Here is a 57,089-nt window from a genome sequence, read left to right on the forward strand (position 1 = left end):
GGTGCCGCTGGCGTGGGCGGCGGTCAGAAAGGCGGTGGTGGTCAGCTCGCCAATGGCAGCCTGATCAGCCGCCGTTTCACTACGGATGACAAAACTCATTTCTTCATTTCCGATTGCAGGACAAAGCGTCACGGCCGCCATCAGGGCAGCCGCGCGTCGACGATGCGTCGGAACGAGCCGAACCCGGACCACAAGGCCCGGATGCGGCTCAACCCGCAGTGTCCAATCGGAAAAGAAGACCTGAAATCATCCCGTTGCCTCAGAAGGGGATATCGTCGTCGAGGTCGGACGAGAAGTTGGAAGCCGGGGCGCCACCGCCCTGACCACGACCGCCGCTGCCCGAACGGGCGGGAGCGCGGTCCATCGGACCGGACGAGCCATAGTCCGAACCACCGTCGCCGCCAAAGTCGCCCTCGCTCCGGCCGCCGCCTTCGCCGCGGCTATCGAGAATGGTCAGTTCGCCACGGAAGCGCTGCAGCACCACTTCGGTGGTGTAGCGCTCCTGGCCGGACTGGTCGGTCCACTTGCGGGTCTGAAGCTGCCCCTCGACGTAGACCTTGGAGCCCTTTTTCAGATACTGCTCGGCGACCTTGGCCAGATTCTCATTGAAGATCACCACCGAGTGCCACTCGGTGCGCTCCTTGCGCTCGCCGCTCTGGCGGTCACGCCAGTTTTCCGAGGTTGCAATGCGCAGATTGACCACGGCATCGCCCGATCCCATCCGCCGCACCTCGGGATCGCGCCCGAGATTGCCGATCAGGATGACCTTGTTGACGCTGCCTGCCATGGCTTTCTTCCCTCAAACTCGCTACCTTCGGCCCGGCACACTGGCGCATCAGGCCGGCCGGACTATGCCAGCAACACGGCTGCACGTTAACCCCGGGACCACCCCCGCGATACCCCGCCCCAACCGCACCGCATCCTTTTCCACAGTGAGAAAAGGGCTAGCGTCCACTTCATGTTCCTGATACGTTCTAGACGTTCCATGAGGATGCTGCAACCGATTTCCGAGGCTTTCCGCGTTTCATCTTTGGATCCGGCGGCATGGCTGCCGCGCGTGCCGGAGCCTTGCAGGTTCCGCGACGATCCTGACAGGATGCGACAGCAGACCCGGACTAGCTTGGCGCGCCCTCGGGCCGCCCGGTTCATGATCTCAGGGCAAGACATTCCGCTTCCCGCCCTCCCCGGGATACGCGACAAGGACGACGACTGACATGCCGAACAAGCCGACCAGCATTTTCGATCAGGCCCGGCGCTCCCTCTCGGTGCGCGGCGCGCGCGAGCATAATCTCAAGAACATCGACGTCGACTTGCCGCGCGACAGCCTGATCGTCATGACCGGCCTCTCCGGTTCGGGCAAGTCGTCGCTCGCCTTCGACACCATCTACGCCGAGGGTCAGCGCCGCTATGTCGAGAGCCTCTCGGCTTATGCCCGCCAGTTCCTCGACATGATGCAGAAGCCGGACGTCGACCAGATCGACGGCCTGTCGCCGGCCATCTCCATCGAGCAGAAGACCACGTCGCGCAACCCGCGCTCGACCGTCGGCACCGTCACCGAGATCTACGACTACATGCGCCTCCTGTTCGCGCGTGTCGGCGTGCCCTATTCGCCGGCCACCGGCCTGCCGATCGAGAGCCAGACCATCAGCCAGATGGTCGACCGGACGCTTGAACTGCCGGAAGGCACCCGTCTCTACCTGCTGGCGCCGATGATCCGCGGCCGCAAGGGCGAGTATCGCAAGGAGTTCGCCGACCTCCAGAAGAAGGGCTTCCAGCGCGTCAAGGTGGACGGCAGCTTCTACCCGATCGAAGAGGTTCCCGCCCTCGACAAGAAGATCAAGCACGACATCGACATCGTCGTCGACCGCATCGTCGTCAAGGCGGATCTCGCCGCCCGCCTCGCCGACAGCTTCCAGACCGCGCTGGCGCTCGCCGACGGCATCGCCGTGCTGGAGCTTGCCAACATCGCCGAAGGCGAGAGCGAGCCACGCCGCATCACTTTTTCGGAGAAGTTCGCCTGCCCGGTCAGCGGCTTCACCATTCCCGAGATCGAGCCGCGCCTGTTCTCCTTCAACAACCCGTTCGGCGCCTGTCCCAAGTGCGACGGCCTTGGAACCGAGCTCAAGTTCGAAGCCGATCTGGTCGTGCCCGACGACAGCCTTTCTCTACGCGGCGGCTGCATCCTGCCGTGGGCCAAGACGGGCGCCTCCTCGCCCTATTACGCGCAGACCCTCGAGGCGATCTGCCGTCATTTCAAGGCGTCGATGACGACGCCGTGGAAGGACCTGCCGCAGAAAGTGCGCGAGGTCATTCTCACCGGTTCGGGCGGCGAGGAGATTTCTTTCACCTATGACGACGGCCTCAGGACCTACACCACCAAGAAGCCGTTCGAGGGCGTGGTGGGCAACATCGAGCGCCGCTGGAAGGAAACCGATTCCGAGATGGTGCGCGAGGAGCTGGGCCGGTTCCAGTCGGACCATCCTTGCGAGGCCTGCAGCGGCTACCGCCTGAAGCCGGAGGCGCTCGCCGTCAAGATCGCCGGTCTGCACATCGGCCAGGTTACGCAGATGTCGATCCGCGAGGCCGTCGTCTGGTTCTCCAGCCTGCCCGATCAGCTCACGGCCAAGCAGAACGAGATCGCCGTCCGCATCCTCAAGGAGATTCGCGAGCGCCTGCGCTTCCTCAATAACGTCGGCCTCGAATACCTGACCCTGTCGCGTTCGTCCGGCACGCTGTCGGGCGGCGAGAGCCAGCGCATCCGTCTCGCCAGCCAGATCGGTTCGGGACTCACCGGTGTACTCTATGTGCTCGACGAGCCGTCCATCGGCCTGCACCAGCGCGACAACGACAAGCTGATCGAGACGCTGAAGCACCTGCGTGACCTCGGCAACACCGTGATCGTCGTCGAGCATGACGAAGACGCCATCCTCGCCGCCGACTATGTGCTGGACGTCGGCCCCGGCGCCGGCATTCATGGCGGCAAGATCGTCTCCGAGGGGACGCCGGCCGAGATCATGGCCGACCCGGCCAGCCTCACCGGCCAGTACTTGTCCGGCGCGCTTGCCATTCCCCTGCCGGACAAGCGCCGCAAGCCGCAGAAGAACAAATATATCCGCGTCGTCGGCGCGCGCGCCAACAACCTCAAGGATGTGACCGCCGATATCCCGATCGGCCTGTTCACCTGCGTCACCGGCGTATCTGGCGGTGGCAAGTCGACGCTCTTGATCGACACGCTGTTCAAGGCGGCGGCACGTCGCCTCAACGGCGCCCGTGAACAAGCCGCGCCGCACGATCGCATCGAGGGGCTGGAGTTGCTCGACAAGGTGATCGATATCGATCAGTCGCCGATCGGCCGCACGCCGCGGTCCAACCCAGCCACCTATACCGGCGCCTTCACGCCAATCCGCGACTGGTTCGCCGGCCTGCCGGAAGCCAAGGCGCGCGGCTATGGTCCGGGCCGCTTCTCGTTCAACGTCAAGGGTGGCCGCTGCGAGGCCTGCCAGGGCGACGGCGTCCTCAAGATCGAGATGCACTTCCTGCCGGACGTCTACGTCACCTGCGACGTCTGCAAGGGTCATCGCTACAATCGCGAGACGCTGGAGGTTCTCTTCAAAGGCAAGTCGATCGCCGACGTGCTCGACATGACCGTCGAGGAGGCCTGCGACTTCTTCCAGGCCGTTCCGGCCATCCGCGACAAGATGACGGCCCTGCGCGACGTCGGTCTCGGCTACGTCAAGGTCGGTCAGCAGGCAACGACGCTGTCGGGCGGCGAGGCGCAGCGCGTCAAGCTCGCCAAGGAACTGTCACGCCGGGCCACCGGTCGCACGCTCTACATCCTCGACGAACCGACGACCGGCCTCCACTTCCACGACGTGGCCAAGCTGCTCGAGATGCTGCACGAGCTGGTCGAACAGGGCAACACGGTGGTGATCATCGAGCACAATCTCGAGGTCATCAAGACCGCCGACTGGCTGGTCGACCTCGGCCCCGAGGGGGGCGACGGCGGCGGGCGCATTGTCGCCGCCGGCACGCCGGAAGAGGTGATGAAGGTGGATGCGAGCTACACCGGCCGGTATCTTCGGGAGCTGCTGGACCGCCGTCCGCAACGGCGCAACGCGGCGGAATGATTGCGATCCTCCCGCTGGTCGGTCATCGACCGGCCAGCGGGATGTGCACCGTGGCAGACGGGCAAGGCTCTGCTAGAGATTCCGGATGCTGCGGCAACTCACTGATATTTCAGCCGTTTCCCTTACTTAAAGTATTGATTCACCTGCACCGTCTTCATGGTCTGATTCAGGATGATCTTCACAATCTGATTCAGGGTGAAGTGCTTCAGGCAGCGTAAATCAACAGCCGCTTGCCAGCGGCCAGCGCGCGGGCTACCTCAGAAGCCCGACATCAAGACGCGAGCATGCCCATGGTCCTTTCCATTCTGCCCGACCTCGGCAAGCGCACACTGGTGATGGGCATCCTCAACGTCACGCCCGACAGTTTCTCCGACGGCGGACGCTACGCCTCGGTGGAAACCGCCCTCGCCCATGCCCAGGCCATGATCGCCGAGGGCGCCGACATTCTCGACGTTGGCGGCGAGTCGACGCGGCCCGGCGCCACCGAGGTCGGCACCGAGGAAGAAATCGCCCGCGTGCTCCCGGTGATCGAGCGTCTCGCCGCAAGCGACGGCACTCCGCCGATCTCCATCGACACCTACAAGGCAAAGACGGCCGAGGCGGCGCTCCGCGCGGGGGCGGTCATCGTCAACGACGTCTGGGGCCTTCAGCGCGAGCCGGACATCGCGTTCGTCGCCGCGGCCCATGGCGCGGCCGTCATCATCATGCACAACCGGACCGACATCGATCCGTCGCTCGACATCATCGAGGACATGAAGACCTTCTTCGGGCACTCGCTCACCATCGCCCGCAAGGCCGCGGTTCCGGACGACCATGTGATCCTTGACCCCGGGGTCGGCTTCGGGAAGACGTTCGAGCAGAACCTTCAGGCCGTGGCCCGCGTCGGCGAGCTCAAGGCGCTCGGCTTTCCGGTTCTTATGGGGACGTCGCGCAAACGCATGATCGGGGCACTGATCGGTGCCGAGCGGCCGGTCACCGAGCGGCTGCATGGCACCGTCGCCTCGAATGTCGCGGCTATCCTTGCCGGCGCCGATATCGTCCGCGTCCACGACGTCGCTGCCCATCGCGATGCGGCGGCCGTCGCCGACGCCATCAGGAAGGAAGTGCGATGAGCGATCATATCCGCGTCCACCGGATTGCCGTCTTTGCCCGCCACGGCTTGCTGCCCGAGGAGGCGGTGATCGGGCAGCGCTTCTTCATCTCGCTCGACGCGTCGGTCGACACCCGCGCGGCCGGTGCCAGCGACGACCTTACCAAGTCCGTATCCTATGCCGAAATGGCCGACGTCGTGGTCGACATTGCCACGACACGTCGCTTCAATCTGCTAGAGGCTCTGGCCGAGGCGATCGCGACCGACATTCTCGCTGCCTTCCCGCTCGTCGAGGCGATCAGCGTCTTGATCGAGAAGCCTTCGGCGCCGGTGCCGCACGTGCTCGACACGGTGTCGGTGGAGATCACCCGGAGTCGTGCCGATGGCTAAGGCGGCGCTCAGCCTCGGCGGCAACATAGGCGACGTGCGCAAGACGATCGCGGAAGCGCTGCGCCTCCTCGAAGCGGCAGGCGTGAAGGTGATTGCCCGCTCGTCGGACTACCGCACGCGCCCCTGGGGCAAGACCGATCAGCCGGACTTCACCAACGTGTCGGCCGTCGTGGAAACGACACTCACCCCGCTTCTGTTGCTCGCCACCTGCCTTGATGTGGAACGGCAGCTCGGACGCGTACGTCACGAGCGCTGGGGACCGCGCCTCATCGACATTGACCTCATCGCCTATGACGACGTCCACATGGAAACTCCGGAGCTGACTTTGCCGCATCGGCACGCCCACGAGCGCGGCTTCGTGTTGATTCCTCTTGCCGAGATCGCCCCGGACCTCTTGATTGGGGACAGGACCGTCGCCGATCTGGCGGCCCGATTCGCGGATGACTCGATCCACAAGCTCTGAGGCACCGGAGACTCGCATGACCGCACTACAGGTAACCGTCGCAACGGCGGACGAGGCGCAGGCTGCGATCGCTGCCGGTGTGACGATTCTTTTCGCATCTGGCGAGGTTGCCGAGGCGGCTTCTCCGCTTTCCGCCCCTGAACTGCGCGCCATACTGGCCGTCGCCGGCGACAAAGCGGAGGTCACTGCGGCGGCGGGAGGACTGGAGGCCGAAGCTCTCGCCGACCTCGCCTCGACGGGCGTCACGGCGCTTGTCCTGCCGGTGCCGATGGGCGATGCGGGCGCCGCCCTGCTGTCGCATATCGGTCGTTCGCTGGCCGCCAGCGTCAAGCTGATCGCCGCCTTTCCACCCGAAGCCGGCCCGGACTTCGATCTCCTGCCGGTCGCCGCCATTGCCGGCTTTTCCGGGGTCTGGCTCACCGCCCCCGAAGCGAGCGATGGGCTGACCAAGGCCATCAAGCTGGCCGACATTGCCCGCTTCATCGCGGCAGCGCGCCGGTCGAAGCTGACGGTCGGCCTTTCTGGTGGGTTGCGTGTCGTCGATGTCGGAACGTTGCTGCCGCTTCGGCCGGATCACCTCGGCTTCCGCGCTGCCGTTTCGGAGGACGAAGACCCGGAGCAGCCGCTCGACCCGGCGCGCATCCGCGCAGTTGCCGCCGCATTCGCCATCCACTCGGTCCGCCCGGCGCCCGACGAGGCCTGAAGGCTCGTCGCCTGCGCTGGAATGGGTCAGGCGATCCAGCCGCTTTCGAGCGCCGACGCCCACTCCTCCCGTCCAGCCTCGCGCGCGAGGCGAACGACATTGGCGGTGTCGTAGGGTACGGCGTAGTGCACCACCGCCCAACCGCTGGCGCGCTTCTCGGCGACGGCGTAGCGGGCTTCCGGCGCCCCAACCTGCATGATGTGAACCGGCGCATCGTCGGTGTAGCCCTGCAATCCGACGCTGCCGGGATTGACCACGACGGCGCCCGACTTCAGGCGAACGATGCGCGGTATGTGCGTATGGCCGCAGAGCAGCAGGCTCGACGAGCCAATCGCTGCCGTTGCCCTGCGTGCGCGATCCTCCACCAGATCACGGTCGGCAAGCCGCATGCGACCGCCCTCGACCGTTTCGAGCCAGTATTCGACGTCCGAAGCCGGCGTGCCGTGCCAGGCAGTCACCGGGCCGACGGAGAGAGAGGACGGCAGCCCCTTCAGCCAAGCAATATGGGCGCCCGAGAGCTGATCATAGGCGTGGCCGTCCGACAGCCCCATTTCCGACCGGGGCGTCGTGACGAGCGCCCTGTCGTGGTTGCCGGCAATGCAGGAAATCGACGACGCCATCAGCATGTCGGCAGTGCGGCGCGCTTCCAACGGTCCCGAGAGATGGTCACCGAGGCAGAGCGTCGCATCCACCGAGCGGCCCGCGAGATCGTCGAGCACGGCCGTGAGCGCGTCGGCGTTGCCATGGATATCGGAGAGAACGGCAATCCGCATGAGAGGCTTCCCTGGGCTTTTCTTGGGATGAGCAAACTGTGGTCGAAGCGCTGACAGCTCACCGGGCGGCGCGATGCCCGCACGCATGAGCGCTCCGGAATCAGAAGAGCCTCGCGGCAAAACCGCGAGGCCCCGACTCAAAATCGCATCTCTACTCAGGCCAACCGTGCCAGCGCCTCGTGCACCTTGGCGAGCCGCTCCGCATACCCCTCGCGCTTGGCCTTCTCCTCCTCGACCACCTCTTCGGGGGCCTTGGCGACGAAAGCGGCGTTGCCGAGCTTCTTGTCGATGCGTTCGATCTCACCGATCAGCTTGCTCTCCTCCTTGCCGAGGCGGGCGCGCTCACCGTCGAGATCGACCACACCCGAAAGCGGCAGCGCAATGACGCCGTCGGCGGTGACGATCTGGGCCGACCGGCCTGGAGCGGTTTCGGCGGTGGATACCTCCGACACGCGGGCAAGGCGCAGGATGGCCGGCGTGTGGGTGTTGAGCCAGCCCCGGACCTTTTCGGACGCGCCGACCAGAACCAGCGGCAGCAGCGTCGCCGGCGCAACGTTCATCTCGGCGCGCACCGAGCGAATCTCGGTGATGACGTCGATCAGCCAGTTGATCTCGTCGGCGGCGTCCGTCGTCTCGCGGCTGCCCTCCGGCCATCTCGTCAGAACCAGAAGATTGTCGCGAGCCGGGCCGGTCTCGCCGGTCTTGGCCCAGAGCTCCTCGGTGATGAACGGCATGAAGGGATGCAGCACCTTCAGGATCTCGTCGATCACCCAGGCGCAGGTGGCGCGCGTTTCGTCCTTGGCCGCACCATCCTCACCGGTGAGGACCGGCTTGGTGAACTCGAGGTACCAGTCGCAGAAGGCGTTCCAGACGAAGCGGTAGATGGCGCCGGCCGCATCGTTGAAGCGATAGGCGTCGAGCGCTTCCGACACCTCGGCCTGCGTCTTGCGCACCTCAGTGACGATCCAGCGGTTGAGCGTCTCGGTCGCCTTGTCGGGATCGAAGCCGGCAACTCGAACGCAGCCATTCATCTCGGAGAAGCGAACGGCGTTCCAGAGCTTGGTCGCGAAGTTGCGATAGCCACCGACGCGGCTGGTGGCGAGCTTGATGTCGCGTCCCTGGGCGGCCATGGCGGCCAGCGTGAAGCGCAGGGCGTCGGCGCCGAACTCGTCGATCAAGTTGAGCGGATCGATGACGTTGCCCTTCGACTTCGACATCTTGGCGCCCTTCTCGTCGCGGACGAGGGCGTGGATGTAGACGTCCTTGAAGGGCTCGGTGCCCATGAAGTGCTTGCCCATCATCATCATCCGGGCGACCCAGAAGAAGATGATGTCGAAGCCTGTGATCAGCACATTCGTCGGATAGTAGCGGGCTAGCTCCGGCGTCTCGTCCGGCCAGCCGAGCGTCGAGAAGGGCCAGAGGGCCGACGAGAACCAGGTGTCGAGCACGTCCTCGTCGCGCTTCAGCTCGACCGCCTTGCCGTAGTGCGCCTTGGCCTCCTCGGCAGCGGCGGCCTCGCTCTCGGCGACGAACACCTTGCCGTCCGGTCCGTACCAGGCCGGGATCTGATGCCCCCACCAGAGCTGGCGCGAGATGCACCAGGGCTGGATGTTCTCCATCCAGTCGTAATAGGTCTTCTCCCAGTTCTTCGGGACGAAGTTGGTGCGGCCTTCCTTGACGGAGGCGAGCGCCGGCTCGGCCAGAACCTTGGCGTTGACGTACCACTGGTCGGTCAGGAAGGGCTCGATCGGCACGCCGCCGCGGTCGCCATGCGGCACCTGATGGGCGTGCGGCTCGATCTTGTCCAGGAGGCCGGCGGCCTCGAAGGCGGCGACCACCAGCTTGCGCGCCTCGAAGCGGTCTTTGCCGTGCAGGCTTTCGATGGTCTGGTCGAGCTCGGCGGACGGCGCTACGCCTTCGAGGAAGTCGGCGTTGTCCTTGAGGACCATCGCCGCCTCGACGTCGAGGACGCTGATCGGCTTGCAGCCCTGACGCTTGCCGACCTCGAAGTCGTTGAAGTCGTGCGCCGGGGTGATCTTCACCGCGCCGGTGCCCTTGGTCGGGTCGGAATACTCGTCGGCGACGATGGGGATCAGGCGGCCAACCAGCGGCAGCTTGACCTTCTTGCCGACGATCGCCTTGTAGCGCTCGTCGGTCGGATGAACGGCCACGGCCGTGTCGCCCAGCATGGTCTCGGGGCGGGTGGTGGCAACGACGATGTAGTCGCGCGTCTCGAACTCGGTCGGCTTGCCGGCCTCGTCGAAGGCGATCGGATGCTGGTAGGTGGCGCCCCCCTCCAGCGGATAGCGGAAATGCCAGAGATTGCCCTTGATTTCCGTCTGCACGACTTCAAGGTCGGAGATGGCGGTGAGCAGCTTGGGATCCCAGTTGACGAGGCGCTTGTCCTTGTAGATCAGCCCTTCGCGATAGAGCTGGACGAACACCTTCAGCACGGCCTTGGACAGGCCGGCGTCCATGGTGAACCGCTCGCGCGACCAGTCGCAAGAGGCGCCAAGGCGCTTCAACTGCCCGACGATGGTCCCACCCGACTCGGCTTTCCACTCCCAGACGCGCTTGACGAACTCCTCACGGCCGATCTGGCGGCGGTGGATCTGCTTCTCGCCCAGCTGGCGCTCAACCACCATCTGGGTGGCGATGCCGGCATGGTCGAGGCCCGGTTGCCAGAGCACGTCGAGACCGCGCATGCGCTGCAGACGCACCAGAATATCCTGCAGCGTGTTGTTGAGCGCGTGGCCCATGTGCAGCGAGCCGGTGACGTTCGGCGGCGGGATGACGATGGTGAAGGTGTCCTTGCCCGGCTGCTTGCCGGCGCCGGCGGCAAACGCCTTCGCATTGTCCCAGGCCTTGGCGATACGCGGTTCAACGTCCGCCGCTTCGAATGTCTTTTCCAGCATGATCCGACGTCTTTTTCCTGTCGTCTTTGGGTGAGCGACGGTTAGCCGCTACGCCCCCGAAAATCAACAAGAAGCGCCTTTTCAGCCGTCAAAAGCGGTCGAACCTGCCGTGGCGATCCGCTGCGCGTCGCATCCCCGCCTCGGTCATCCGGCCATCGATGAACCCGATATCCCTCAACATGTGATCATTGAACTCGTCGAGACGTTGACCACGCCACCATGCCAAGGGGGCGAGCATGTCGGCGAGCGCAGCCGACGCAGACAGGAAGCCGACGCGCCAACGGGCACGCCGGACCATGGAATGATCCACGCATGTCATGATCGTTACCCTTGATCCGTTAATGCCGTGAAGGCAATATCGGCCGGAAAGCCGAATGTTTCCAATTGAACATCCATCCATACCCATAAAGAGAACTTATCCATGAAACTCGGCCGGCAGATGCCGCTCAATGCGCTGAGGGTGTTCGAGGCGGTCGCACGCCTGATGAGCTTTACCCGCGCCGGCGAGGAGCTCGGCATGACGCAGACGGCGGTGAGCTACCAGGTGAAGCTGCTGGAAGGCGTGCTTGGCGAGCTTCTGTTCCGCCGGCTGCCGAGGCGGATCGAACTGACAGAAGCAGGCGAACGCCTGATGCCCAAGGTCAGCGAAGCCTTCGTCCTTCTGGAAGAAGCCATGGCGGCGGCACGAACGGCCGCGGACGAACAGCTCGTCATCAATACCACCGCCACATTCGCCACCCACTGGCTGGCGCGCCGCATCGGCAACTTCCAGCTCGGCGCCCCACACATCGCCGTGCGGCTCATCACCGACACGACGCCGATGGATTTCAGCCGCGACCCGGGAGATGTGGCGATCCGTTTCGGCAAGGGAAACTGGCCGGGCCTTGTCGCCCATCACGTCATGGACCTCGACTTCGCGCCGATGCTCAGCCCGTCTCTTCTCGACTGGGTCAAGCCGCTCGACGGCCCGCGCGACCTTCTCAAATGCAAGATCATCGATCCCGGCGATCCCTGGTGGCGGCTGTGGTTCGACGCCGCCGGCGTGCCCGATGCCGATCTCGAAGGACGGCAGCGCAATCTGTTCGGGTCCCAGGCCCTTGAGGCGAGTTCGGCCATCGCCGGCCATGGCGTCGCCATCCTGACGCCGGCTTTCTATCGCGAGGAACTGGCGAGCGGCCGGCTGATCATGCCCTTCGACCTCGTCTGCAGCGACGAGTCCGCCTATTGGCTGGTCTACCCCGAAAGCCGCCGAAGCCAGCCGAAGATCCGTGCGTTCCGAGACTGGATGCTGAGGGACATCGAAAGGAACCCGCCATAGGCAAGCACTTGTTAACCGTAATTTTGTGAGATTCCCGCGCCTGGTTTCGGCTTGAGGCACGTCTAAAGCTGCAGAGGGAGTTTTCCCGGAGGCAGCAGATGTCGTCCCTTTCCGCCCTGACCGGCAACACCAGCAACCTCGCCGCTCTTTTCGGCGCTTCGAACAGCAAGCAGGACGCCTCGGCAACCACGGCCTTTGCGCCACCGCCTCCGTCCGAAGGTCTGAATGGTGGTTCGACGTCCGGCACGACCTCGACGAGTGGCGCCTTTTCCGCCTTCGCCGGCGACATGCAATCAGCCATGTTGTCGCTTCAGGAGAGCATGGGCAACGCCGGGACGATGCCGCCGCCGCCGCCACCGGAGATGAGCACCGACACCGAAGCGGCAAGTTCCGAAACCACCTCTTCGACGAGCACCACCGAAACGACGGCTTCGACCGATGGCAGCACATCGGAAACGAGCGACTCGTCGTCCTCCGAAGCGTCGGGAGCCTCGGGCGCCAGCGAGAGCAAGGAGGTGGTCAGCACGACCTATCTCGACAATCCCGACGGCAGCACCACCATCACCGTGGCCTATTCGGACGGTTCCACAAGCGTGACGACAACCGGTGGGCAGGGACAATCGGCCTCGGCGCCCGATGCGTCGCGGCTCGACATGCCCTACAGCTTCGGCAATGGGAACAGCGGCAGCCTGTCGCAAGCGGTGAGCAACATCTACGCGAGCGTCGCCAATAATGCCGCCGCGACCTATTCGGCCGGGATCGCCGCCTGACGGATCGAACAACCGTCCGTCAGCCAACCGATGTGCGCGGCCCGAGGAGAATGATCGCAGCGCCGACAAGGCAGATCGCCGCGCCCGTCAGGTCCCAACGATCCGGTGCCTGCCGCTCCACCGCCCACAGCCAGAAGAGCGAGGCGGCTATGTAGACGCCGCCATAGGCAGCGTAAGCCCGGCCGGCAGCCGCGCTATCGACGCGTGTCAACACGAACGCGAACAAGATCAGCGACAGCACGCCGGGCAGTGTCCACAGAACAGTTCTGCCCAGGCGCAACCAAGCCCAGAAAGCAAAGCAACCGGCGATTTCGAAAAACGCTGCGAGGATCTGGAGAAGAACGGACCTCACGGCCTCAGCGGCCGCGCGAGACGCGCTCGATCTCGGCACGCACCAATCGTTCGACGATCACCGGAAGATTCTCGTCGAGCCATGCGCGCAGCATCGGCCGCAGCATTTCCTTGACGAGGTCGTCGAGGGTTCGCGCGTTGGCCGCGAGCACCGTGTGGCTCAGTTGTCCGAAGGCGGACTGCACGGAGGCGCTTGCGGCCGCGGAGACCAGGCGCTCTTCGGCTTCCTGATCCAGAAATGCACTGGCGCGCGGCGCCTCGGTCTTCGATGGTTCGGACCGGCGTGGCGGTTCCGGCTCCGCTTCGGCAAAGGCAACCTCGGCTTCGTCGTCCTTCAGGCCTTCCACCAGCTCCAGCGGCTCAGCCTCGTCGACCATGGCGACATCGGCGAGATCGAGCACTTCCGGCTCGTCGCCTTCATCGGCGTCGTCGACGTCCATCTCCGGCTCGTCCTCGTCGTCACCCGATTGGGCAAACAGCTTGTCAAGGTCTTCCTCGGAAATGTGCTCATCCTCGAGCGCCGGCTCGGCCATAGCTTCGACCTCCGGTTTCGGAGCGGCCGCCTTGGCCGGGGCCGGCTTGGATGCTTCGGCCTCCTTGCCGTCGGGTTCGTCGGCAATGATCCGCCTGATGGAAGCCAGGATCTCTTCCATTGAAGGTTCGGCGGACGCAGCTGCCTTGGCCATTGGTCTACTCCGAGTGGGTCGCCCCACCACCTGTTACACGATCGATCAATGCCTTCTTCCGCACAACACTTCTAGCGATCGACTTGCCTCCGCCCCCAACGGAGGAGCCGAACGCCAAACAACGCGGCGGTCAACCGGCTAAATACCGGCCGCAAGCCTGATTCGACCTCCGAAGTATAGATTAGTTAACGCCGCTGAAAACGGTTTGCGTCGGGGAAGTGCCGGTTATCCCCGGCACCTACCGTCCAAATGCCTCAGCGACCGTCCGGCGTACGCAGCCCGATCCACTTGTCTCGGACCTGCTCGTAATGGTGTTCCGGCTTGTACGCCTTGACCTTGAGGCCGAGCCGTTCGCGATCAAGACGACCCATGGCGGCCGCGACGCTGTAGCTCGCCACCACGAACTGAGCCTGGGCCCCAACCTCCGACAGACGGGCGTCGATCAGGGTGCTCTGGGCATTGAGGACATCCAGGGTGGTCCGCTGGCCGACCTTCTGTTCCTCGACGACGCCTTCGAGCGCCAACCGGCTCGCCTTCACCGAAGCTTCGGCCGCGACGATCTGGGCTTTCGCCGACTCAAGGGCGCTCCACGCCTGGGCAAGCGCCGCATCGACCGACATGCGCGCCACGTCGACCTGAAGCTTGGCCTGACCGAGCTCTTCCTTGGCCTGACGGACCGTGGCGTATTCCGCACCGCCTTGGTAGATCGGAATGGAAAGCACGGCCGCAACCGAGCCCTCAAGCGTGCGTGCGCGCTCGGGCGTAGTGGGATCGGCGGAAACGTTGCCTGCGAAGGCGCTGCTCACCGTTCCCTGAAGAACGAAGCTCGGCAGCAGAGCGCCTTCCTGGATCTCGACGTTGTAGGACGCCGTATCGGCATTGTAGATCGCAGCACGGATCATCGGATGCTCGGTGCGCGAGGCATCAATGGCGGCCGAGAGCTTGGCCGGAAGCAACTTGGTGATCGGACCAGGCGAGCGAAGCCCCTTGGGCTCATGGCCGACGACCTTGACGTAGTTGGCCCGCGCCGTGAGCAGATCGGCTTGCGCCGCGCTGACGGCCGCCGTGGCCGCAGCCAGCGCCGCCTGAGCCTGCGAGACGTCCGTCCTCGTGCCCTCGCCGACCGAGAAACGATCGTTGGAGGCCCGTACCTGCTCCTGCAGGAAGGCAACGTTGGACTGGCGCAACTCGAGCACCTGTCCGGACAGAATGACGTTCATGTAGGCGGACGCCGTGTCGAGCAGGGTCGACTGTTCGGTGTTGCGCAACTGCTCGCGCGACGCCTTCACGGCCGATTCCGCACGCCTCACGCCGTTGTCGATTCGTCCGCCCATGTAGAGCGGCTGAACGATCTGGATCTGGCCCTGAACCGCGCCGGTGTCCGTGTAGGTGCTCGCCCAGTTCGACCCGCTGTTCAGGCGATACCTTGTGTCGGTGGCCGTGATGCCGGCGGAAATCTGACCGTTGATCGTCGGCCGATAGCCCGAAAGTGCCTGGGGCACGTTCTCATCGACGGCGCGCGTGCCCGCCCGCGCCGCATTGAGCGCCGGGTTGTTGGCGTAGGCCGCGGCCATCGCCTCCTGCAGGGATTCCGCCGACGCGGCGCCGGATAGGGCGAAAAGAAGGCCGACGGCGGCCGACAGGTACAAAGAGGGACGGAACGCCACGACACACCTCATTTTTATCGCCGACCGATGCGATATAGCCTGCAATCGATACCGGGTCTTCTCACGCCTGCGCGAGGAAGCCCGGTCGACCGCCACATTCGCTAACAAAACGTTAATCTTCGACGACGGAATATAACCGAAGAGGACGTGAACGGAAGCGTGGCCGGCAACGAGGCGGCAAATTCAGTCAAATCGATGCACAGAAATCACAGCCGCACCACAAGACCAGCCAGCCTGCTTTACGCTGGCTGGCGGACAGGGACAGTCGCATGAAACGTACCGTTACAAGGCGGAACTAGAAGGCGAACGTCTCGACCGCTTCGAATCCGGGCAGGACAGGAACAGATGCATCGAACAACGTACGGCCGGAAATGCCACCATCATCCCTGGCATAAAGCCTAGCTCTCGGGACGCTGCTACCTTCCTCGACGAGAAGCAATCGGCCGCGCTTGGCAAGTTGGCGGGCGATGGTCTCCGGAAACGTGACGACGGCGCCATTGAAGATGATGACGTCGAACGGCGCGGCGTCCGGCACCCCCTTCACCAGTGACGCTTCGACGACCGCCACGTTGGCAAGACCAGAGAGCTGACGACGGGCGATGGCCGCCAGATCGGCATCCTGTTCCAAAGCCACGACCGATCCGGCAAGACGGGCCATCACGGCGGCGCCGTAGCCCGAGGCACTGCCGACCTCCAATACCTTGTCGGTGGGCTTGATGCCCGCGTATTGAAGCATGCGCGCCAGCACCATGGGCTGGATCAACACGCGCGGGGAACGTCCACCGCCAAGCGGCAGATCCCGGTCAAGGTAGGCAAGCGGCTTTTGATCGTCCGGCGCGAAATTCTCGCGGGCCACCTCGCCCATCGCATCGATGATGCGGAGATCGGTAACGTCGTTCGGTCTGACCTGACCATCGACCATCTTGGTGCGCAATGCCGGAAAATCGACCATGGATCGCAAGTCCCCTGGAGCTTTCTGCCGGCTCTTCCAATAGCCGCCCCCCTCTTCCGAAACAAGGGCTTCTACGCAGCTTTGCGGAGCGGATGCACGAGTCTTCCGGCAAGAGAAGCCGGATCGACACGTCGAATGAACGCCGGACGATATGCCCAGGCAACAATTGTTCCTGAAAAATAGAGAATTCAGCGATTTCCGGAACTGGAGGCCACGGAGGGAATCGAACCCCCGTACACGGATTTGCAATCCGCTGCGTCACCACTCCGCCACGTGGCCTCACGGAGAAGGGTTCTTAAGCGAGCGCGGCTGCATAGACAAGAGGGCAAGGGGTAAAATCCGCCATCTTGAACGACTTGATTGGTTAGGTCGTGGCCCACGTCGGCTTGGCAACGGTATGAGCACGCGAGATGATCCCGCACAATGAAGACGAGGAACGGGTTTCGCTGCTACAGCCGCTGCCAGCCGATGTGGCCGGCAACGGCCATTTTGCACCCTGCGCCTTTCGGGTCACCATTCAAACGGCAACCGCCAGTTCGGTGGGGAAAGCGCCCCGGCCGATAGCCTGACCGTCGATGGCGCCACGACTTGCGAGATGGCGTTCGGCCGCCCGCTCGGCCTCGGCGACCGAGCCGTAGAGCTCGCCATCGAGATCCCAGACGTCATACTTGACGGCAACGAAACGCACCTGGTCGCCCGCAGGGGCGGCAACGGCAACGGCCTTTCCGGCCACTTCAATAACAATTGGCTTGGACATAATACTACTCTCCTGGCCCTGCCCGGTGGCAAGACCATCATCCTGTCGGCTACGTTTTCGTGAGAAGTGTCAGATGCTCAGCAAAGACACATTCGCCATTGGCGTTTCGAGCCAAGATGATTGGGGCGGATCGTCGAACGGCATACATTCGTGCGCGCGATCCGCGTGAGCGAAATGTGTGTCATTTATGACCTCCTTTCCCAAGATCGAGAGAGCATTACTCTCTGGGGCACAGCGATAGTGATCAACAACGACCGAAATATGACGCCGAACGATTCGGCTTGATGTCCTGTTCCGGCAACACCGCGATCCAATCGCGTCTGTCCTCACTCCAACCTGCCACAAGTGGAGTCCGCACTCCAGAAACGAAATATCAAAGTCAGGCACATTCGCGTGAATGGATTCCGGCTGCGCCTGAACTGCATCAAGCGGCCGGCCGCTTGCGTCGGAAATCGTGGCGAACAAAGAGCTAGAAAGTCTAGACGGAGCCGACATCTCGCCCTTTCCAGCGATTGTAGCGACGCATGATCCAGACCTCGGCGCGCCTTCTGACCCGACGAGCGAGCGGGGAGTCCACCGAGAGAATGACCAAGCCGACCGGAATCATCCAGAAACCGACGACCGGCAGAAAACCGACGAGCCCCAATGCAACGAAGACAACGCCCATGACGACGCGCAGCAGCCGGTTTCTCGGCAATCGCATCGTCCGCCCCCAGAGTCTCACCCTCGGCATGAACAACCTCTCGAAGCGTTTGCGGTTCCGGCCTTGCCCGGTTCCGGACAGATAGGAAAGGGCAACCGGCTTTTCAAAGTCCCTCCTCAAGGTGCGGGAAACCACTGGTCCGGCGAAGGAAAAAACCTTTCCACACCATGTCGTTAGGCGCCGTTTTTCCACGTCTTCCGGTCTTTTCGCGCCGCCATCGCATTTTCCTTGCCGAGGGGGCTTTGCAAACCGGAACAGCTTTGTTATACGCACCGCCACCGAAGCTGTTCCGCGATAGCTCAGTTGGTAGAGCAGGTGACTGTTAATCACCGGGTCGTAGGTTCGAGTCCTACTCGCGGAGCCATCGGTTTCCCAGGAAAATCAGCAGCTTAACGCAATCCGATGCACTTGTGCATTCGAGACCAGATCGTTTTGACGCCTGTGCCCTAAGACGGAAGCGAGAAGAAGCTGTCGATGGCGAGCGCGGCCGCGCCGCGTGCCCAGGCATCGTCGTTCCAGAACTCGACGAACACCTCGGTGCCACGCTGGAAATTCTTCTCCTTCAGCGTGGCCACCAGCGGTTCGAGCAGCGTCGGTCCGAACAATACGCCCTCGCCGCCGATCACCATGGTCTCCGGATCGAACAGGCTGGCAAACGTGGCCGCCGCTGCTCCGAGACGGCGGCCGGCGGTGCCAAGGATTTCGCAGGCCACAGGGTCACCCTCTCCCGCCAATGCAGCCAGGGAAGCCGGATCGATGGCATGGCTGGACGGCCGGACCATGCGATAGGCGTTGAGAATGGCCGGCAAGGAGGTGACCGCCTCCAGGCAACCGAGACGACCGCACTCGCAACGAGGCCCATCCTCCACCACGGCGAGATGGCCGATCTCGCCGGCACCACCGTAGCGGCCACGCAGCAGTTGGCCGTCGACGATCATCGCCGCGCCGATGCCGCGGCCGAAGGAGAACACCGCCAGCGACGACGCCTGCCGCCCGGCCCCGAACAGATGTTCGGCGAGCGCGAAGGCGTTGACGTCATTGTCGACCCAGGCGGGCGCGCCGGCCAAACCGGAGATCAGCGCGGCGATCGGCACGTCCTTCCAGCCGAATCGATCGCACCGCAGGCATATGCCGCTCTCGGCATCGTGCTGGCCGGGCATGGCGAGACCGATGCCGATCAACCGCTTCCGATCCTCGCCCGAACGTTCCATGAGACGGGTGAGCGCGTCGGCTGTCGCACGAGCGACCGCGTCGGGCGAACGCGCGTCGACGTCCGCCGTCAGCGTATCGATGACGTTGGTGCCGAGATCGGTGAGCGTCGCCCTCAGATGATGCTCCATCAGCTTGACGCCCAGGGAGACGTGACCGGCATAGTTCAGGTCGAGCCGCGTCATCCGGCGCCGGCCACCGTCGGCCACGGCATCGCGCTCGGTGATGATCTGCTGATCCAAGAGCTCGGACGACACGTAGGAAATGGCCGCCGGGCTGAGTCCGGTCGCCACCGCAATGTCCGACCTCGCCGTTGGTCCATGCCGACGCAGGTGATTGAGAAGCAGCAGCCGGTTGAGCGTGCGCGACGTACTCTGATTTCCCTTCAGCGAGGGCATGAGAACATTTCCATTTCCGGAGCCGGCGACCCGTTCGTTTCATTTATAGAAACGAACTCGGACGGATTTCAACATATCGGACAACACCGGATGGCGACGATGCGAGCTTCGCCGCACGGGGAAACCGACGGGAACGATCGACCGAGCCGGCTCAAACCCGAGCGTTTCCGGGTCTCATACCCGTCTTTGTATAAATTTCGGGCGGCAAACTATCTCGCTTGACTCGCCATACATTTCATTTAATTAATTGAAGCCATATCAGGTCATCAACGGCGGTCGTCAGCATGCCTCGTTCCACTCGCGCCCAGTTTCCCGACACTTTCCGGTGGGGCGTTTCCACCTCCGCGCTGCAGATCGAAGGCGCCACGGACGTCGATGGCCGTCGCCCCTCCGTCTGGGACACCTTCGCAGCGGAGCCCGGCAGAATCCGAAATGGCGACACGCCAGCGGTGGCTTGCGATCACTATCATCACCTCGACGAGGACCTCGATCTGGTCAAAGCACTCGGTGTCGGTGCCTATCGCTTTTCGGTGTCCTGGCCGCGCATCCTGCCGAGAGGAACCGGCGCGGTGAACGAGCCCGGCCTTGCCTTCTATGACCGCCTTGTCGACGGGCTGCTGGAGCGGGGTGTCGAACCCTGGCTGACGCTCTATCACTGGGACCTGCCGCAGCCGCTCGAGGATGCCGGCGGCTGGCCGCGCCGGGACACCGCCCTCGCCTTCGCCGATTTCGCCGACGTGGTGTCCCGCCGGCTCGGCGACCGCGTCAAGCGCTGGATCACCCACAACGAACCCTGGTGCAGCACAATCAAGGGCTATTATGAGGGCGAGTTCGCGCCCGGCAAGCGCGACCTCGCGGCGGCCATGCAAGCGACCCATCACGTCCTGCTGTCGCACGGCTTGGCATTGCCGGTGCTCCGGTCCAATGTTGCGGACGGCCAATGCGGCATCGCCCTGAGCTTGCATCCGATCCACACGGCGTCGGACTCCGAAGCCGATCGTGTCGCCGCCATCCGCCACGACGGCCTCAGGAACCGCTGGTTCCTCGATCCGCTGCACGGTCGCGGCTACCCGGAAGACGTTCTCCGCGAGCTGGGCACCGCCGCTCCGACGATTGACGAGGGGGATCTCGTGACCATCGCCGGCAAGACCGACTTTCTCGGCATCAACTATTACTTCCGGGAGATCGTCGCCGACGACCCCGAGGGCGGACCGATGCGGTCGCGCGTCGTCGAAACGGAAGCGTCCGACGTCACCGGTTTCGGCTGGGAGGTCTATCCCGAGGGTCTCACCGAGCTGCTTCTTCGCGTCACGCGCGATTACCATCCGGCGCCGATCGCCATCACGGAAAATGGCGCCACCTACCCCGATGAGATGGCAGCGGACGGCAAGATCCATGACGAGCAGCGCGCGATCTACATCCATCGCCATATCGACGCGTTGCGGACGGCAATGGACGGCGGCGTCGATCTCGCCGGCTATTTCGTCTGGAGCCTGCTCGACAACTTCGAATGGGCGGAAGGCTACTCCAAACGGTTTGGCCTGGTGCACGTCGATTTTGCAACCCAGGCGCGGACCATGAAAGACAGCGGCCGCTGGTTTGCCGCCTTCCTGAAAGGGTAACCGGCGCGCCGAAGACGGAGGCTGTTTCCATACCACGGTCTGTTCCTTTCACGACCGGACGGGTGGCGAGGCTGGAGGGGCCCGAAGGGAGTGTCGGGCCGCGATGAAGGAGGAGAGAGATGTTGAACAAGCTTGGAGTACTGGGCTCGGTCATGGCCTTCGCCCTGACGACGACCACGCCGGTCTATGCCGGCACTGCGGAAGTCATCCACTGGTGGACAAGCGGCGGCGAGGCCGCGGCACTGAAAATCCTCGTCGATGCCTATGAGAAGACGGGCAACACCTGGAAGGATAATCCGGTGGCCGGCGGCGAGGCCGCCCGCATGGTGGCCCGTACGCGCATTCTCGGCGGCGACCCGCCAACGTCCATGCAGTGGCAGGTCGGCGCCCCGCTGATGGCGCTCGCCGAAGAAGGCCAGCTCAACGGTATCGACGAGGTGGCCAAGGACTGGGACAAGCTCCTGCCCAAGGTGATCGCCGACAACGCCAAGTTCGAAGGCAAGTATGTCAGCGCGCCGATCGACATTCACGGCCACAACTGGCTTTGGGGCAACCAGGCCGTCCTCGACGATGTCGGCATTGCCATGCCGAAAAACTGGGACGAGCTGATCGCCTCGGCCGACAAGATCCGCGCCAAGGGTTACATCCCGCTGGCGCTCGGTGGCCAGTCCTGGCAGGAAATCTTCGTCTTCGAGAGCATCCTGGTCGACGTCGGCGGCCGCGACTTCCTGACCAAGGTCACCTATGACCTTGACGACGCCGCCTTGCGCAGCCCGGAAATGCTGAAGGCCTTCCAGACCTTCGCCAAGGTACGCGATCTCGTCGATCCCGGCAGCCCGAGCCGCGACTGGAACATCACCGGCGGCATGCTGATCAGCGGCAAGGCCGCCTACATGATCATGGGCGACTGGCTGAAGGGCGAGTTCGTGGCCGCGAACAAGGTTCCCGGCAAGGACATCGCCTGCGAGATATTCCCGGCCGGCGGCAAGACGCTGGTGTTCGGAACCGACTCCTTCGCCATGACGGCGGTGAAGGACCCGGCGCTGCGGGAGGCCCAGTTGGCCCTCGCCAAGACGATCATGGATCCCGTGGTGCAGAGGGAGTTCAGTCTGCGCAAGGGTTCGATCCCGCCGCGCCTCGACGTGGACAAGACCGGCTTCGACGCCTGCGCCCAGATCGCCATGGGGGCAGCGGCCGAAGGCCAGTTGTTCCTGGTGCCGGACAACGTGGCCGACGCCACGAGCATCGGCGCCCTGGTCGACCAGATGACCACCTTCCTGCACAGCGACATGACGCCTGAGGAAGGCATGACCGCCATGGCCGACGCCGTGGCCGCAACCCGCTGACGGGCATTAGACATGACGTGCCGGCGGCGGCTTGCCGCCGGCACGCTCCCGATCCGTGAAGCCAAGGCTCCGATCAAGCGCAGATTCCTCCAGCGACACGTGTCGCAGGTCGCCCTGTCGCCATCCCTGGCGCTGATCGCGATCTTCCTCTACGGCTTCATCGCCTACACGGCGGCGGTCTCGACGACCAACAGCAAGGCCTTCCCGCGCTTCGACACATTCGTCGGCCTCGAGCAATACTGGCGCCTGTTCCACACGCCACGCTGGCATGTCGCCTTCACCAATATGTTCCTGTTCGGCGGCCTGTTCCTGCTCGTCACCATCTCGCTCGGCCTCCTGATCGCCATCCTGATCGACCAGCGAATCCGCGCCGAAAGCTTCTTCCGGTCGATCGTCATGTATCCGATGGCGATGTCCTTCGTGGTGACCGGCATCATCTGGCAGTGGCTGCTGAACCCGACGCTCGGCATCGAGGTGATGATGCACCAGCTCGGCTTTGAAAGCTTCCGCCTCGATTGGCTGACCAATCCCGACACCGTCATCTGGGCGCTGGTGGTGGCCGCCTTCTGGCAGGGCTGCGGCCTCGTCATGGCGCTGTTCCTCGCCGGCCTGCGCGGCATCGACGAGGACATCTGGAAGGCGGCGGCGGTCGACGGCATCCCGGCCTGGCGGGTCTACGTCTTCATCGTCATCCCGATGCTGGCGCCGGTGTTTCTCACTGTCGTCGTGCTGTTGTCGCTGTCGATCGTTCGTGCCTTCGACCTCGTGGTGGCGCTGACCAATGGCGGCCCCGGCGTCTCGTCCGACCTGCCATCGGTGTTCATGTTCGACATGGCCTTCCGCCGCACCAACCTCGGCCTGTCGGCCGCCTCGGCGGTGGTCATGCTCGGCACGGTGCTGGCGATCCTGATCCCCTATCTCTACGTCGAAACGAGGGAGCGCGCCTGATGTCGACCTCGACAGACGCAATGCCCCGGCCTGCGCGGTCCGGCTGGCTGACGCCCCGGCGGGCCAAGGCGATCCTGAAGCGGGTCGTGCTTTATCTGCTGCTTGCCATCGTTGCCTTCTTCTTCGCCGGGCCGCTCTACATCCTGCTCAGCACGTCGTTCAAGACGATGCCGGAGATCCAGGCTGGCGGGCTGATGTTCCTGCCGCACGAGCCGACGGCCCAGGCATGGGTCACCGCCTGGGGCGAAGCCTGCATCGGCATCACCTGCGGCGGCCTCAAGGGCTATTTCGGCAACTCGATGATGATGGCCGTCCCCGCCGTGCTGATCTCGGTAATGATCGGCGCCATCAATGGCTATGCGCTGGCGAAATGGCCATTTCCCGGCGCCCGCTTCGTGTTCGCCGCGCTGGTTGCCGGCAACTTCGTGCCGTTCCAGGTGGTGCTGGCGCCGGTGTCAGTCACGCTGCGCACGCTTGGCCTGTTCGGTTCGGTGGAGGGACTGATCCTGATCCACGTGATCTACGGCATCCCCATCACCACCATGCTGTTCCGCAACTTCTTCCTGTCGGTGCCCAACGACCTGATCAAGGCGGCGCGCATCGACGGCGCCGGCTTCTTCTGGATCTTCTTCCGCATCGTGCTGCCGCTGTCGCCGTCGGTGATCGTGGTGGCGCTGATCCTGCAGTTCACCGGCATCTGGAACGACTTCCTGTTCGCCGTTTCCTTCTCCAATCCGTCGAGCGCGCCGATGACGGTCGCCCTCAACAATCTGGTCAACTCCAACTTCGGGGTGAAGGAATACAACGTCCACATGGCCGCGACGGTGATCGCCGCCGCCCCCACCCTCATCCTCTACATCCTGCTCGGTCGCTACTTCCTGCGTGGCATGACCGCCGGCGCCGTCAAGGGTTGACCGTCATGATCGACATCCGGATTTCCAACTGCAACAAGAACTACGGTTCGCTGAGGGTGCTGAAGGACATCAACCTCGAAATCGAGCGCGGCGAGTTCATCGTGCTCCTGGGACCCTCGGGCTGCGGCAAATCGACACTCCTGCACATCGTCGCCGGCCTCGACCGGTTGAGCTCGGGCGCGATCGAGATCGGCGGCCGCGACGTTACCGACGTCGAGCCCAAGGATCGCGACATCGCCATGGTGTTCCAGTCCTACGCGCTCTACCCGACCATGAGCGTCCGCAGCAACATGGAGTTCGGCCTCAGGATGCGCGGCAAACCGATGGCCGAGATCCGGCCTCTGGTCGAGGACAAGGCACGCATGCTGCATATCGACCACCTGCTCGACAGGCGGCCGAGCCAGCTCTCGGGGGGCCAGCGCCAGCGCGTCGCCATCGGCCGGGCCCTGGTGCGCGACCCCAAGGTGTTCCTGTTCGACGAGCCGCTCTCCAACCTCGACGCCAAGCTGCGCGCCAGCATGCGCACCGAGATCAAGAAACTGCATCAATCGCTCGGCACGACGGCGATCTACGTCACCCACGACCAGCTCGAGGCGATGACGCTCGCCACCCGCATGGTGGTGATGAAGGCCGGCGAGATTCAGCAGGTGGGCAAGCCCGAGGAGGTCTACCACCGGCCGGTCAACCTGTTCGTCGCCGACTTCCTCGGCAATCCCGGCATGAACTTCATGAAGGGGCGTCTTCGTCTGGAGGGTGGGCGCGTGTCGGCGGACGTCGGTGCCGCCACCATACCGCTCGACGGCTACGCCTTCGACACGTCTCCCACCGACGGACAGGCGGTGATGGTCGGCCTGCGCCCCGAATCCGTCCAGCCATCGACGGGCGGCGAGCCCTTCGCGCTGACGCTCAAGCCGACGCTGATCGAGCACACCGGCTCGGACAATCTCGTCGTGCTGGCCATGGGAAGCGAGGAGATCGTCGGCAAGTTCCCCTCCGACATGCTGCCGAAGCTCGGGGAACCTGTTGCCGTCGGGTTCGATCTTTCCCGTCTGTCGGTGTTCGACGCCCAGACCGAACGGCGCATTTAGGAACCGCGCCGTTGTTCACACCCCAGTCCGGGCGGTCCCGGTCTGGGCTCGCCGCTTTGTAACTCTTCTAGTCATTTCAAGAATTTTGCGTTCATGCAGCATTCACCCGGCTGTCATGTTTGCTTCATGCCCCCTGCCTACCAAGGAGCGCGCGTTCTCTTCCGCGCAATCCATTCTCAAGGGGCAAACCATGCGCACTCTTCTTCTGGCGCTCGCCGCCAGCACGGCTCTCATCGGGACCGCTGGCGCGGCCACCGTCTATCCGCTCGACCGGGCGACCATCCTCGCCGGCTCCCCCTTTGATTTCAAGGTGGAGTTCGACGGCACGGTGAAGGCCGAGGACGTCAAGATCGCCGTCAACGGCGCCGACTACAAGGCGACGTTCGGCGGCGAAGTGGAGTTCATCGCCTCCGAGAAGGGCAAGGACGACGCCGACCTCGGCTCGGCCGTATTGCTGCGTGGCATGAAGATCGACAAGGCCGGCGCCTACACGGTCGAAGTCTCGGCCGGGGACCAGAAGAAGTCCGTCACCTGGAACGTTTACGCGACTCCCGAAGCCCCCAAGGCCAAGAACGTCATCTTCCTGCTCGGCGACGGCCTCTCCGTCGCGCACCGCACCGCCGCCCGCCTGATGTCCAAGGGCATGACCGAGGGCAAGGCCAACGGCCGCTTGGCCATGGACGACCTCGACCACATGGCCTTCATCGGCACGTCGTCGACGCACTCGATCGCCACCGACAGCGCCAATACCATGTCGGCCTACATGACCGGCCACAAGAGCCGGGTCAACGCTCTTGGCGTCTATGCCGACCGTACGCCGGCAACCATGGACGACCCGAAGGTCGAGACCATCGCCGAAGCTCTGCGCCGCACCACCAAGAAGTCGATCGGCGTCGTCACGACGTCCGAAATCGAAGACGCCACGCCGGCCGCCGTCGTCTCCCATACCCGCAAGCGCGACGAGAAGGCCGCCATCGTCGGCATGTTCTATGACGTCAAGCCGGAGGTCGTGCTGGGCGGTGGTTCGGCCTACTTCCTGGCCAAGGAAGTACCGGGCTCCAAGCGCAAGGACGACAAGGACTACATCAAGCTGTTCCAGGAAGCCGGCTACACGCTCGCTACAGACAAGGACGAGCTGCAGAAGGCCGCCGGCTCGGACAGGATCCTCGGTCTGTTCCATACCGGCAACATGGACACTCAGCTCGACCGTGCGTTCCTCAAGAAGGGTACGGTCGGCAAGTTCCCGAACCAGCCGGGTCTGGTTGAAATGACCCAGGTCGCGCTGGACCAGTTGTCGAAGAATGAAGATGGTTTCTTCCTGATGGTCGAGGCGGCCTCGATCGACAAGATGAGCCATCCGATGGACTGGGAGCGCGCGATTGTCGACACCATCGAGTTCGACAAGGCCATCGCGGTCGCCCGCAAGTTCCAGGAAAGCCATCCCGATACGTTGATCGTCGTCACCGGAGACCACACGCATGGCGTTTCGGTGATCGGCACCATCGACGACGACAAGCCGGGCACCGAAATGCGCGAAAAGGTCGGCACCTATGACGACGCCGGTTTCCCGAACTACGAAGACAAGGACGCCGACGGCTATCCCGATAGCGTAGACGTCTCGCGTCGTCTGGCGATCTTCGCCAACAACTACCCTGACCATTACGAGACCTTCCGCCCGAAGCTGGATAATCCCTTCCAGCCGGCCGTGAAGAGCGAGTCCGGCGCCTATGTGGCCAACGAAGCCTACAAGGACGTTCCGGGCGCGGTGTTCGTACAGGGCAATCTGCCTAAGAATGCCGACACCGCCGTCCACGCGGTCGATGATGTCGTGCTGCAGGCCGCCGGCCCCGGTGCCGAAGGCTTCAAGGGCTACATGGAACAGAGCGACGTCTACAAGGTGTTGGCCGACACCCTGGCCATTGGCGCCAAGCAGTAATCTGCTCTGACCGAAGCAGGGCCGGGCGGGTCTCAACCCGCCCGGCTGCCTTTCTTTTCCGATCCACTCGGGTTCGCCATGGCCAATGTCCTCTCCCGCCGTGCGTTGCTCGCCGGAATTGCCATCCTGCCCTTGGTGGGAACAGCCGACGCTGGCGACAGCCTGACCTTCGAGCAACTCTACGACAAGATCACGGTGCTCGGGCTGTCGTTCTCCGCCAAGGTCAAGGCGCTTGCCGGCAAGACGGTGTCGATCCGCGGCTTCATGGCACCGCCGCTGAAGGCCGAAGCGAAGTTCTTCGTACTGACCGAAATTCCGATGTCGATCTGTCCGTTCTGCGATTCTGATTCCGACTGGCCGAGCAACATCGTCGTCGTCTACATCGACGAGAAGAGCACCTTCGTGCCGCCGTCGAAGCTGATCGAGGTGACCGGGACACTGGAGGTCGGTTCGTGGACCGACCCCGAGACCGGGTTCGTCAGCCAGCTACGCCTTGTCCATTCCTCCTTCGAGACGGTGTGAGTCATGCTGCCGCTTGCCCTTTCAGGTGTCTCTATCTCCTTTCCCGGCCTGGCTCAGCCGGTGCTTTCCATCGATGACCTGTCGGTGCCAGCGGGTGGCCGGCTCGCCGTCACCGGCGCGTCGGGTTCGGGCAAGAGCACCTTCGTCAATCTCGTCTCCGGTCTGGAACGACCCGACAGGGGGGCCATCCGTTGGAACGGAGCCGACATCACCACGCTGTCGGAAAGCCGCCGCGATCGCTGGCGGGCGGAGAACGTCGGCCTGGTCATGCAGGACTTCCATCTTTTCCCCGGGCTTGCCGCCATCGACAACGTACTGCTGCCCGCCCGCCTCGCCCGCGCCGCTACGGCGGAGGTGAAGTCGCGCGCCCACGAACTTCTCTCCCGCGTCGGCCTCGCGCGGCCCGAACAGTCGGTCGAGACCATGTCGCGCGGCGAAATGCAGCGCGTCGCCGTGGCACGCGCCCTTTTGCGCCGCCCCGGCGTGCTGATTGCCGACGAGCCGACCGCCAGCCTCGACGCCGAAGCAGGGGCCGAGGTCGGCCAGCTGCTTCTGGAACTCGCCAACCAGGAGGGCGCCACCTTGATCGTCGTCAGTCACGACGAACGGCTGACCGAGCGACTCGATCGCCGTATCCGCCTTGCCGACGGCCATATCGTTGCAGACACCGCCATGAGGGCTTCGTCATGATCCGCTTCGTCTTCGCCGATCTCCGTCGCCTTTGGGCCGCCTCGCTGGTCATCGTGTTGCTGGTGGCGCTCGCCACCGCACTTGGCGTCGCCGTAACCTTGCAGGAACGGGCCTTGCGCCTCGGTTCGGCGCGCGCCGCCGACAAGTTCGACCTGATCGTCGGAGCGCCGGGCTCGGAGACGCAGCTTGTGCTCTCCTCGGTATTCCTTCAGCCGGCGGCGCTGCCCTTGATGTCCGGCGATGTGCTGACCAAGCTGATCGCCGACCCGCGCGTCGACTGGGCCGCGCCCATCGGCTTCGGCGACAACTTCAAGGGATATCCGATCGTTGGCACGACCACCGATCTCATCTCCGGTACAACGACCGGCTTTTCTGAAGGGCAGATGTTCGCCCGCGAAGGCGAAGCGGTGGTCGGATCGGGCGTTGACCTGCCGGTCGGCGCTGAAGTGAAGCCCATGCACGGCACGGCCGGCGAAGGTGGCGAAACGCACGCCGACAGCATCTACCATGTCGTCGGCAAGCTCCAGCCGACCGGAACGGCCTGGGACAGGGCCGTTCTCGTGCCCATCCAGGCCGTCTGGCATATCCATGGCCTTGGGGAAGACCACGACCATGAGGAAGCCGGTCACGACGAGCATGCCGCCCGTCACGATGAAGACGCCGACCACGACCATGAGGCTGAAGCCCATCATGAGGGCGAGGCCGACGAGGAGCACCATCATCACGGCCACATCGACGCCGACGCGCCGCTCGACGAGGACTTCGACCACGAGGTCCCCGGTCTACCCGCCGTTCTGGTAAAGCCCAAGACCATCGCCGACGCCTATGCGCTGCGGCAGGCCTACCGCACCGGCGAGGGCACGCGCGCGGTTTTCCCCGCCGAGGTGCTGACTGGGCTCTATGCGACACTCGGCGATGCCCGCGCGGTCCTGATGTACGTCGCCTATGGCGCGCAAACGCTGGTCGCAGCGGCGTTGATGCTGATTGCCGTCATCCATGTCGCCCAACGGCGCAAACAGATCGGGGCGCTTCGTGCCTTCGGCGCGCCGCGTCTTGCCGTGTTCGGCATCGTCTGGCTGGAGCTGCTGCTGCTCGTTGCGATCGGCGTCGGCGCAGGTTTCGGTTTGGGCTATGGCGCGGCGGAGTTTCTGGCCGGCCTGTTCACCGCTCAAAGCGGGGTTCGCATGCCGGTGGAGTTCACCACCGCCGATGCCGCGCTGGCCGCGACCCTCCTTGTCGTCGCAGCCCTGATGGCGGCCCTGCCCGCCGCTCTCGCCTATCGCCAGTCACCGGTGGAGGCGCTCAGGGGGTGAACACGACAACCCCGCGTCTGGTCATCCGATCGGTTGCGCCGCCTCGGCGAAAATCCATTGGCGGAAGGCCGCCACGCCGGGATTGGCCAGAGCGGAGCGCGGATAGATCAGGCTGTAGTTGAACGGCGACGGCTGGGTTTCCACGAAGGCGCGGACCAGACTGCCAGACTGCAGATCGGCCTCAACGAGCGAGGTGCGCACCAGCGCAAAGCCTTCTCCACGCCGGCAAGCGGCAAGCATGTCGGCAAAGGTCGGAAAAGGGATCGCCGCCGCCATTCGGTCGGCAAAATCCGGGGCGACGGCTTCGACGTCCTGCTGCTCAAACCAGCGCCGCCAGTCGAGAGCCGTGTGCCGGACACCGTCGTAGGTCAGGCAAGGCGCTGCCAGAAAGGCTCGGCGCTCTGGAAGATGACCGAGCAGGGACGGCGCACAAACGGCGAACTCGTCGTCGGCGGTCAGAGGCTCGGCGACGAGGCCTGTGCCGCCCCCACCCAGCCGGATGGCCAGATCGGCACGTCCTGCCGAGAGATCCGGCGCCTGATAGCCAACCGACAGCACCAGCTCGATATCCGGAAAGCGCTGGACGAAACCTGCCAAACGCGGCGCCAGCCACTGGCTTGAAAACTCTGGCGTCACCGACAGTTCGACGCGACCACGACTGGCATCGGCGCGGGCGGTCCGCAGCGCTTCCTCAAGGTTGCGCAACGCCTCTGCCACCGATGGATAAAGCCGCGCGCCCCTGGTGGTCAGACGAGCGCCGCTCCGACCGCGCTCGAACAGCACACCACCGATCCAGCCCTCCAACTGGGAGATCTGGTGACTGACGGCCGTCTGCGTCGTCCCCAATCGCTCGGCCGCCCGGCCGAAGCCTCCCAGTTCGGCGATGCCACAAAAAGCCCTCAACGCGGCGATGGGAGGGAGCGGGCGGGTATCCATGAAATTCTCTCATGTAACGGATGGAAACACTTCATTTCATCTCATTGAAGAAGCATGCCAAATTCTTGAAGGGGAGAAAAGCCTCAAGGGAACCAGCATGTTGTTTCATGTCCTTTTCCGTTGGCGGGTGGCCCGCCCGCAGCGCACCCGAGCACACGACGACGCCGCTGGACTCAGTGCTCATCTGCAACGGGACATCGGCCTTGAGAGCGACCGACCGCGCTCGGCTTCCTCACACTTCGACTGCATGTCGAAGCCGATCTGGCGCATGGTTTGGAAGGCCGTATCGAGGCTTTCGGCGTGACCGCTGGGCCAGACCGCCAGTTTGCAACCGGCAGCGCACAGTTGTTCACGACAATCAAATACAACAAATGGATGAGTAATAAAACCATAGCGATAATTGTGACAATGCCCCAACCTGACATAGAGCTGTACAGTGCGATGCGCGGCGTTGCTCTGAAGCGAGACTCGTCGCGAGCGATCGGAAGGGGTAACAGGCATGAGGGGCATATCTCACTTTCGCCGTGTCACCAGCCACGGCCTGTCCGCACTTGGCATTGTCGGCGGAATCGCACTTGTCATCGGCACAGCTGCGCCTGCCATGGCGTGCAATGACGAGTCCTTCACCGGGACCATCTGCGCTTTCAGCTTCAACTGGTGCCCAAATGGCTGGCTGCCCGCGGATGGACGGCAGATCTCGATAAATGGCAATCAGGCCCTCTACAGCCTGATTGGCACCCAGTACGGTGGAAGCCCGCAGAGCGGGCAGTTCGGCCTGCCGGACCTGCGCGGACGGGCAATAGTCAGCTATGGCACGGGCCCTGGCCTGCCGGCTCAGCCGTTCGCCGGCGCCACCGGAATGCCGACCACCACGCTATCCGTCCCCAACCTGCCGCCGCACAACCATGCCGCCACGTTCACCGGCACGGGCGGAGGAACGCAATCGGTCACGGTGCCGGCCGATCCAGGAACGCTGGGTGTCACCGCAACACTCTCCGCCAAGGATTCTGTAGGAGGCTCCGATATCTTACCTGGCGCCTTTCTCGGCAAGGGGCCGAGCGGGGGCGGCGGAGCGGCATCTATCTATGTGCCCTCGACAACAGCGGCGACCGAAGTGGCACTGGGCGGTCTTGATGTCCAATTAACCGGCACCCCCGGTCACGGTGCGATTGGTTTCTCCTACCAGACTGGCCTCACGGGCGGAACGGTCGCGGTCGGAAATACAGGCAATGGCGTTGCCTTCTCCAACCAGTCCCCCTCCCTCGCCGTGAGCTACTGCATCCAGACGCTTGGGCTGTACCCGCCGCGTCCATAACGGCATGTCTCCGGCGGGATCCAAACCCGCCGGAGACACCCTCGAGAAGAAAATGTTGACGTAGGGAGTGCTTTCTTCGGAAAGCAAGGATGGGGTATGAAGGCGGGCGGGATCGCAGCGAGAACACGTGTGGGGGCGACCCGGCGGTTCGGCCTATGTGGCCTCCTCGTCCTCACCCTCTGGCTTGTCCTTTGTGCCGCCACCACCGAGGTCAACGCACTGTCTGCGGACTGCACGCAAATCAACAGCGACTGGGGAGGAGGCGTGGCGCTCAACTCCACCTCGCTCTCCGTGGGCACTCACCAAGTCTACAAGGAATATCCCAATCTTGCTTCGGGCGAGACTCTGAACTGGTCTGCAACCGGCAGCAGCAGCGTCCCCGGCAGTAGCACTTACTCCAACTACTGGATCTACAATAACGATGCTTACGACGTCTCCGGCGAGACCCAAACCTCCGGGAGCATGTCCGGCAGCGGGTCGCACACGGCTTCAGTGGGCGACACTTATATCTCGATAGAAATCAACGCTTTCTACCTTAATTCGGCCCAATCCACCTCAGTGACCATGACGGCAACTTGCACGGATGGATCGCCCGTCACCATCGCGCTCTCTCCGGCGGCCGGGGCGCTGACGGCCGGCGAGGTCGGTACCGCCTACAGCGCCACCTTCACCGCCTCGGGCGGCACCGCTCCCTACAGCTATGCCGTCACAGCCGGCGCCCTGCCGGCCGGCCTCAGCCTCGCCGCCAACGGCGCCCTGACCGGAACGCCAACCACCGCCGGAACGGCCAACTTCACCATCACCGCCACCGATGCCAACACCGACACCGGGCAAGCCGCCTACAGCCTGCAGATCGCAGCCGCGCCCGTCACCATCGCGCTCTCCCCGGCGGCCGGGGCGCTGACGGCCGGCGAGGTCGGTACCGCCTACAGCGCCACCTTCACCGCCTCGGGCGGCACCGCTCCCTACAGCTATGCCGTCACAGCCGGCGCCCTGCCGGCCGGCCTCAGCCTCGCCACCAACGGCGCCCTGACCGGAACGCCAACCACCGCCGGAACGGCCAACTTCACCGTCACCGCCACCGATGCCAACACCGACACCGGGCAAGCCGCCTACAGCCTGCAGATCGCAGCCGCGCCCGTCACCATCGCGCTCTCCCCGGCGGCCGGGGCGCTGACGGAGGCCATGGCAGACGAAGATTACAGCACATCGATCACCGCCAGCGGCGGAACCGGGCCATATGCATACAGCATCACGTCCGGAGCGTTGCCGGCCGGCTTGGTGCTCAACGTCTCGTCCGGCGAGTTGAGCGGCCATCTCGATGTCGGGACGGAAGGCAACTACAGCTTCACGATCCAGGCGCGCGACACCAACAACGTCACGGCCTCCGGCAACTACACGCTTGCTGTCCAGGAGCGTGAAGTAACCGCCACTGACAAACAGATCACCGTCACCCCTGGGTCAGCGCCGCCGAATGTAGACCTCACGGCTGGCGCGACGGGGGGGCCGTTCCTCTCCGCTGCCATCGTTTCCGTCGAGCCGGCAAATGGCGGCACGGCCCTGATCGTCAATGGCGAGTTCGCCCAGGTGGGGCCACCGGGTCCGTTGGGCTTATATGTGAAGTTCACTCCCAACCCGGCCTATTCCGGTCAGGTCACGGTGGGTTTCACGCTGACCAGTTCGCTCGGAACTTCCAACGTGGGTCATGTGATCTACTCGCTCAGCTACGATCCCGTCGCCGTCGCCGAGGAAATCGACGATCTTGTCCACGGGTTCGTGAAGACGCGCCAGAACCTGATTGTCAACACGATCAGAGTGCCAGGACTTCAAGAACGTCGACGCATGCAGACCAGACGGGCGCCCATGGATGCGCGCCTGTCGCCCTCCGCGGAAGGCGTGACCTTGGGGGTCTCAACAGGACTCGCGCAGCTCAACGCGACAGAGCATGCACCGGAAGCGGATCCGCCTCCCTTCAACGTCTGGATCGACGCATCGCTCACAATGCACAACCGCGAGGAGAACAACAACCGCTGGGGCAGTTTCGCAATGATCTCCGCCGGGGCGGACTATCTTCTGACAGAACGGGCTCTCGTCGGCGTTTCCTTCCATCATGACCGGATGAGCGATCCTACGGGTGAGGAAACGAGGCTGACCGGCAATGGCTGGCTCGCCGGTCCCTATGCCTCACTCGAGCTTGGCCGGGGTGTATTCTGGGATACGAGTCTGCTTTATGGTGGCTCGTCCAACGACATCGACACCGCCCTTTGGAACGGACGCTTCGACACTTGGCGCTGGATGTTCGATACCTCACTCACCGGACAGTGGTATCTTGATCCGACGACGACGCTGGCTCCGAAACTGCGCGCCGTCTACCTGTCGGAAACGGTGGGAGACTACGACGTCAGCAACGGCGACGGCGACGTTATTACCCTCGACGGTTTCTTGGCCGAGCAACTGCGGGTGAGCCTCGGGGCCGAGTTGACCCGTCAGGTGGTACTCGACAAGGACTTGACCCTGACCCCGAGCCTCGTCATCACAAGCGGCTTCTCCGGCCTCGACGGCTCCGGCGTTTTCGGTTCGGTGGGCACCGGCCTGATACTCACCAACGGCGAGAGTTGGAGTCTCGACGCTGCGCTTCGCTTCAACGTGGAGGGAGACGGCCAGACTTCCGGCGGCGCCAAGCTGGGATTTGCCGTCCAGTTCTGACCGTGAACGCGGAACAGCCTCAACCGCTCCCGGTCGGAGCTCCTTCACATCTTTTCTTTGGCGGCTGGCCTATTGGCGGGCACGACAGCCCGTCGCCTTGCCACTCGCTGTACCCGAGTTTGCTCGTCGACAGAAAGCTACACCACAAGGGAATGGCGTTCCCATCCACGTTCCCAGGCAATCAGCAGGCCGTGACGTTGACCGCGAGGCCGCCGAGGGAGGTTTCCTTGTACTTCGACTGCATGTCGAGACCGGTCTGGCGCATGGTCTCAAGGGCCGCGTCGAGGCTGACAACATGACGGCCATCACCGGCTAGCGCCAACGAGGCGGCGTTGATTGCCTTGATGGCGCCGAAGGCGTTGCGCTCGATGCAGGGAATCTGCACGAGGCCGCCAACCGGATCGCAGGTCATGCCCAGATGATGCTCGATGGCGATCTCGGCAGCGTTCTCCACCTGGGCCGGGCTGCCTCCGAGGGCGGCGCACAGGCCGGCCGCCGCCATGGCCGCGGCCGAGCCCACTTCGCCCTGACAACCGACTTCGGCGCCGGAGATCGAGGCGTTGCGCTTGATGAGGCCGCCGATGGCCGCGGCCGTCAGGAGAAAGCGGCGAATGCCATCCCGCTCGCCGCCGCAGAAATCGTGATAGTAGCGCAACACAGCCGGCACCACGCCGGCAGCACCATTGGTCGGCGCCGTGACGACTCGACCACCGGCTGCGTTCTCCTCGTTGACCGCGATGGCAAAGCAGGAGACGTAGTCCATCATCACCATCGGAGAACGGTCGTTGCCCGCCTCGCGCGCCTGAATGCGCTCGTGGAGCTGCCGCGCCCGCCGGCGCACGCCGAGCCCCCCGGCCAGTTCCCCGTCGCGCTCAAGCCCGCGATCGATGCAAGCGAACATGGCTTCGGCGATACGATCGACGACGGCGAGGCAGTCTTCGCCCGGTTTGCGTGCCCGTTCGTTGTCGAGAGCGATGTCGGCAAACGAGCGCCCCGTGGCCGCCGAGAGCGCCAGCAACTCGGCAGCCGTACCATAGCGCCATGGCAGCGGAGCCGCGCCGGGCTCTCCCTCCGGCTCCCCTTCACGCAGCACAAAACCGCCGCCGACCGAATACCAGATCTCCGACAGGATTTCGGCGCCGGACACATCGTGGGCAGCAAAGCGCATCGCATTGGGATGGCGCTCAAAGGTGGCGACACAGTCGAAGACGACGTCGCGATCGGGATCGAAGACGATCCGCCGTCCATCGGGCAACGCAAGCTCTCGCATGGATGCGATATCGCCCAGCTTCTCGTCGGCGAGGTCGGGATCGATATCATCAGGACGAAAGCCGGCGAGACCAAGGATCAGAGCCCTGTCGGTAGCGTGTCCCTTGCCGGTCCATGCGAGCGAACCGAAGGCGGTGGCCGTGATGCGGGCAACGTCCGGCAGGCGTGATTCCAGATGCCGCATGAAGGAAAGGGCGGCGCGCATCGGCCCGACGGTGTGCGACGAAGATGGACCTATCCCGATCTTGAACAACTCGTCGAAGGCGGCCGGCGGACGATCATCGGCGGCAGCCGGCAGGATGTCGGATGGCGAGAGCAAGGCCCGGCGGTCTCCTCCGTTGGACGCCTTGTGGCGTCCTTGAATTCCACGCCATATGGGGTGGTTTGCGGCCAACTGGCAAGAGCGATGAAAGGGAAGCGACATGAGCGCCGAAGAACGTGCCATGGCACCGGTGATCGCCTGGTTTCGCGACGATTTGCGAATCGCCGACAATCCGGCGCTTGACGCGGCAAAGGCATCGGGCCGGCCGCTGCTCTGCCTGTTCGTACTCGAGGAAGGAACCGGTCGGCGCGCGCTCGGTGCCGCCGCTCGCTGGTGGCTCGACAAGAGCCTAGCCGCCCTCGACGAAGACCTGAAGCCTCTTGGCGGCCGCTTGGTGCTGAGGCGCGGTGATCCACGCCTGATTTTGCCTGAAATCGCGACACGCGCCGGTGCCACCGGCCTGTACTTCAACCGACGATATGACCACGAAGGGAGCACCATCGACGACGCCGTGACGGTCGAGTTGCGCAGGCAAGGCGTTGCGGTGTCCGACCATGCGGCCTGGCTGCTGTTCGAGCCGGGAGCGATCCAGACCAAGACGGGTGGCCCCTTCCGTGTCTTCACACCATTCTGGAAGGCACATCGGCCGCATCTTGCGCCCGAAGCCCAGCTTCGCCGCCGACCGGAGACCATGGCGCTTTTCAAGGGGACGGTCGCCTTCGAGGCGCTTGCCTCGTTCGACCTTCATCCGACGCGACCCGACTGGTCGACCGGACTCGCCGAAAGCTGGACACCGGGCGAAGCTGGCGCCAAGGCGAGGCTCGCCGCCTTTCTCAATGGTGGCCTTTCGCGCTACGCCGCGGAACGCGACTTTCCGGCCGTCGCGGCTTCTTCCCGTCTGTCGCCTCATCTCCGTTTCGGCGAGATCGCGGTCGCGCGTGTCGTTCACGAGGTCATGAAGGCGGAAGCCGCCGATGCCGTTCATGCGGAGGCCGCCGAGAAGTTCCTGGCAGAGATCGGCTGGCGGGAGTTCGCCTGGCATCTGCTATCCGTCTTTCCCGACCTTGCGACTCGCAACGTCCAAGCTGGATTCAGCCGCTTTCCCTGGCGAGAGGACCCCGTTGCCTTCAGCGCATGGACGGCCGGCCGCACCGGTTACCCCATTGTCGATGCCGGCATGCGCGAACTCTGGCAAACCGGTTTCATGCACAATCGTGTGCGCATGATCGCCGCGTCCTTTCTCACCAAGCACCTGCTGATCCACTGGAAGCAGGGTGAAGAATGGTTCTGGGACACGTTGGTTGACGCCGACTTCGCGTCCAACCCGTTCGGCTGGCAGTGGGTTGCGGGCACCGGCGCCGATGCCGCCCCCTATTTCCGCGTCTTCAATCCGACCGCCCAGGGCGAGAAGTTCGATCCGGAAGGCATCTACGTCCGACGCTTCGTGCCGGAGACCGCAGATCTGCCGAACCGCCAGCTGCATCGTCCTTGGGAGGCACCACCGCTGGTGCGGCCGGCGCCGTCTCTCTACCCGGCGCCGATCGTCGATCACGACATGGCGCGAAAGCGCGCCCTCGACGCTTTTGCACGATGTCGATAAAGCCTCGGGGATCGGGTGCATTTCGTAAGGCGGAGCGGGCGACAAAGCGCTTGGCCTAGGCTATAGACGATGCTCATGTCGATGATCACTACCACTTCCGCGCTCGCCGAGGCCTGCGCACACCTCGCCCGTTTCGACTTCGTCACCGTCGATACCGAGTTTCTCCGGGAAAGCACCTTCTGGCCGAAGCTGTGCGTCGTGCAGCTTGCCAGCCCCGAACAGGTGTTCGTGGTCGACGCGCTGGCGCCCGGCCTCGATCTCGCGCCCTTCTTCGAGCTGATGCGCAACGAAGCGGTGCTGAAGGTCTTTCATGCCGCCCGTCAGGATATCGAGATCGTCTGGCATCTCGGCGGCTTCGTGCCTGTCCCGCTGTTCGACACGCAGGTGGCGGCGATGGTCTGCGGCTTTGGCGACTCGATTTCCTACGACCAGTTGGTTGCGCGGGTGACCGGCGTCGTGCTCGACAAGTCGAACCGCTTCACCGACTGGTCGCGCCGTCCGCTGAGCCAGAGCCAGATCGACTATGCCGAGGCCGACGTCACCCATCTCCGCGATGTCTATCGTCACCTGAAGGACAAGCTGGCCAAGGCCGGTCGCGCCGACTGGGTGGGTGAGGAAATGCGGGTCCTAACCTCCGAAAGCACCTATCACACCGATCCCGACGAAGCCTGGCAGCGCCTGAAGATGCGGGTCAAGAAGCCGCGCGAGCTGATCATCCTGAAGGAAGTCGCCGCCTGGCGGGAGCGCGAGGCGCAGAGCCGTGATGTGCCGCGCTCGCGCGTCATCAAGGACGACTGCATCTATGAGGTCGCCACGCAGGCTCCGACGACGCCCGAGGCGCTCGGCCAGCTTCGCACCATTCCCAAGGGCTGGGAGCGTTCACGCTCGGGCGAGGAAATCCTGGCCGCGGTGCGCCGCGCCCTCGACACGCCCAAGGAAGATTGGCCCAAGCTGCCGCGGCACCGCCAACTTCCCGAGGGGACCGGCGCCGCCATCGACCTGATGAAGGTGCTGCTGAAGCTGGTGTCGGAAGCCGAGGGGGTTGCCGCCAAGGTGATCGCCACCACCGACGACCTTGAGGATATCGCCGTCTCCGACGAGGCCGACGTGCCGGCCATGCACGGCTGGCGGAGAGAGATGTTCGGTGAACTGGCCCTCAAGCTCAAGCGCGGCCGGCTCGCCATCACCTTCGACGGCAAGAAAATCATCGCCATCGAGCGGTGAAACTTGTGGATTCCCGGTCGGAGGCACCCAGGGATACCCCCGACCGGGAATCGCCATCCTTACCCGGCGACGCGGATCACGCCGTCCTTTAGGCCGCCAACCTTGGCGAGCTGGACGACACGCTTGAGAAGACGGTCGCCGGAGAGATCGCCGAGATCGGCCGGCAGATCGAGAACCAGCCGATCACCGTCGGTCGACAGCTTGGTGCGCGGCAACACATCGGGCATCGAGGCGCTGACCAGATAGGCAACGCGCAGTACGGCACCCAGCGTCCGCGCGCGTTCTTTGAGACGGGTCGAAGCCAGTTCGCGAATGCGTGGCGACACCGCATCATCGACCAGGCCGACGTGCCGGTAGAAGACCGCGAGCGCCAGATAGGCGCGTCCGGGATGATCGATCCCGACAAAGGCGGCGTTGGAGAGAATGCCGAGGCTCTGCTCGCCGCGATAATCGGGATGGGCGCGCCAACCGATGTCCGAGACAAGACAGGCCGAAGCACGAAGGCGCTTCTCGTCGTCGGTCTCCTCGATGCCGAGCATCGCGAAGGCGGACTCGGACCAGGAGACCAGTTCCTTGGCATGGCGCGGTGACCGCGAGCGAACCCAGTTGAGTTCCGACGCCGCCTCGATAAGCGGGTCCTTGGCACGCTCCTCGTCGGAGAGGCGCTCGTAGAGGTATCCCTCGCGAACGCCCAGGGCGGAAATCACCACATGCGACGGGCGAATCGCGCGGATCACCTGTTCGAGCACCAGGGCGCCATAGGGCAGCAAACCGCGACGAGACCGCGAGACCACGTCGATCTGGTCGATGCTGTCGGGATCGCGCCGGGCGACGACCCGGGCAAACTCAAGCGCCTCCTCGGCCCGGATCGCATAACTGTGCATCACATGCAGCGGATAGCCGGTTTCATACATGTGCAGGAGAGCAAGCGAACGCCACGTACCACCCACGGCATAGAAGGGCAGACCGGCGCAGGGCATCTGCACAATGGCCGGCTCCAACGCATCGGCGACGATTTTCTCGGCCTTGCGAATGGACCCCTCGGAGGCTTCCAGCAGACGGATACCGCCGAGGGGATAGGTTCGGCCGGTGCCGACCCCGCCATTTTCTATTCGGATGAGCTCCAGGCTGCCGCCGCCGAGATCGCCGACGATGCCTTCCGGCCGGTTCATGCCCGACATGACGCCGAGGGCCGACAGGCGGGCCTCGTCCGTACCGGACAGCAGGTGAACCTCGACGCCGCAGATCCGCTCGACCGCCTCCAGGAACTCCGGACCGTTGGCGGCGTCGCGGGCGGCGGCAGTGGCCAGGATATAGAGTTCAACCGAACCGCTCTGCTCGGCCAGAAGCTTGAATCGGCGAATGGCGGCCAGCGCCTGATCCACCGATTGCTGATTCATCCGACCGGTTGCCGCCAGCCCCTTGCCGAGGCCGGCCAGCATCTTCTCATTGAACAACATGGTCGGCGCCCGCGAGAGGCGTTCATAGACGACGAGGCGAACGGAGTTGGAGCCGATGTCGATGACCGACACTGGGCCATAGCCGGGCAAGCGCCCGGGGGCTTCACACCGGCAGGTGCTTTTCGTTCCGTCCGGCAATAGACTTGGGTGCGTCTTTTTCAAGCGAGTGTCCACGTCCCGATAGAGATGGATGGGTCATGAAGTAGCGGTGCGCGTTGAAAGGCTCTTCGCCTGCCTCCGGCACGATGCGTTCGTGGCCTCCGTCGGGCAACAGGCGCCAGCTCTGCTGGTTGTCGCGGAGGTTGGCCACCATGATCTGGTCGACGGCTTGGGCGTGCACGGTCTCCGTGGTTAGGGGCACCAGCACCTCGACGCGGCGGTCGAGATTGCGCGGCATCATGTCGGCTGACCCGATGTAGACCGTGGCGCGCGGGTTGGGCAATGGCTGTCCGTTGCCGAAGCAGAAAATGCGGCTGTGTTCCAGGAAACGGCCGACGATCGACTTGACGCGGATGTTGTCGGAGAAGCCGGGAATCTGCGGCCTCAGGCAGCAGATGCCGCGCACCACGAGATCGATCGACACGCCAGCCTGGCTCGCCTCGTAGAGCGCATCAATGATATCCGCGTCGACCAGCGAATTCATCTTCATCCAGATCTGACCGGGGCGCCCGGCCCGTGCGTGCTCGATCTCCCGGCCGATGCAGTCGATGATGGTCTTTCTCAGCGTCAGCGGGCTCATGGCCAGCGCATTGAGCGACTGTGGCTCGGCATAACCGGTGATGAAGTTGAAGATGCGGGCCACGTCCTGGGCGATGGTCTTGTTGGCCGTGAAATAGCTGAGGTCGGTGTAGATCTTCGCGGTGATCGGATGATAGTTGCCGGTGCCGAGATGGCAGTAGGACGTGAGCTGCTGGCCCTCGCGACGCACCACGAGCGACATCTTGGCGTGGGTCTTCAGCTCGAAGAAGCCGAACACCACCTGAACGCCGGCACGCTCGAGGTCGCGCGCCCAGCGGATGTTGGCTTCCTCATCGAACCGCGCCTTGAGCTCGACCAGCGCCGTCACCGATTTGCCGGCATCGGCCGCCTCGATCAGCGCGCGGACGATGGGGCTGTCGTTGGAGGTGCGATAGAGCGTCTGCTTGATGGCGACGACTTCCGGGTCGGCCGCCGCCTGCCGCAGGAACTGCACCACCACGTCGAAGGACTCATAGGGATGATGGACGATCAGGTCCTTCTGGCGAATGGCGGCGAAGGCGTCGCCGGCATGCTCGCGGATGCGCTCGGGATAGCGGGGCGCATAGGGCTCGAACTTGAGATCGGGCCGGTCGAGGCTGACGAGTTGGCTGAGGTCGTTGAGGGCGAGCAACTCGTCGAGGAGTTGCACCTCATCGGGCATGCAGCCGACCGCCTCGGTAACCAGCTGGCGCAGAGCCACCGGCGTCGAGCGCTCGAACTCGGCGCGGATGACCAAGCCCTTGCGACGGCGCTTCAGCGCGCTCTCGAACAGACGGACCAGATCCTCGGCCTCTTCTTCCACTTCGAGATCGCTGTCGCGCAGGATGCGGAAGCTCCCCTGCCCGCGCACCGTGTAACCGGGGAACAGGCGGCCGATGAACATCGTCACAACCTGCTCCAGCAGGATGAAACGCGTCACGCCGGGATGGGCACTGTCGTCGGGCAGGCGAACGAAGCGATCGATCTTGGCGGCCATGCGGATGAGCGCCACCATGCTCTCGTTGCCGCGTACCCTGACGAGATCGAGGACGATCGAGAAGCCGAGGTTGGGAATGAAAGGGAACGGATGGGCGGGGTCGACCGCAAGCGGCGTCAGCACCGGGAACACGGAGGACAGGAAGTAGTCTTCGAGCCAGACTTCGTCGCCACTCTTGAGCTTGTCGGGTTCGACGAGAAGGATCCCGGCCTTCTCGATCTCGGTACGCAGGTTGCGCCAGCGAGCCTGCTGGGCGTCGGCAAGATGGGCGGCGGCTTCGGAAATCACCGTCATCTGCTCGGCGGGCGTCAAACCGTCATCGGAGCGGGTGGTGACGCGCTCGCGCACCTGCCCCTTGATGCCGGCAAAGCGCACCATGAAGAACTCGTCGAGATTGCTGGCCGATATCGACAGGAAGCGCAGCCGCTCGAGAAGCGGATGGCTGGGATTCTCCGATTCCTCCAGGACGCGCCGATTGAATCCCAACCAGGAGATTTCGCGATTCACGAACCGCTCGGGCGATTCCATGGTCATCGCCGGGACTGGCTCGGCTTCGGCCTCTATCGTCTCGCTCACGGCAGCTTCCGTCTCGCTCATCTCCACGACCTCACGCTCGCGGGGCTGTGCCCCGGCTCCAGGCGGAGCCGGCCGGCAACGATCAGTCTAGCCCACGGTCCTGATCCATGCACCAGCTATGTGACAGTTTGTCTACGGCTTCCGGCGATCGCAGTGACGGTTTCGTGACGGCGTGTTTCGCGATCACGCCTCGCCCTCCGGCGCCAGGACCTCGGCGGCGATCGCCCGGGTGATGCGACGACCGCGCGCCAGCGATTCGCGATCGAGCGCCTCGACCAGGGCGCAGGCGGCAGCGCAGGATCGCTCCATGCGCAACAGAATGTAGTCGAGAACGCCGGCGTCGATGGCGAGTTGGCGGTCCGCGAGGAGCTTTACGATCACCTTCTCCAGAAGCGCGTCATCGGGCGGACCGAGGAAAGCCGGCTGGGCGGCGCGAAGGCGAGACAGAAGATCGGGCAGCGTCACGCCCCAGACCGATGGCACGGCATGCGCGGTGATCAGAACGGACGCCCCCCGCCCACGGGCCGCATTGAGGAGGTGGAACAATGCATTTTCGTCGAGGGCAGGATCGTCGGCGTCTTCCACGGCGACGGCGCCGGTGCTGACGAGCGCGGTGGGATCGGCCGAAGCCAGATCGGCGGCAGCGACAACGGAGGCGCGGCTCTTGGTTGCCCAGATGTTGACGAGGTGCGTCTTGCCCGATCCGTTCGGGCCGATCAGAAGCACCACGGAGGCGGGCCAGTCGGGCCATGCATCGATAAAGGCGGTCGCCTCGCGATTGCCCTCGCCGACCACGAAATCCTCGCGGCTCATCGCGGCCTGATGCGGCATGGCGAGCGGCAGCTGGCGCGGTTTCATGCGACTCATGGGGCGACATCCTTGGCTGGACTGGCGATATCGCCATTCGCTGGGTCGGAGGGGCCGCCCCGATCGAGACTGTAGAGCGGGCTTTCCCGATACTTGGAAAAGGCGAAGCGGACCAGCACGGCCACCGAGGCGGCGGCCGGCACCGCGATCAGCAATCCGACGAAGCCGAACAGCGTACCGAAGGCGAACAGGGCAAACATCAGCCAGACCGGATGCAGGCCGACCGACGAGCCGATCAGCTTGGGCTGGAGGATGTTGCCCTCGATGAACTGGCCGACCCCGAAGATGCCGGCAATGACGGCGATCCACGTCCAGTCGGGCCAGAACTGATAGAGGGCTACGCCGATGGCGAGGCCTCCGCCGACGATCGAACCCAAATAGGGAATGAAGCTGATGAGGCCGGCCACAAGGCCGATCAGCAGACCGAAGGACAGACCGGCCAGAGACAGGGAGACGGCATAGAAGAGGCCGAGCAGAGCAGATACCGACACCTGCCCCCTCACAAAACCGGCCACACCGGCGTTCATCTCCCGCGCCAGCGCCCGGATGGTATCGCGGTGATGACGCGGCAGGTTGTCATCGACGGTGGCGACCATTCGATCCCAGTCGAGCAGCATGTAGAAGGCGACGACCGGCGTCACGACGAGAAGCGAGACAACGGAGATCAACGTCTGGCCGCCGTTCCAGACTGACGACAGCAGCGTCGTCATGATGGCGGAGCCGTTGCTGAACAGCGCGCCGAGCGAACCGCGGATGTCGGTGGCCGAGATGCGCAGGGCCCGGAAAAGGCGCGTGCCCGCCTCGTGGCTCAACCAGCGCTGGGCAGCGTCGAGATAGGCCGGCATGTTGGCGATCAGCCCCTGAAGCTGACTTCCCAGCACCGGAACGATGATCATCAGAGCCAGCAACGCCAGCAGAACGAAGAGGACGAGGATCAGCGCGGTTGCCAGCGTGCGCGTCAGACCGAGCCGCTCCAGACGGTCGGCGACCGGATCGAGCAGGTAGGCCAAGGCCATGCCGGCGACGAACGGCAGCAGGATGGAGGAGAAGACATAGAGCAGCAGGCCGAAGACCAACGCCGCTCCCGTCCAGAAGAGTACCGTGTTCCTGAGCTTCACGCGCCGCCCTCACCTTGCATGAATGCAAGCCAGCCTCTGACGTAGGCGGCAGCCGAGACCAGGGTCAAGGCCGCGACCACCCAGCCCATGATATCCACAAGCCACTCCAACTGCCATGCCAGCCCGAGATCGCCAAGCAACAGGATGGCATAGACAATCTGTGCCGCCGTGTTCGCCTTGGAAATGAGCAGCGGCACGATCGGAACCGGCTTCGAGGCCAGCCACGACAGGATGACGCCGCCGACGATCAGCACGTCACGGCTGACCACCAGCACCGTCAGCCACATCGGCGCATGGCCGATCGCCGCCAGCACCACGAAAATGGAGACCAGCAGAGCCTTGTCGGCGACGGGATCGAGCAGGCGCCCCAACTCGCTCGCCTGGCCGGGTACGTGGCGGGCAATGGCTCCGTCGACGCCATCGGAAATGCCGGCGGCCACGAAGAGGGCGAAGGCCCAACCGAAATCGCCATCGAGCAGCAGCAGGATCACGACGGGAACGGCAATCAGACGGGCCAGCGTAATGAGATTGGGTATGGTCAAGAGCGTCCCCGGAGGAAGGTCGCGTTCGTTTCTGTTCCAAGCCGGCGGAGCCTGACCGGTGGATGCCTTGGTCATTTGATCATGGTCGCAAGGCTTTCCAAGACCGACCTCCGGCCAAGCCTGCGGTTTTCGCATCACGCGAGGCAGGAAAGGCGCAGTTTGGACTTGTTATTTGCCGTCGTTTCGGCTTCTTGCCGGATATCCAACCCAGCGGAGGCTCGAGACTCCATGAACGGCAAGAACGGGCTCACCTATCGCGACGCCGGTGTCGACATCGACGCCGGAAACGCCCTCGTCGACCGCATCAAGCCCCTGGTCAAGGCAACGCGGCGGATCGGTGCCGATGCCGACATCGGCGGCTTCGGCGGCCTGTTCGATCTCGCGGCCTGCAAGTTCCGCGACCCCGTGCTGGTTGCGGCCAACGACGGAGTCGGTACCAAGCTTGCCGTGGCGATCGAAGCGGGCATTCACGGCTTCGTCGGCATCGACCTCGTTGCGATGAGCGTCAACGACCTGGTGGTCCAGGGCGCCGAGCCCTTGTTCTTCCTCGATTATTTTGCGACCGGTCGTCTCTCCGTCGATACCGCCACCGAGGTGGTGGCCGGCATTGCCGAGGGCTGCAAGATGGCTGGATGCGCGCTGATCGGCGGCGAGACGGCCGAAATGCCCGGCATGTACAAGGACGGCGACTACGACCTTGCCGGCTTCGCCGTCGGCGCCGTCGAACGCGGCGATATTCTGCCCCGCGACACCGTACGCGCCGGAGACGTCATCCTCGGCATCGCTTCGTCGGGCGTTCATTCGAACGGCTTCTCGCTGGTCCGCAAGATCGTAGAGCGGTCCGAGCTTTCCTATGCCGATCCGTCGCCCTTCTCGGAAGGCGAAACCTTGGGAGCCGCCCTGACGGTACCGACCCGCATCTACGTGAAGCCGGTCCTTGCCGCCCAGAAGGAGACGAACGCCATCAAGGCGCTCGCGCACATCACGGGCGGCGGCTTCGTCGACAACATCCCTCGCGTGCTGCCGCCCGGCCTGTCGGCGCGCATCGATCTCTCTACCGTCGAAATGCCGAAGGTGTTCGGCTGGCTAGCCAAGGTCGGCGGCCTCGATCAGGCGGAACTGGTCCGCACCTTCAACTGCGGCATCGGCATGATCGCCGTCGTCGCACCCGAAGATGCGGACCGCGTGATCGCAGCTCTCTCCGCTTCCGGCGAATCCGTCGTTCGCTTTGGCGAAATGGTCGCCGACCCGGAGGGGCCGCTCACGCTGTTCGAGGGCGCGCTGGAGCTTTGAAGGGCGAGTAGGGACTTCCGTGATGGGCAAGCTCAAGGTTGGTATTCTGATTTCAGGACGTGGGTCGAACATGGCGGCGCTGGTGGAAGCAGCCAGCGATCCGGCCTTCCCCGCTGAGGTTCGCTGCGTCCTCTCCAACCGCCCCGATGCCAAGGGACTAGAGTTTGCCCGCGAGCGCGGCATCCCGGCCGTCCTTGTCGACCACAAAGCCCATGCTTCCAAGGCAGAGTTCGAGGCGGCAGTGACCGATGCGCTGCTTGCCCATGAGGTGGACTTCGTCTGCCTCGCCGGCTTCATGCGCATCGTATCGCCGACCTTCATCGAACGTTGGCACAACCGCCTGATCAACATCCACCCCTCATTGCTGCCGTCCTACAAGGGGCTCCACACGCATGAGCGGGCGCTGGCGGACGGCGTCAAGCTCACCGGATGCACGGTGCATTTCGTGAGGGCCGAAATGGATGTCGGGCCGATCGTTGCCCAGGCGGCTGTGCCGGTGATTGCCGGCGACACGCCGGACAGTCTGGCGGCTCGTCTGCTGAAAGCCGAACATCGCCTCTATCCGCTCGCCCTCAGGCTGATCGCAGAGGGCAAGGCCAAGGTCAACGGCGAGATCGTGGACATCGCGTCCGCTGCCGTCGACGAAACCGCGAGCTTCTTCTCGGCAAGGTAAGCGTCAGAACAGACTGCCCTGCGCCGGCGGTTCGTCGTCCGGATCTGGAGTCTGCTTCACCTCGGCCTTTTCCGCATCGATGGTCAGGGGCTCGGCGAGCGGCGCGATCAGCGCCTCGTCGTCATTGGCCACGCTGTTGGCCCGTTCGCTGACCGGAATGGCCTCCAGAAGATCGTCGGCGGCCGGCCGCATCAGATGGGAGACATCGCGCGGGCGACGATTGCCGCAATCCAGCCACTCGTCCCAGTCTCCGGGGGCGAGAATGACCGGCATGCGGTCATGCAGCATGGTCATCAGCCTGTTGGCCGACGTGGTGAGAATGGCGCCAGTGTCGATCTCGCTGCCCTCAGACCCCAGCCAGGTTTCGGTGATGCCGGCAAAGGCCATGGTCGAGCCATCGCGGGGGCGAATATAGTAGGGCATCTTTGTCGATCCCATCCGCCGCCACTCGTAGAATCCGGAGGCGGGAACCAGGCAGCGGCGATGGCGCATCGCCGTCCGGAACGACGGCTTGTCGGCGGCCGTCTCGGAACGGGCGTTGAACAGAAGCGACTGGGTCTTGGCATCCTTCGTCCAGGCGGGAATGAGGCCCCACCGCACAAGGCGGACATGCCGGACGCCGTCGAGACCGGCATCAACGACGGCAATCGGCTGCGTCGGCGCAATGTTGTAGCGGTTGCCCATGTCGAGAATGCGCTCGTCAAAACCCGCGGGGATGCGATACCCGAACAGGTTCTGCATCGCCCTCAACGACTCGATGAGCACAAATCGGCCGCACATGCATTGACTCCAGAAACCAAGAATTTGCCGAAGGGAACAATAACGGCCGTGACCTGCCCCAAACAAACGCCGGCGTAAGGTATTTGGCAACCTTGACGGCTGTATGTTTCAGAAAGTGAAACTCTCTGCGCGGGGGAAAAATTGGGAGGCACGGCAGGCACCGAAGAGCTTGTGAGACCGGAGACCGATTTTTCTCCGGAACGTCTCGCTGCCGCCAACATCCACCCCGACACGTGGCTAGCCACCGATTATCTGAACCATTTCAATGAAGTGGTGATGCTGATCGACATGTTGCCCATGATGCCGGATTGCGCGCCGGACGTTGTCGCCTGGCAGCCGTGCTCCTATGTCGATCACTTCCGCCAGTCGCATTTCAAGGAGCGCGACCTCGCCATTGCCGCCTACGAGGCCTCGGATCCCGAACGCCGACGGGCTTTTGACGACACCGTCGCCAGAATCGACGCTGCCATGGCGGACCTCCAGCACATGATCCTCGACGCGCCGATGGACGCGCTACCGATCGAAGCGCTGAGCGACCTTTCGGAAATGCGCATCAAGCCGCTGCTGGCCCACGCCATGGGCCTCATCAACGGCGCACCTGTGGCGGCCATGGTCACCGAGGACACCGGCGACGCCCAGTCGGCCGTCGACGCACTGTTCGGCTGAACCGGTGCCCTCCCCTCCCACCATCCGCCAACCCCGCGTCGGCGTCAGCGTCGGCGTCTGGCGGGGCGGCGACGTTTTGCTGGTGGAGCGCTCCGGCGATCCGTCGGGTGGTCTATGGAGCTTTCCCGGCGGTCATCTCGAGTGGGGAGAGAATCTGGAGGACGCCGCGCGCCGCGAGGTGTTCGAGGAGACCGGCCTCAGAGTGACGCTTGCCGGCATTCCGCTTGTGCACGAAGTGATTCTGACCGGTGGCGATGGCGACACGTTCCGCCACTATGTCCTGATCGTCTTCGCCGCGAAGGCGGCCGCCAACGCCGATCCCGTGGCGGCCTCCGACGCACTGTCCGCCCGATTCGTTCCGCCCGACCAACTCGGTGGGATGAGCCTCACCCCGAAGCTCGCCGAGTTCATCGACCGGACGAGAGCGCTCGCCGAAAGCTGACGTCCTTGCTCCCTCCAAAAGGACGGTCCACAATGCCGAGAGGTTCGGCGTCACAGGGGGCGTTCTTGCTGAAGATTCTAGCCGTGTTCGTGACGCTTGCCTCGGCGACGCCGCTTCTCGCCGCGGACGCCACCCCGCCGCCGCCCTACCAAGCCGATCTCCTTCGGCTGTCCGAGGTGCTCGGCGCGGCAGCCTATCTCGATGGCTTGTGCGGAGGACCGGCCGCTGCCGACTGGCGCGCCAAGATGGCCGCCCTCCTCGATGCCCAGGGGCTCGACGGACCGACGCGTCGCCCCTATGTCGAGGCCTTCAACAGAGGCCAGCGGACCTTCGCCGTCGCCCATCGGGCCTGCACATCTTCGGCCCGCAGCGTGCTTCAGCGCTATTTCGCAGAGGGGGCGCAGCTCTCCGATCGCCTCGACCAGCGATTCGGCCGGGCCGGCGATTCGCCTCCGCCCCCCGCCCCCTGATGGTTACCAGTCCGTTAACCGCGGTTCTTCAAACTCGTTAACGCTCTTTAACGGTTGGCGTTGCGTCTTGGGCGAAGGATGGTAGTGTGACCCCCGTCGATGATGCGGATCGGCGAGCGACCTTTCGCGTCGCGAGCTGCTCCCCGAAGGTGCGGATGGGGCCAATGTCGGATATGCGGGACGAACTGCTTGAGCCGGTTGAGGCCACGGTAAGCGATAACTTCAAGCACCGGGCCATGAGCCACATGGAACGCGCCTTCGACGACGCCGACGACGACGGCATTCCCGTCGATGCCGTTGCTCATGCCGCCTTGTTCGCAGCCCTGACGACGCTCGTCGAGTGCTTCGGCGAAGAGAGCGTTGCCCGGCTTGTCTCCGAACTGCCGGAGAAGATTTCCTCGGGCGGCTACACGCTGCTGCGTACCCTGCAGTAAGGCGGGACGGGCCGCCGCGCGAGGTCGGGGGAAGACATGCGGATTTCCATCGGAGCGCCTTTGTTCGCCGCGGCGATCGCGGCGGGCTTGCTTTTGCATGCCATGCCGATGGCCAGCGCCTTTGGGTTCCAATCGTCCCCTGAAACGGACCGCGCGACCGGTGGCAGCGGCTTCGGCTTCAGCATCCCGGGCGGCAGCGAACTGAACAGCCTACCGTCTGGTGAAGAGTCTGAAGGAGCCGGTCTGCAGGTTCATTACAACCTGTCGACGCTCCCTCCCGCCGTCGCCGCCATGCGCGACAAGATCATCGCCGCCGCTCGTTCCGGCGACGAAGCACGCATGCGGGCTGTCATAGGACTCTCCAATCCGCCGCCGATGTTCTCACCGACCGGCGATGGAGACCCGATCGACGTACTGAAAGCGGCATCCGGCGATACCGCCGGTCTCGAAGTCCTGGCCATCCTCCTCGACGTGCTCGACGCCGGCTGGGTGGTGAAAGGTGAAGGCGCGCAGGCTCGATACATCTGGCCTTACTTTGCAGAACTGCCGCCGAGCAGCCTTGATCGCAGGCAACTCGTCGAGGTCTATCGCGTGCTGACCGCAGGGGACTTCGAAGAAATGCGGGCGGTTGGCTCTTATGAGTTCTACCGCGTCGAAATCGGTTCCGACGGGCGCTGGCTTATGTTCATGGCCGGCGAATGACCCTGCCGGGATTGAGGATGCCAAGCGGATCGAGAGCGTCCTTGAGGCGAGCCATCATTTCCAGATCGAGCGGCGGCTTCACCTCGGCCAAGAGGTCGACCTTGAGCCGGCCGATACCGTGTTCGGCCGCGACCGAGCCGTCGTACTTGCGCACCACGCCGTGTACGACGGCGTTCATCTCGTTCCAGCGCGACAGGAAGGCCTGACGGTCGCCCCCTTCCGGTTGGCTGACGTTGAAGTGGATGTTGCCGTCGCCCATGTGTCCGAACGGCACCGGCCGACAGCCGGGAAACGCCCCCTCCACCGCCGCCATCGCCTCGTCGAGAAAGGCGGGAAGGTCGCCGATCGGCACCGATACGTCGTGCTTGATCGATCCCCCTTCGTATTTCTGAACCTCGCTCATCCCGTGACGAAGACGCCAGAAGTCCTCGGCCTGAGACAGCGATTGCGCCACGGCTGCCTCGATCGCCTCGCCCGCCGCCGTCGCACCGGCGAGAACATCGAGAGCGACCGCGTCGGCCTCGCCGTCGGACAGGCTGGAGCTAACTTCGATGAGCACATACCACGGCGCGGCAGTGGTCGGCAGGCGGGCACCCGGCAGATGGCGAAGGGCGAAATCCATCGCGAGCCCTGACATCAGTTCGAAGCCGGTCAGGCCGAAGCCCGCCGAGCGCTGAGCGCGGCAGAACAGGCCGAGCGCCGCCTTCGGAGAGGCGACCGACGCAAAGGCAACGGCCCGTCCGCGCGGACGATGATGAAGCTTGAGCGCGACGGCCGTGATAACGCCCAGCGTGCCCTCCGAACCGATAAACAATTGTTTCAGATCATAACCGGCGTTGTCCTTTCCGAGCCGTCTGAGACCGTTCCAGACACGCCCGTCGGCGAGTACCACCTCAAGGCCGAGCACGAGGTTGCGCGCGTTGCCATAGGCCAGCACGGCCGTTCCGCCAGCGTTGGTGGCGACGTTTCCGCCGATCTGGCACGAGCCGAGGGAGGCGAGCGTCAGCGGAAAGAAACGTCCCGCCTCCGCCGCTGCTGCGTGAACCGCGGCGAGCGGCATACCAGCCTCGACCACGATGCTGTTGCCGAGCGGATCGACCGAGCGGACCTTGTCAAGTCGTTCCAGGGAAACGACGATTTCCTGCCGTCCCGGCACGGGAATCTGGCCGCCGACGAGGCCGGTGTTGCCGCCCTGCGGGATGATCGCGGTCTTCGTTTCATGGGCGAGGCGCAGGATGGCAGCCACTTCGCTCGTGTCGGCAGGCCTCAGGACCAAGGGCGTCTCCCCCCGAAAAAGGTCCCGCCACTCGACGAGATAGCGTGCCGTGTCGGCGGCTTCCACGAGGGCGTGGCCCGGCCCGACGAGGGCGGAGAAGCGGGAAACGAGAGCGGAGGACGACGGGCTTTTCATGCGGCGGAACCTACAGCCGCCGGCGCTTGCCGTCGAGGGTCGGCGACGGTCACGAAGCGTGTACCGGTGGGGCTCCACCGCGACTTGCTATTGTCATAATCCTTGTGTCATACGAGCACGACATCCGGATTTGATTAGGCGGGGTTACAAAATGGCAGGTGCTGTGGGTCTGATGGCGGGCAAGCGTGGCCTGATCATGGGATTGGCCAACAACCGTTCCATCGCCTGGGGAATTGCCAAGTCGCTTCACGCCGCCGGTGCAGAGATCGCGTTGACCTATCAGGGCGATGCGCTGAGAAAGCGCGTCGAACCTCTGGCCGCCGAGCTCGGCGCGCTGGTGGTCGGCAATTGCGACGTGGCGGATGCGGAAACCATTGATGCCGTCTTCGCGACGCTCGCCGAGAAGTGGGGCAAGATCGACTTTCTGGTGCATGCCATCGGTTTCTCCGACAAGGACGAACTGACCGGCCGCTACGTCGACACCAGCGAGGCCAACTTCCAGAAGACCATGCTGATTTCGGTCTATTCGTTCACGGCTGTCGCCCGGCGCGCCGAGAAGTTGATGGCCGATGGCGGCTCGATGCTGACGCTGACCTATTACGGCGCCGAGAAGGTCATGCCCAACTACAACGTGATGGGTGTCGCCAAGGCCGCGCTCGAAGCGTCGGTGAAGTACCTTGCCGTCGACCTCGGTCCGCAGAACATCCGCGTCAATGCCGTTTCGGCCGGTCCGATCAAGACGCTGGCCGCCTCCGGCATCGGCGACTTCCGCTACATTCTGAAGTGGAACGAGTACAACGCGCCGCTGCGCCGGACCGTGACCATCGAGGAAGTGGGCGACAGCTCGCTCTATCTTTTGTCAGACCTCGGCCGTGCCGTCACCGGCGAGGTGCTTCATGTCGACAGCGGCTACCACACCGTCGGCATGAAGGCGGTGGATGCGCCTGATATCTCCGTCGTCAAGGACTGATGACACGACCGTCGAAAGTGAGAAGGCCGGGCCGAAAGCCGGGCCTTTTTGCGTTTGAGCGGCGTTATCTTGACAATACCGGGCACCGCGCCTAGATGAGCGCCCATGGGTGAGGGACCCCAGCCGCCCGCCGGCGCAAGCCTTGGTGAAGTTCCCGTCGATCGCTTCCGTTTCCAGGCATCGAGACCTCTCGGCAATGCGGGCACCCTGCTTACGGTCATGTCCGATGCCATCTGGAGAACGGTCATGTCGTCCCGACTGCCAACACTCGATGAGCTGAAGGCTCAGGCTCGTCGTCTCAGAAACTCGCTCGCCGAGGCCGGCAGCGACGTCAGCCACTCGAAATCGCTGGAGCTGATCGCCAAGCAGTATGGCTTCGCCGACTGGAACACGCTCTACGCCAAGGCCGGCAACGAGCCGCCGGCGCGTTCCTGGAATCCGGGGGACCGCGTCAAGGGGACCTATCTCGGCAAGGCCTTCGAAGGCACCGTGCGGGCGCTCAAGGCGGCCACCTCGGTACCGGGCTACTACACCATCACCGTCGACTTCGACGAGCCGGTGGACGTGGTCGATTTCGACAGCTTCTCGGCGTTCCGCAAGCGCGTGACTGCTACGATCGACGAGGAGGGCATCAGCCCTTCGAAAACGTCGAACGGACGTCCGCACATGGTGCTGTCGGCCTGACGTTTCGCGTCTTTCTGGAGTCCGCCCGGCTTGCCGGAGCGGACTTCAGTCTCCTTGCCAAAAGCCTCTGCCGCCCTGTTTGCACGCTCAGGCGAGCAGTGCCTTCGTCGCGGCCGCAACATCGTCCTGCCGCATAAGGCTCTCGCCGATCAGGAAGGTGTGGGCGCCGACGCGCGCAAGGCGTGCAAGGTCGGCCGGCACGAACAGGCCGGACTCGGCGACCAGAATCCGGTCGGCCGGCACATTCCTGGCCAGCTCTTCGGTCGTTTCCAGTCGCGTTTCAAACGTACGCAGGTTGCGATTGTTGACGCCAAGAAGCGGCGACCGCAGCCTCAGCGCCCGCTCGAGTTCGGCCGCGTCGTGGACTTCCAGAAGCACGTCCATGCCGAGATCGAAGGCGGTGTCCTCGAGGCGCTTCGCCGTGTCGTCGTCGACGGCGGCGAGGATGATCAGGATGCAGTCCGCGCCCCAGGCGCGCGCCTCGTAGACCTGATAGGGCGAGAACAGAAAGTCCTTGCGAAGCGCCGGCAACGCCACCGCTGCGCGCGCGGCTTTCAGATAGTCCGGATGCCCCTGGAAGGAAGGCCCGTCCGTCAGTACCGACAGGCAGGCCGCCCCGCCCTCTTCGTAGGCGCGGGCCAGGGCGGGCGGATCGAAGTCAGCGCGGATCAGTCCCCTGGAGGGACTGGCCTTCTTGATCTCGGCGATCAGCGCGTGGCGGCCTTCGGCATGCTTCTTCTCGATGGCGACGCGAAAGCCACGCGGGGGCGCCTGATCGGCGGCCATCGCCTTGATCTCGGCAAGCGGAACGGCTGCCTCGGCAGCGGCGATCTCCTGCCGCTTGTAGGCCTCAATGCGGGCAAGAATATCGGCCACGAAACTTACCTCAGGCGTTGGAACGGGCAATCAGCCGGTCAAGCGCGGCGCGGGCACGACCGCTGTCGATGGCGTCGGCGGCTAGCGTCACGCCATCCTTCAGCGTGGGTACCCGATCGGCGATCACGAGGGCGGCGGCAACGTTGAGCAGAACCGTGTCCCGATAGGCGCCCGGAACACCCTCGAGCAGCGCCCGAAGGGCCTGGGCATTGTCCTCGGCGGATCCGCCGCGCACGGCCTCGGGAGCATGGTGTGGCAGGCCAGCGTCGTCCGGGGTGACCTCGAAGCTGCGCACCGCGCCGTCTTTCAGTTCGGCGACATAGGTCGGGCCGGACAGCGTCATCTCGTCGAGACCGTCGGAACCGTGAACGACCCATACCGCTTCGGAGCCGAGCGCGGCCAAGGTCTCGGCCACCGGCAGCAACCACTGGCGCGAGAAGACGCCGACCAACTGCCGACGCACCCCGGCCGGATTGGACAGCGGGCCGAGGATGTTGAAGATGGTTCGTGTACCGAGCTCGACGCGGCTCGGCCCCACATGCTTCATTGCCGAGTGGTGGACCGGCGCGAACATGAACCCCACGCCCGCCTCTCGGATGCAGGCGGCGATGACCTCCGGCCCGATGTCGATTTTCACGCCGAGTGCCATCAGCACGTCGGCCGCACCGGACTTCGACGACAGCGCCCGGTTGCCGTGCTTGGCGATCGACAGGCCGGCGCCGGCCGCCACCAGGGCCGAGGCGGTGGAGATGTTGAGACTGCCGGAGGCATCGCCGCCCGTACCGACGATGTCGACCGCGTCCACGGGAGCCTCAACCCTCAGCATCCGCGACCGCATGGACGAAACCGCACCGGCGATTTCCTCGACCGTTTCGCCGCGAACCCGCAACGCCATCAGGAAACCGCCGATCTGCGAGGGAGTCGCCTCGCCGGTCATCATGATGTCGAAGGCCGAAGTCGCCTCCTCCCGGCTCAAGCTGGCTCCCGAAGCCACCTTGGCAATCAGAGTCTTGAAATCGGCCATCGCTCGTTGTCACCCTCGCTTGTGCAATCTCCGGCAGACCGCCGACCCAGGGCCGGTTTCCACGTCAGTTGGCGTTACTGGTTCCGATCACAGCGTTGAGCAGCGACTGGTTGACCGTGGTGCCCAACTCTTCCTGCGCGGCGCCAAGATACTGGGCATAGAGGTCCTTCGCCACATCCGAAGCCGCCTGATCGGCAATGACGATCGAGTCGCCCGCTCCTTCCGGCATCGGCGAATTGACGACGTTGGCCACCGTGAGCACGATGCGCGTGCCATCGAGCCCGGGGATGGCGGCCACGTGTCCCTTGGGACCGGCAAAAGCGGCGTTCACCCCCTCCTGCCCCAAGCCGGCATCTCCCGCCTTGCGCGTCACGCCGGAGGCCGTCGCGACTTCCACCATGGCAGACTTGGCCAGGTCATCGATCGACGTTCCGGCCCTGAGCGCCTTCGCCATTTCCTCGGCTTTGGCCGTCAGCCGGACCTGGGCTTCATCGTCGGTCCAGGCGACGATCGCCTGGTCCCTCACCTCGTCGAGCGCGCGGTCGCGACCCGGGACCACCTTGACGACGTTGTACCAGATGAAGCCGTGGCTGACGGACAAGGGTTCGTTTTCGCTCCCCTCGTCAGCGGCGAAGGCAGCCTTCAGAAGCTCGGCCTGATCGGGCAGACCGGCCACAGGCAGGCTGTCAGTACCATTGCCTTCGGGATCCACCTCGGCGGTGACGAGCTTCAGCTTGAAGCGGTTCGCCACTTCCTGCAGCGTCGCACCACCCGCCAGAGCATCCTCGATCTCGTCGTGCATTTCCAGTACGGATCGTTCGGCCGCCTTGGTGGCAAGCGCCTTGCGGATGTCGGGCGCCACTTCGGCAAGCGCCTTCGTGTGAGCCGGTTCGATCTCGGTGACGCGCAGCAAGACGGTGCCGAAGGACGACTTGATCGGTTCGCTCGGAACATTGAGCGCCAGACCGAAAGCCGCCTCGGCCACGGTCGGATCGAGCACCTTGTCGCGGGAGAGCAGGCCGAGGTCGACATCCTCGGGCTTGGAGCCGGCATCCGTGATGAGCTGGTCGAAGCTCGCGCCACCCTTGAGCTTCTCGCTGGCGGCCGCCGCCTCTTCGGGTGTCGCATAGAACAGTTGCTGGATGCGACGCTGTTCGGGCGCACCGTACTGGTCCTTGGTGCGCTCATACTCGCGCGACACGCTCTCCTCGGTGACGGCCGAGGGATCGGCGATGGCGTCCGGCGTCAGGGCGAACGTCTCGATCGTGCGGAACTCCGGCGCCCGGAACTTGGCCTTGTTCTCTTCGTACCACTTGGCGAGAACGTCGTCGGACGGTTTCTCGATCGGCTCCACCTGGGCGCGGGCCAGCGTGAGGTAGCGAATGTCGCGCGCCTCGTTCTGATAGCGATAGAGCGCGCTGACC

At 64.4% G+C, this 57,089-nt stretch carries 54 protein-coding genes and 2 tRNA genes (2 of these 56 only partly in view); 31 read left to right on the forward strand and 25 right to left on the reverse strand.

The window, feature by feature from the left end:
* Both M4J39_RS05690 and M4J39_RS05695 read right to left on the reverse strand, forming a co-directional pair.
* On the reverse strand, positions 1-99 hold the 5' portion of the coding sequence (locus M4J39_RS05690; RefSeq protein ID WP_251726862.1) for a GNAT family N-acetyltransferase. Its footprint begins 408 nt before the window's first position; the window shows 99 of its 507 coding nt (coding positions 1-99); its start codon is at positions 97-99; the stop codon falls past the left edge of the window.
* Between the two features lie 160 nt (positions 100-259).
* Entirely contained in the window at positions 260-787 is a 528-nt protein-coding gene (locus tag M4J39_RS05695) for a single-stranded DNA-binding protein (RefSeq protein WP_251726863.1), read from the reverse strand.
* 427 nt (positions 788-1,214) lie between these two features.
* Between M4J39_RS05695 and uvrA the strand changes: the two genes are divergently transcribed.
* The 5 genes from uvrA to M4J39_RS05720 all read left to right on the forward strand — a co-directional run bounded on the left by uvrA (position 1,215) and on the right by M4J39_RS05720 (position 6,773).
* The gene (uvrA, locus tag M4J39_RS05700) at positions 1,215-4,127 is read left to right on the forward strand and encodes an excinuclease ABC subunit UvrA (RefSeq protein WP_251726864.1); all 2,913 of its coding nucleotides are present in this window, start codon (positions 1,215-1,217) and stop codon (positions 4,125-4,127) included.
* A 290-nt stretch (positions 4,128-4,417) separates the two neighbouring features.
* A complete protein-coding gene (gene folP, locus M4J39_RS05705) occupies positions 4,418-5,239 on the forward strand; it encodes a dihydropteroate synthase (RefSeq protein WP_251726865.1) in 822 nt (273 codons plus the stop codon).
* Entirely contained in the window at positions 5,236-5,607 is a 372-nt protein-coding gene (folB, locus tag M4J39_RS05710; protein ID WP_251726866.1) for a dihydroneopterin aldolase, read from the forward strand. Before folP ends, folB begins: the two co-directional genes overlap by 4 nt.
* Complete coding sequence (gene folK, locus M4J39_RS05715; RefSeq protein WP_251726867.1) at positions 5,600-6,070, forward strand: 2-amino-4-hydroxy-6-hydroxymethyldihydropteridine diphosphokinase; 471 nt, start codon at positions 5,600-5,602, stop codon at positions 6,068-6,070. The genes folB and folK overlap by 8 nt, the downstream gene beginning before the upstream one ends.
* A gap of 16 nt (positions 6,071-6,086) precedes the next feature.
* Positions 6,087-6,773, forward strand: a complete 687-nt coding sequence (locus M4J39_RS05720; RefSeq protein WP_251726868.1) for a (5-formylfuran-3-yl)methyl phosphate synthase — start codon at positions 6,087-6,089, stop codon at positions 6,771-6,773.
* Positions 6,774-6,799: 26 nt separating this feature from the next.
* Here the strand turns inward: M4J39_RS05720 and M4J39_RS05725 are convergent, their stop codons facing one another.
* From M4J39_RS05725 to M4J39_RS05735, 3 genes are all read right to left on the reverse strand, one after another.
* Positions 6,800-7,546 carry a metallophosphoesterase gene (locus M4J39_RS05725; protein WP_251726869.1) on the reverse strand — a complete coding sequence of 249 codons (747 nt, stop codon included), beginning with the start codon at positions 7,544-7,546 and terminating at the stop codon, positions 6,800-6,802.
* A 155-nt stretch (positions 7,547-7,701) separates the two neighbouring features.
* On the reverse strand, positions 7,702-10,461 hold the full coding sequence (locus tag M4J39_RS05730; protein ID WP_251726870.1) for a valine--tRNA ligase: 2,760 nt from the start codon (positions 10,459-10,461) through the stop codon (positions 7,702-7,704).
* A gap of 88 nt (positions 10,462-10,549) precedes the next feature.
* Positions 10,550-10,759, reverse strand: coding sequence for a hypothetical protein (locus M4J39_RS05735; RefSeq protein WP_251726871.1), 210 nt, complete (start codon positions 10,757-10,759; stop codon positions 10,550-10,552).
* Positions 10,760-10,882: 123 nt separating this feature from the next.
* Between M4J39_RS05735 and M4J39_RS05740 the strand changes: the two genes are divergently transcribed.
* Together M4J39_RS05740 and M4J39_RS05745 are read left to right on the forward strand one after the other, a co-directional pair.
* A complete protein-coding gene (locus tag M4J39_RS05740; RefSeq protein ID WP_251726872.1) occupies positions 10,883-11,779 on the forward strand; it encodes a LysR substrate-binding domain-containing protein in 897 nt (298 codons plus the stop codon).
* Between the two features lie 98 nt (positions 11,780-11,877).
* Entirely contained in the window at positions 11,878-12,549 is a 672-nt protein-coding gene (locus M4J39_RS05745) for a hypothetical protein (protein ID WP_251726873.1), read from the forward strand.
* 19 nt (positions 12,550-12,568) lie between these two features.
* On the opposite strand, the gene M4J39_RS05750 is transcribed toward M4J39_RS05745, so the two are convergent.
* From M4J39_RS05750 to M4J39_RS05780, 7 genes are all read right to left on the reverse strand, one after another.
* Entirely contained in the window at positions 12,569-12,901 is a 333-nt protein-coding gene (locus tag M4J39_RS05750; RefSeq protein ID WP_251726874.1) for a YnfA family protein, read from the reverse strand.
* A 4-nt stretch (positions 12,902-12,905) separates the two neighbouring features.
* Complete coding sequence (locus M4J39_RS05755) at positions 12,906-13,586, reverse strand: PopZ family protein (RefSeq protein ID WP_251726875.1); 681 nt, start codon at positions 13,584-13,586, stop codon at positions 12,906-12,908.
* Between the two features lie 254 nt (positions 13,587-13,840).
* Positions 13,841-15,253 carry a TolC family outer membrane protein gene (locus tag M4J39_RS05760; protein ID WP_251726876.1) on the reverse strand — a complete coding sequence of 471 codons (1,413 nt, stop codon included), beginning with the start codon at positions 15,251-15,253 and terminating at the stop codon, positions 13,841-13,843.
* A gap of 295 nt (positions 15,254-15,548) precedes the next feature.
* Positions 15,549-16,205 (reverse strand): protein-L-isoaspartate O-methyltransferase, encoded by a 657-nt coding sequence (locus M4J39_RS05765; RefSeq protein WP_251726877.1) that lies wholly within the window; start codon positions 16,203-16,205, stop codon positions 15,549-15,551.
* 205 nt (positions 16,206-16,410) lie between these two features.
* Positions 16,411-16,484, reverse strand: a tRNA-Cys gene (locus M4J39_RS05770).
* Between the two features lie 238 nt (positions 16,485-16,722).
* Positions 16,723-16,962 carry a hypothetical protein gene (locus tag M4J39_RS05775; RefSeq protein WP_251726878.1) on the reverse strand — a complete coding sequence of 80 codons (240 nt, stop codon included), beginning with the start codon at positions 16,960-16,962 and terminating at the stop codon, positions 16,723-16,725.
* A 478-nt stretch (positions 16,963-17,440) separates the two neighbouring features.
* The gene (locus tag M4J39_RS05780; protein ID WP_251726879.1) at positions 17,441-17,695 is read right to left on the reverse strand and encodes a PGPGW domain-containing protein; all 255 of its coding nucleotides are present in this window, start codon (positions 17,693-17,695) and stop codon (positions 17,441-17,443) included.
* A gap of 258 nt (positions 17,696-17,953) precedes the next feature.
* On the opposite strand from M4J39_RS05780, the gene M4J39_RS05785 reads away from it, so the two are divergent.
* Positions 17,954-18,029 (forward strand) — tRNA-Asn (locus M4J39_RS05785).
* Between the two features lie 82 nt (positions 18,030-18,111).
* Here the strand turns inward: M4J39_RS05785 and M4J39_RS05790 are convergent.
* A complete protein-coding gene (locus M4J39_RS05790) occupies positions 18,112-19,272 on the reverse strand; it encodes an ROK family protein (protein WP_251726880.1) in 1,161 nt (386 codons plus the stop codon).
* 284 nt (positions 19,273-19,556) lie between these two features.
* Between M4J39_RS05790 and M4J39_RS05795 the strand changes: the two genes are divergently transcribed.
* From M4J39_RS05795 to M4J39_RS05835, 9 genes are all read left to right on the forward strand, one after another.
* Entirely contained in the window at positions 19,557-20,894 is a 1,338-nt protein-coding gene (locus tag M4J39_RS05795; protein WP_251726881.1) for a GH1 family beta-glucosidase, read from the forward strand.
* A 119-nt stretch (positions 20,895-21,013) separates the two neighbouring features.
* Positions 21,014-22,240 (forward strand): ABC transporter substrate-binding protein, encoded by a 1,227-nt coding sequence (locus tag M4J39_RS05800; protein WP_251726882.1) that lies wholly within the window; start codon positions 21,014-21,016, stop codon positions 22,238-22,240.
* Between the two features lie 12 nt (positions 22,241-22,252).
* Entirely contained in the window at positions 22,253-23,188 is a 936-nt protein-coding gene (locus tag M4J39_RS05805) for a carbohydrate ABC transporter permease (protein WP_251726883.1), read from the forward strand.
* A 20-nt stretch (positions 23,189-23,208) separates the two neighbouring features.
* Positions 23,209-24,102, forward strand: a complete 894-nt coding sequence (locus M4J39_RS05810; protein ID WP_251727562.1) for a carbohydrate ABC transporter permease — start codon at positions 23,209-23,211, stop codon at positions 24,100-24,102.
* Between the two features lie 5 nt (positions 24,103-24,107).
* Positions 24,108-25,190, forward strand: a complete 1,083-nt coding sequence (locus tag M4J39_RS05815; RefSeq protein WP_251726884.1) for an ABC transporter ATP-binding protein — start codon at positions 24,108-24,110, stop codon at positions 25,188-25,190.
* A 190-nt stretch (positions 25,191-25,380) separates the two neighbouring features.
* Positions 25,381-27,126, forward strand: a complete 1,746-nt coding sequence (locus M4J39_RS05820; RefSeq protein WP_251726885.1) for an alkaline phosphatase — start codon at positions 25,381-25,383, stop codon at positions 27,124-27,126.
* 78 nt (positions 27,127-27,204) lie between these two features.
* On the forward strand, positions 27,205-27,648 hold the full coding sequence (locus M4J39_RS05825) for a hypothetical protein (RefSeq protein ID WP_251726886.1): 444 nt from the start codon (positions 27,205-27,207) through the stop codon (positions 27,646-27,648).
* 3 nt (positions 27,649-27,651) lie between these two features.
* Positions 27,652-28,338: an ABC transporter ATP-binding protein gene (locus tag M4J39_RS05830; RefSeq protein ID WP_251726887.1), complete on the forward strand. Its 687-nt coding sequence runs from the start codon at positions 27,652-27,654 to the stop codon at positions 28,336-28,338.
* Positions 28,335-29,651, forward strand: a complete 1,317-nt coding sequence (locus M4J39_RS05835) for an ABC transporter permease (protein ID WP_251726888.1) — start codon at positions 28,335-28,337, stop codon at positions 29,649-29,651. Before M4J39_RS05830 ends, M4J39_RS05835 begins: the two co-directional genes overlap by 4 nt.
* Before the next feature lie 21 nt (positions 29,652-29,672).
* Here M4J39_RS05835 and M4J39_RS05840 read toward each other — a convergent pair whose 3' ends face one another.
* Positions 29,673-30,587: a LysR substrate-binding domain-containing protein gene (locus M4J39_RS05840; RefSeq protein ID WP_251726889.1), complete on the reverse strand. Its 915-nt coding sequence runs from the start codon at positions 30,585-30,587 to the stop codon at positions 29,673-29,675.
* Here M4J39_RS05840 and M4J39_RS05845 point away from each other — a divergent pair.
* The 3 genes from M4J39_RS05845 (at position 30,586) to M4J39_RS05855 (ending at position 34,608) form a co-directional block, all read left to right on the forward strand.
* The gene (locus tag M4J39_RS05845; RefSeq protein WP_251726890.1) at positions 30,586-30,891 is read left to right on the forward strand and encodes a hypothetical protein; all 306 of its coding nucleotides are present in this window, start codon (positions 30,586-30,588) and stop codon (positions 30,889-30,891) included. The two genes, M4J39_RS05840 and M4J39_RS05845, sit on opposite strands and share 2 nt — an antisense overlap.
* A gap of 195 nt (positions 30,892-31,086) precedes the next feature.
* A complete protein-coding gene (locus M4J39_RS05850; RefSeq protein WP_251726891.1) occupies positions 31,087-31,902 on the forward strand; it encodes a phage tail protein in 816 nt (271 codons plus the stop codon).
* 129 nt (positions 31,903-32,031) lie between these two features.
* Positions 32,032-34,608 (forward strand): putative Ig domain-containing protein, encoded by a 2,577-nt coding sequence (locus tag M4J39_RS05855; protein ID WP_251726892.1) that lies wholly within the window; start codon positions 32,032-32,034, stop codon positions 34,606-34,608.
* 181 nt (positions 34,609-34,789) lie between these two features.
* On the opposite strand, the gene M4J39_RS05860 is transcribed toward M4J39_RS05855, so the two are convergent.
* On the reverse strand, positions 34,790-36,175 hold the full coding sequence (locus tag M4J39_RS05860) for an L-serine ammonia-lyase (protein WP_371875431.1): 1,386 nt from the start codon (positions 36,173-36,175) through the stop codon (positions 34,790-34,792).
* Positions 36,176-36,299: 124 nt separating this feature from the next.
* Here M4J39_RS05860 and M4J39_RS05865 point away from each other — a divergent pair, with 124 nt between their 5' ends.
* Both M4J39_RS05865 and rnd read left to right on the forward strand, forming a co-directional pair.
* Positions 36,300-37,739: a deoxyribodipyrimidine photo-lyase gene (locus M4J39_RS05865; RefSeq protein ID WP_251726894.1), complete on the forward strand. Its 1,440-nt coding sequence runs from the start codon at positions 36,300-36,302 to the stop codon at positions 37,737-37,739.
* A 75-nt stretch (positions 37,740-37,814) separates the two neighbouring features.
* Positions 37,815-38,963 (forward strand): ribonuclease D, encoded by a 1,149-nt coding sequence (gene rnd, locus M4J39_RS05870; protein ID WP_251726895.1) that lies wholly within the window; start codon positions 37,815-37,817, stop codon positions 38,961-38,963.
* 59 nt (positions 38,964-39,022) lie between these two features.
* Here the strand turns inward: rnd and M4J39_RS05875 are convergent, their stop codons facing one another.
* The 5 genes from M4J39_RS05875 to M4J39_RS05895 form a co-directional block, all read right to left on the reverse strand.
* Entirely contained in the window at positions 39,023-40,495 is a 1,473-nt protein-coding gene (locus tag M4J39_RS05875) for a Ppx/GppA family phosphatase (RefSeq protein WP_371875403.1), read from the reverse strand.
* A gap of 31 nt (positions 40,496-40,526) precedes the next feature.
* A complete protein-coding gene (locus M4J39_RS05880) occupies positions 40,527-42,734 on the reverse strand; it encodes an RNA degradosome polyphosphate kinase (RefSeq protein ID WP_256469695.1) in 2,208 nt (735 codons plus the stop codon).
* A 162-nt stretch (positions 42,735-42,896) separates the two neighbouring features.
* Complete coding sequence (locus M4J39_RS05885) at positions 42,897-43,580, reverse strand: hypothetical protein (RefSeq protein WP_371875404.1); 684 nt, start codon at positions 43,578-43,580, stop codon at positions 42,897-42,899.
* On the reverse strand, positions 43,577-44,698 hold the full coding sequence (locus tag M4J39_RS05890) for an AI-2E family transporter (protein ID WP_251726896.1): 1,122 nt from the start codon (positions 44,696-44,698) through the stop codon (positions 43,577-43,579). Before M4J39_RS05890 ends, M4J39_RS05885 begins: the two co-directional genes overlap by 4 nt.
* Entirely contained in the window at positions 44,695-45,240 is a 546-nt protein-coding gene (locus M4J39_RS05895; RefSeq protein WP_251726897.1) for a CDP-alcohol phosphatidyltransferase family protein, read from the reverse strand. The genes M4J39_RS05890 and M4J39_RS05895 overlap by 4 nt, the downstream gene beginning before the upstream one ends.
* A 228-nt stretch (positions 45,241-45,468) precedes the next feature.
* On the opposite strand from M4J39_RS05895, the gene purM reads away from it, so the two are divergent.
* On the forward strand, positions 45,469-46,533 hold the full coding sequence (gene purM, locus M4J39_RS05900) for a phosphoribosylformylglycinamidine cyclo-ligase (RefSeq protein WP_251726898.1): 1,065 nt from the start codon (positions 45,469-45,471) through the stop codon (positions 46,531-46,533).
* Positions 46,534-46,555: 22 nt separating this feature from the next.
* The gene (gene purN / locus M4J39_RS05905; protein ID WP_251726899.1) at positions 46,556-47,206 is read left to right on the forward strand and encodes a phosphoribosylglycinamide formyltransferase; all 651 of its coding nucleotides are present in this window, start codon (positions 46,556-46,558) and stop codon (positions 47,204-47,206) included.
* 3 nt (positions 47,207-47,209) lie between these two features.
* Here the strand turns inward: purN and M4J39_RS05910 are convergent, their stop codons facing one another.
* A complete protein-coding gene (locus tag M4J39_RS05910) occupies positions 47,210-47,986 on the reverse strand; it encodes an SOS response-associated peptidase (RefSeq protein WP_251726900.1) in 777 nt (258 codons plus the stop codon).
* 141 nt (positions 47,987-48,127) lie between these two features.
* On the opposite strand from M4J39_RS05910, the gene M4J39_RS05915 reads away from it, so the two are divergent.
* The 5 genes from M4J39_RS05915 to M4J39_RS05935 all read left to right on the forward strand — a co-directional run bounded on the left by M4J39_RS05915 (position 48,128) and on the right by M4J39_RS05935 (position 50,700).
* The gene (locus M4J39_RS05915) at positions 48,128-48,652 is read left to right on the forward strand and encodes a hypothetical protein (protein WP_251726901.1); all 525 of its coding nucleotides are present in this window, start codon (positions 48,128-48,130) and stop codon (positions 48,650-48,652) included.
* Positions 48,653-48,656: 4 nt separating this feature from the next.
* Entirely contained in the window at positions 48,657-49,094 is a 438-nt protein-coding gene (locus M4J39_RS05920) for an NUDIX domain-containing protein (protein WP_251726902.1), read from the forward strand.
* A 65-nt stretch (positions 49,095-49,159) separates the two neighbouring features.
* Positions 49,160-49,564, forward strand: coding sequence for a TIGR02301 family protein (locus tag M4J39_RS05925; protein WP_251726903.1), 405 nt, complete (start codon positions 49,160-49,162; stop codon positions 49,562-49,564).
* Between the two features lie 164 nt (positions 49,565-49,728).
* A complete protein-coding gene (locus M4J39_RS05930) occupies positions 49,729-49,998 on the forward strand; it encodes a hypothetical protein (RefSeq protein ID WP_251726904.1) in 270 nt (89 codons plus the stop codon).
* 36 nt (positions 49,999-50,034) lie between these two features.
* Entirely contained in the window at positions 50,035-50,700 is a 666-nt protein-coding gene (locus M4J39_RS05935; RefSeq protein WP_251726905.1) for a hypothetical protein, read from the forward strand.
* On the opposite strand, the gene M4J39_RS05940 is transcribed toward M4J39_RS05935, so the two are convergent.
* Positions 50,684-52,111 carry an FAD-binding oxidoreductase gene (locus M4J39_RS05940; RefSeq protein ID WP_251726906.1) on the reverse strand — a complete coding sequence of 476 codons (1,428 nt, stop codon included), beginning with the start codon at positions 52,109-52,111 and terminating at the stop codon, positions 50,684-50,686. The genes M4J39_RS05935 and M4J39_RS05940 overlap by 17 nt on opposite strands.
* Positions 52,112-52,262: 151 nt before the next feature.
* On the opposite strand from M4J39_RS05940, the gene fabI reads away from it, so the two are divergent.
* Positions 52,263-53,081: an enoyl-ACP reductase FabI gene (gene fabI, locus M4J39_RS05945; protein WP_251726907.1), complete on the forward strand. Its 819-nt coding sequence runs from the start codon at positions 52,263-52,265 to the stop codon at positions 53,079-53,081.
* A gap of 246 nt (positions 53,082-53,327) precedes the next feature.
* Positions 53,328-53,765 (forward strand): glyoxalase superfamily protein, encoded by a 438-nt coding sequence (locus M4J39_RS05950; protein ID WP_251726908.1) that lies wholly within the window; start codon positions 53,328-53,330, stop codon positions 53,763-53,765.
* 87 nt (positions 53,766-53,852) lie between these two features.
* On the opposite strand, the gene trpC is transcribed toward M4J39_RS05950, so the two are convergent.
* The 3 genes from trpC to M4J39_RS05965 all read right to left on the reverse strand — a co-directional run.
* Positions 53,853-54,641 carry an indole-3-glycerol phosphate synthase TrpC gene (trpC, locus tag M4J39_RS05955; RefSeq protein WP_251726909.1) on the reverse strand — a complete coding sequence of 263 codons (789 nt, stop codon included), beginning with the start codon at positions 54,639-54,641 and terminating at the stop codon, positions 53,853-53,855.
* A 10-nt stretch (positions 54,642-54,651) separates the two neighbouring features.
* Positions 54,652-55,665, reverse strand: coding sequence for an anthranilate phosphoribosyltransferase (gene trpD / locus M4J39_RS05960; RefSeq protein WP_251726910.1), 1,014 nt, complete (start codon positions 55,663-55,665; stop codon positions 54,652-54,654).
* Between the two features lie 64 nt (positions 55,666-55,729).
* Positions 55,730-57,089 carry the 3' portion of a peptidylprolyl isomerase gene (locus tag M4J39_RS05965; RefSeq protein ID WP_251726911.1) on the reverse strand. 533 nt of this gene lie beyond the right edge of the window, so only the last 1,360 of its 1,893 coding nucleotides appear in the window; its start codon lies off the right edge, out of view — the gene reads right to left on this strand; its stop codon occupies positions 55,730-55,732.

It is taken from the genome of Pleomorphomonas sp. NRK KF1, assembly GCF_023721755.1.
Lineage (GTDB): Bacteria > Pseudomonadota > Alphaproteobacteria > Rhizobiales > Pleomorphomonadaceae > Pleomorphomonas.

Excerpts from the sequence above, each read along its gene's own strand:
- M4J39_RS05695 (WP_251726863.1), bottom strand. The coding sequence starts at position 787 with ATGGCAGGCAGCGTCAACAAGGTCATCCTGATCGGCAATCTCGGGCGC.
- uvrA (WP_251726864.1), top strand. The coding sequence starts at position 1,215 with ATGCCGAACAAGCCGACCAGCATTTTCGATCAGGCCCGGCGCTCCCTC.
- folP (WP_251726865.1), top strand. The coding sequence starts at position 4,418 with ATGGTCCTTTCCATTCTGCCCGACCTCGGCAAGCGCACACTGGTGATG.
- folB (WP_251726866.1), top strand. The coding sequence starts at position 5,236 with ATGAGCGATCATATCCGCGTCCACCGGATTGCCGTCTTTGCCCGCCAC.
- folK (WP_251726867.1), top strand. The coding sequence starts at position 5,600 with ATGGCTAAGGCGGCGCTCAGCCTCGGCGGCAACATAGGCGACGTGCGC.
- M4J39_RS05720 (WP_251726868.1), top strand. The coding sequence starts at position 6,087 with ATGACCGCACTACAGGTAACCGTCGCAACGGCGGACGAGGCGCAGGCT.
- M4J39_RS05725 (WP_251726869.1), bottom strand. The coding sequence starts at position 7,546 with ATGCGGATTGCCGTTCTCTCCGATATCCATGGCAACGCCGACGCGCTC.
- M4J39_RS05730 (WP_251726870.1), bottom strand. The coding sequence starts at position 10,461 with ATGCTGGAAAAGACATTCGAAGCGGCGGACGTTGAACCGCGTATCGCC.
- M4J39_RS05735 (WP_251726871.1), bottom strand. The coding sequence starts at position 10,759 with ATGGTCCGGCGTGCCCGTTGGCGCGTCGGCTTCCTGTCTGCGTCGGCT.
- M4J39_RS05740 (WP_251726872.1), top strand. The coding sequence starts at position 10,883 with ATGAAACTCGGCCGGCAGATGCCGCTCAATGCGCTGAGGGTGTTCGAG.
- M4J39_RS05745 (WP_251726873.1), top strand. The coding sequence starts at position 11,878 with ATGTCGTCCCTTTCCGCCCTGACCGGCAACACCAGCAACCTCGCCGCT.
- M4J39_RS05755 (WP_251726875.1), bottom strand. The coding sequence starts at position 13,586 with ATGGCCAAGGCAGCTGCGTCCGCCGAACCTTCAATGGAAGAGATCCTG.
- M4J39_RS05765 (WP_251726877.1), bottom strand. The coding sequence starts at position 16,205 with ATGGTCGATTTTCCGGCATTGCGCACCAAGATGGTCGATGGTCAGGTC.
- M4J39_RS05775 (WP_251726878.1), bottom strand. The coding sequence starts at position 16,962 with ATGTCCAAGCCAATTGTTATTGAAGTGGCCGGAAAGGCCGTTGCCGTT.
- M4J39_RS05780 (WP_251726879.1), bottom strand. The coding sequence starts at position 17,695 with ATGCCGAGGGTGAGACTCTGGGGGCGGACGATGCGATTGCCGAGAAAC.
- M4J39_RS05790 (WP_251726880.1), bottom strand. The coding sequence starts at position 19,272 with ATGCCCTCGCTGAAGGGAAATCAGAGTACGTCGCGCACGCTCAACCGG.
- M4J39_RS05795 (WP_251726881.1), top strand. The coding sequence starts at position 19,557 with ATGCCTCGTTCCACTCGCGCCCAGTTTCCCGACACTTTCCGGTGGGGC.
- M4J39_RS05800 (WP_251726882.1), top strand. The coding sequence starts at position 21,014 with ATGTTGAACAAGCTTGGAGTACTGGGCTCGGTCATGGCCTTCGCCCTG.
- M4J39_RS05805 (WP_251726883.1), top strand. The coding sequence starts at position 22,253 with ATGACGTGCCGGCGGCGGCTTGCCGCCGGCACGCTCCCGATCCGTGAA.
- M4J39_RS05810 (WP_251727562.1), top strand. The coding sequence starts at position 23,209 with ATGCCCCGGCCTGCGCGGTCCGGCTGGCTGACGCCCCGGCGGGCCAAG.
- M4J39_RS05815 (WP_251726884.1), top strand. The coding sequence starts at position 24,108 with ATGATCGACATCCGGATTTCCAACTGCAACAAGAACTACGGTTCGCTG.
- M4J39_RS05820 (WP_251726885.1), top strand. The coding sequence starts at position 25,381 with ATGCGCACTCTTCTTCTGGCGCTCGCCGCCAGCACGGCTCTCATCGGG.
- M4J39_RS05825 (WP_251726886.1), top strand. The coding sequence starts at position 27,205 with ATGGCCAATGTCCTCTCCCGCCGTGCGTTGCTCGCCGGAATTGCCATC.
- M4J39_RS05830 (WP_251726887.1), top strand. The coding sequence starts at position 27,652 with ATGCTGCCGCTTGCCCTTTCAGGTGTCTCTATCTCCTTTCCCGGCCTG.
- M4J39_RS05835 (WP_251726888.1), top strand. The coding sequence starts at position 28,335 with ATGATCCGCTTCGTCTTCGCCGATCTCCGTCGCCTTTGGGCCGCCTCG.
- M4J39_RS05845 (WP_251726890.1), top strand. The coding sequence starts at position 30,586 with ATGAAATTCTCTCATGTAACGGATGGAAACACTTCATTTCATCTCATT.
- M4J39_RS05840 (WP_251726889.1), bottom strand. The coding sequence starts at position 30,587 with ATGGATACCCGCCCGCTCCCTCCCATCGCCGCGTTGAGGGCTTTTTGT.
- M4J39_RS05850 (WP_251726891.1), top strand. The coding sequence starts at position 31,087 with ATGAGGGGCATATCTCACTTTCGCCGTGTCACCAGCCACGGCCTGTCC.
- M4J39_RS05865 (WP_251726894.1), top strand. The coding sequence starts at position 36,300 with ATGAGCGCCGAAGAACGTGCCATGGCACCGGTGATCGCCTGGTTTCGC.
- rnd (WP_251726895.1), top strand. The coding sequence starts at position 37,815 with ATGTCGATGATCACTACCACTTCCGCGCTCGCCGAGGCCTGCGCACAC.
- M4J39_RS05880 (WP_256469695.1), bottom strand. The coding sequence starts at position 42,734 with ATGAGCGAGACGGAAGCTGCCGTGAGCGAGACGATAGAGGCCGAAGCC.
- M4J39_RS05885 (WP_371875404.1), bottom strand. The coding sequence starts at position 43,580 with ATGAGTCGCATGAAACCGCGCCAGCTGCCGCTCGCCATGCCGCATCAG.
- purM (WP_251726898.1), top strand. The coding sequence starts at position 45,469 with ATGAACGGCAAGAACGGGCTCACCTATCGCGACGCCGGTGTCGACATC.
- purN (WP_251726899.1), top strand. The coding sequence starts at position 46,556 with ATGGGCAAGCTCAAGGTTGGTATTCTGATTTCAGGACGTGGGTCGAAC.
- M4J39_RS05910 (WP_251726900.1), bottom strand. The coding sequence starts at position 47,986 with ATGTGCGGCCGATTTGTGCTCATCGAGTCGTTGAGGGCGATGCAGAAC.
- M4J39_RS05930 (WP_251726904.1), top strand. The coding sequence starts at position 49,729 with ATGTCGGATATGCGGGACGAACTGCTTGAGCCGGTTGAGGCCACGGTA.
- M4J39_RS05935 (WP_251726905.1), top strand. The coding sequence starts at position 50,035 with ATGCGGATTTCCATCGGAGCGCCTTTGTTCGCCGCGGCGATCGCGGCG.
- M4J39_RS05940 (WP_251726906.1), bottom strand. The coding sequence starts at position 52,111 with ATGAAAAGCCCGTCGTCCTCCGCTCTCGTTTCCCGCTTCTCCGCCCTC.
- fabI (WP_251726907.1), top strand. The coding sequence starts at position 52,263 with ATGGCAGGTGCTGTGGGTCTGATGGCGGGCAAGCGTGGCCTGATCATG.
- M4J39_RS05950 (WP_251726908.1), top strand. The coding sequence starts at position 53,328 with ATGTCGTCCCGACTGCCAACACTCGATGAGCTGAAGGCTCAGGCTCGT.
- trpD (WP_251726910.1), bottom strand. The coding sequence starts at position 55,665 with ATGGCCGATTTCAAGACTCTGATTGCCAAGGTGGCTTCGGGAGCCAGC.